At 43.0% G+C, this 57671-nt stretch carries 53 protein-coding genes and 3 tRNA genes (1 of these 56 running past the window's edge); 35 read left to right on the forward strand and 21 right to left on the reverse strand.

Annotated elements, in window-relative coordinates; genetic code table 11:
* From ACK1U4_RS09540 to ACK1U4_RS09560, 5 genes are all read right to left on the reverse strand, one after another.
* Positions 1-548, reverse strand: a 548-nt coding sequence (locus tag ACK1U4_RS09540) for a hypothetical protein (RefSeq protein WP_419421669.1), incomplete at its 3' end; no start/stop codon positions are given.
* A gap of 84 nt (positions 549-632) precedes the next feature.
* Positions 633-3209 (reverse strand): hypothetical protein, encoded by a 2577-nt coding sequence (locus ACK1U4_RS09545; protein WP_419401429.1) that lies wholly within the window; start codon positions 3207-3209, stop codon positions 633-635.
* A gap of 8 nt (positions 3210-3217) precedes the next feature.
* A complete protein-coding gene (locus ACK1U4_RS09550) occupies positions 3218-3886 on the reverse strand; it encodes an alpha/beta hydrolase (RefSeq protein WP_419401428.1) in 669 nt (222 codons plus the stop codon).
* 14 nt (positions 3887-3900) lie between these two features.
* Positions 3901-4311: a type II toxin-antitoxin system VapC family toxin gene (locus ACK1U4_RS09555; protein ID WP_419401427.1), complete on the reverse strand. Its 411-nt coding sequence runs from the start codon at positions 4309-4311 to the stop codon at positions 3901-3903.
* Positions 4311-4604 carry a hypothetical protein gene (locus ACK1U4_RS09560; RefSeq protein ID WP_419401426.1) on the reverse strand — a complete coding sequence of 98 codons (294 nt, stop codon included), beginning with the start codon at positions 4602-4604 and terminating at the stop codon, positions 4311-4313. Before ACK1U4_RS09560 ends, ACK1U4_RS09555 begins: the two co-directional genes overlap by 1 nt.
* Before the next feature lie 465 nt (positions 4605-5069).
* On the opposite strand from ACK1U4_RS09560, the gene ACK1U4_RS09565 reads away from it, so the two are divergent.
* The 4 genes from ACK1U4_RS09565 (at position 5070) to ACK1U4_RS09580 (ending at position 11945) form a co-directional block, all read left to right on the forward strand.
* On the forward strand, positions 5070-9308 hold the full coding sequence (locus tag ACK1U4_RS09565) for a DUF3418 domain-containing protein (RefSeq protein ID WP_419401434.1): 4239 nt from the start codon (positions 5070-5072) through the stop codon (positions 9306-9308).
* Positions 9309-9406: 98 nt separating this feature from the next.
* Positions 9407-9688 carry a hypothetical protein gene (locus ACK1U4_RS09570; RefSeq protein WP_419401425.1) on the forward strand — a complete coding sequence of 94 codons (282 nt, stop codon included), beginning with the start codon at positions 9407-9409 and terminating at the stop codon, positions 9686-9688.
* Complete coding sequence (locus ACK1U4_RS09575) at positions 9688-10053, forward strand: hypothetical protein (RefSeq protein ID WP_419401424.1); 366 nt, start codon at positions 9688-9690, stop codon at positions 10051-10053. The genes ACK1U4_RS09570 and ACK1U4_RS09575 overlap by 1 nt, the downstream gene beginning before the upstream one ends.
* Before the next feature lie 131 nt (positions 10054-10184).
* Positions 10185-11945 (forward strand): GspE/PulE family protein, encoded by a 1761-nt coding sequence (locus ACK1U4_RS09580; RefSeq protein WP_419401423.1) that lies wholly within the window; start codon positions 10185-10187, stop codon positions 11943-11945.
* 39 nt (positions 11946-11984) lie between these two features.
* Here the strand turns inward: ACK1U4_RS09580 and ACK1U4_RS09585 are convergent, their stop codons facing one another.
* The gene (locus ACK1U4_RS09585) at positions 11985-12566 is read right to left on the reverse strand and encodes a DUF2799 domain-containing protein (protein WP_419401422.1); all 582 of its coding nucleotides are present in this window, start codon (positions 12564-12566) and stop codon (positions 11985-11987) included.
* A gap of 218 nt (positions 12567-12784) precedes the next feature.
* Between ACK1U4_RS09585 and ACK1U4_RS09590 the strand changes: the two genes are divergently transcribed.
* From ACK1U4_RS09590 to ACK1U4_RS09625, 8 genes are all read left to right on the forward strand, one after another.
* The gene (locus ACK1U4_RS09590; protein WP_419401421.1) at positions 12785-13525 is read left to right on the forward strand and encodes an AAA family ATPase; all 741 of its coding nucleotides are present in this window, start codon (positions 12785-12787) and stop codon (positions 13523-13525) included.
* A 98-nt stretch (positions 13526-13623) separates the two neighbouring features.
* Positions 13624-13887: a hypothetical protein gene (locus ACK1U4_RS09595; protein WP_419401420.1), complete on the forward strand. Its 264-nt coding sequence runs from the start codon at positions 13624-13626 to the stop codon at positions 13885-13887.
* Between the two features lie 52 nt (positions 13888-13939).
* Positions 13940-14539, forward strand: a complete 600-nt coding sequence (locus ACK1U4_RS09600) for a Fic/DOC family protein (RefSeq protein ID WP_419401419.1) — start codon at positions 13940-13942, stop codon at positions 14537-14539.
* A gap of 24 nt (positions 14540-14563) precedes the next feature.
* The gene (locus ACK1U4_RS09605) at positions 14564-15070 is read left to right on the forward strand and encodes a hypothetical protein (protein ID WP_419401418.1); all 507 of its coding nucleotides are present in this window, start codon (positions 14564-14566) and stop codon (positions 15068-15070) included.
* A 267-nt stretch (positions 15071-15337) separates the two neighbouring features.
* The gene (gene topA, locus ACK1U4_RS09610; RefSeq protein ID WP_419401433.1) at positions 15338-18031 is read left to right on the forward strand and encodes a type I DNA topoisomerase; all 2694 of its coding nucleotides are present in this window, start codon (positions 15338-15340) and stop codon (positions 18029-18031) included.
* 126 nt (positions 18032-18157) lie between these two features.
* Positions 18158-18233, forward strand: a tRNA-Val gene (locus ACK1U4_RS09615).
* A gap of 61 nt (positions 18234-18294) precedes the next feature.
* Positions 18295-18371 (forward strand) — tRNA-Asp (locus tag ACK1U4_RS09620).
* Between the two features lie 210 nt (positions 18372-18581).
* Entirely contained in the window at positions 18582-18827 is a 246-nt protein-coding gene (locus ACK1U4_RS09625; RefSeq protein ID WP_419401417.1) for a helix-turn-helix domain-containing protein, read from the forward strand.
* A 99-nt stretch (positions 18828-18926) separates the two neighbouring features.
* On the opposite strand, the gene ACK1U4_RS09630 is transcribed toward ACK1U4_RS09625, so the two are convergent.
* A tRNA-Ile gene (locus ACK1U4_RS09630) sits at positions 18927-19003 on the reverse strand.
* Between the two features lie 194 nt (positions 19004-19197).
* Here ACK1U4_RS09630 and ACK1U4_RS09635 point away from each other — a divergent pair.
* From ACK1U4_RS09635 to ACK1U4_RS09670, 8 genes are all read left to right on the forward strand, one after another.
* Positions 19198-20124 (forward strand): lysophospholipid acyltransferase family protein, encoded by a 927-nt coding sequence (locus ACK1U4_RS09635; RefSeq protein ID WP_419401416.1) that lies wholly within the window; start codon positions 19198-19200, stop codon positions 20122-20124.
* Between the two features lie 269 nt (positions 20125-20393).
* The gene (locus ACK1U4_RS09640) at positions 20394-20756 is read left to right on the forward strand and encodes a roadblock/LC7 domain-containing protein (protein WP_419401415.1); all 363 of its coding nucleotides are present in this window, start codon (positions 20394-20396) and stop codon (positions 20754-20756) included.
* A 125-nt stretch (positions 20757-20881) separates the two neighbouring features.
* Positions 20882-21379, forward strand: a complete 498-nt coding sequence (locus ACK1U4_RS09645; RefSeq protein ID WP_419401414.1) for a PAS domain-containing protein — start codon at positions 20882-20884, stop codon at positions 21377-21379.
* Positions 21376-22122 (forward strand): PhnD/SsuA/transferrin family substrate-binding protein, encoded by a 747-nt coding sequence (locus ACK1U4_RS09650; protein ID WP_419401413.1) that lies wholly within the window; start codon positions 21376-21378, stop codon positions 22120-22122. Before ACK1U4_RS09645 ends, ACK1U4_RS09650 begins: the two co-directional genes overlap by 4 nt.
* Positions 22123-22270: 148 nt before the next feature.
* Complete coding sequence (locus ACK1U4_RS09655) at positions 22271-22927, forward strand: hypothetical protein (RefSeq protein WP_419401412.1); 657 nt, start codon at positions 22271-22273, stop codon at positions 22925-22927.
* Between the two features lie 58 nt (positions 22928-22985).
* The gene (locus ACK1U4_RS09660) at positions 22986-24335 is read left to right on the forward strand and encodes a hypothetical protein (RefSeq protein ID WP_419401411.1); all 1350 of its coding nucleotides are present in this window, start codon (positions 22986-22988) and stop codon (positions 24333-24335) included.
* 63 nt (positions 24336-24398) lie between these two features.
* Complete coding sequence (locus ACK1U4_RS09665; protein ID WP_419401410.1) at positions 24399-24935, forward strand: GTP-binding protein; 537 nt, start codon at positions 24399-24401, stop codon at positions 24933-24935.
* Between the two features lie 167 nt (positions 24936-25102).
* Positions 25103-25771: a hypothetical protein gene (locus tag ACK1U4_RS09670; RefSeq protein WP_419401409.1), complete on the forward strand. Its 669-nt coding sequence runs from the start codon at positions 25103-25105 to the stop codon at positions 25769-25771.
* A gap of 196 nt (positions 25772-25967) precedes the next feature.
* Here the strand turns inward: ACK1U4_RS09670 and fkpB are convergent, their stop codons facing one another.
* The 7 genes from fkpB to ribF all read right to left on the reverse strand — a co-directional run bounded on the left by fkpB (position 25968) and on the right by ribF (position 33055).
* Positions 25968-26471: an FKBP-type peptidyl-prolyl cis-trans isomerase gene (fkpB, locus tag ACK1U4_RS09675; protein WP_419401408.1), complete on the reverse strand. Its 504-nt coding sequence runs from the start codon at positions 26469-26471 to the stop codon at positions 25968-25970.
* Between the two features lie 132 nt (positions 26472-26603).
* Positions 26604-27587, reverse strand: a complete 984-nt coding sequence (locus tag ACK1U4_RS09680; RefSeq protein WP_419401407.1) for a DNA cytosine methyltransferase — start codon at positions 27585-27587, stop codon at positions 26604-26606.
* A gap of 11 nt (positions 27588-27598) precedes the next feature.
* Positions 27599-28117, reverse strand: coding sequence for a signal peptidase II (gene lspA / locus ACK1U4_RS09685; protein ID WP_419401406.1), 519 nt, complete (start codon positions 28115-28117; stop codon positions 27599-27601).
* On the reverse strand, positions 28104-30980 hold the full coding sequence (gene ileS / locus ACK1U4_RS09690; protein WP_419401405.1) for an isoleucine--tRNA ligase: 2877 nt from the start codon (positions 30978-30980) through the stop codon (positions 28104-28106). The genes lspA and ileS overlap by 14 nt, the downstream gene beginning before the upstream one ends.
* Before the next feature lie 106 nt (positions 30981-31086).
* Positions 31087-31689, reverse strand: coding sequence for a hypothetical protein (locus tag ACK1U4_RS09695; protein WP_419401404.1), 603 nt, complete (start codon positions 31687-31689; stop codon positions 31087-31089).
* 36 nt (positions 31690-31725) lie between these two features.
* Complete coding sequence (locus ACK1U4_RS09700; RefSeq protein ID WP_419401403.1) at positions 31726-32070, reverse strand: hypothetical protein; 345 nt, start codon at positions 32068-32070, stop codon at positions 31726-31728.
* Positions 32051-33055, reverse strand: a complete 1005-nt coding sequence (gene ribF, locus ACK1U4_RS09705; protein ID WP_419401402.1) for a riboflavin biosynthesis protein RibF — start codon at positions 33053-33055, stop codon at positions 32051-32053. The genes ACK1U4_RS09700 and ribF overlap by 20 nt, the downstream gene beginning before the upstream one ends.
* Before the next feature lie 221 nt (positions 33056-33276).
* On the opposite strand from ribF, the gene ACK1U4_RS09710 reads away from it, so the two are divergent.
* Complete coding sequence (locus ACK1U4_RS09710) at positions 33277-33792, forward strand: N-acetyltransferase family protein (RefSeq protein WP_419401401.1); 516 nt, start codon at positions 33277-33279, stop codon at positions 33790-33792.
* Between the two features lie 86 nt (positions 33793-33878).
* On the opposite strand, the gene ACK1U4_RS09715 is transcribed toward ACK1U4_RS09710, so the two are convergent.
* On the reverse strand, positions 33879-35036 hold the full coding sequence (locus tag ACK1U4_RS09715) for a PilT/PilU family type 4a pilus ATPase (RefSeq protein ID WP_419401400.1): 1158 nt from the start codon (positions 35034-35036) through the stop codon (positions 33879-33881).
* Between the two features lie 13 nt (positions 35037-35049).
* Positions 35050-36099 (reverse strand): type IV pilus twitching motility protein PilT, encoded by a 1050-nt coding sequence (locus ACK1U4_RS09720; RefSeq protein WP_419401399.1) that lies wholly within the window; start codon positions 36097-36099, stop codon positions 35050-35052.
* A 355-nt stretch (positions 36100-36454) separates the two neighbouring features.
* Between ACK1U4_RS09720 and ACK1U4_RS09725 the strand changes: the two genes are divergently transcribed.
* From ACK1U4_RS09725 to ACK1U4_RS09735, 3 genes are all read left to right on the forward strand, one after another.
* Positions 36455-37129, forward strand: a complete 675-nt coding sequence (locus tag ACK1U4_RS09725) for a YggS family pyridoxal phosphate-dependent enzyme (RefSeq protein WP_419401432.1) — start codon at positions 36455-36457, stop codon at positions 37127-37129.
* A gap of 402 nt (positions 37130-37531) precedes the next feature.
* Positions 37532-38050 (forward strand): C40 family peptidase, encoded by a 519-nt coding sequence (locus ACK1U4_RS09730; protein ID WP_419401398.1) that lies wholly within the window; start codon positions 37532-37534, stop codon positions 38048-38050.
* Between the two features lie 256 nt (positions 38051-38306).
* On the forward strand, positions 38307-39689 hold the full coding sequence (locus tag ACK1U4_RS09735) for a GGDEF domain-containing protein (protein ID WP_419401397.1): 1383 nt from the start codon (positions 38307-38309) through the stop codon (positions 39687-39689).
* Positions 39690-39691: 2 nt separating this feature from the next.
* Here ACK1U4_RS09735 and miaB read toward each other — a convergent pair whose 3' ends face one another.
* Positions 39692-41140 carry a tRNA (N6-isopentenyl adenosine(37)-C2)-methylthiotransferase MiaB gene (gene miaB / locus ACK1U4_RS09740; RefSeq protein ID WP_419401396.1) on the reverse strand — a complete coding sequence of 483 codons (1449 nt, stop codon included), beginning with the start codon at positions 41138-41140 and terminating at the stop codon, positions 39692-39694.
* A 58-nt stretch (positions 41141-41198) separates the two neighbouring features.
* Positions 41199-41963, reverse strand: a complete 765-nt coding sequence (locus ACK1U4_RS09745) for a methyltransferase domain-containing protein (protein ID WP_419401395.1) — start codon at positions 41961-41963, stop codon at positions 41199-41201.
* Positions 41964-42273: 310 nt separating this feature from the next.
* Between ACK1U4_RS09745 and ACK1U4_RS09750 the strand changes: the two genes are divergently transcribed.
* From ACK1U4_RS09750 to ACK1U4_RS09760, 3 genes are all read left to right on the forward strand, one after another.
* Complete coding sequence (locus tag ACK1U4_RS09750; protein ID WP_419401394.1) at positions 42274-44253, forward strand: transglycosylase SLT domain-containing protein; 1980 nt, start codon at positions 42274-42276, stop codon at positions 44251-44253.
* 121 nt (positions 44254-44374) lie between these two features.
* The gene (locus ACK1U4_RS09755) at positions 44375-45094 is read left to right on the forward strand and encodes a hypothetical protein (protein WP_419401393.1); all 720 of its coding nucleotides are present in this window, start codon (positions 44375-44377) and stop codon (positions 45092-45094) included.
* Positions 45095-45252: 158 nt separating this feature from the next.
* The gene (locus ACK1U4_RS09760; RefSeq protein ID WP_419401392.1) at positions 45253-46239 is read left to right on the forward strand and encodes a malate dehydrogenase; all 987 of its coding nucleotides are present in this window, start codon (positions 45253-45255) and stop codon (positions 46237-46239) included.
* A 179-nt stretch (positions 46240-46418) separates the two neighbouring features.
* Here the strand turns inward: ACK1U4_RS09760 and htpX are convergent, their stop codons facing one another.
* The 3 genes from htpX to hflX form a co-directional block, all read right to left on the reverse strand.
* Positions 46419-47312: a protease HtpX gene (gene htpX / locus ACK1U4_RS09765; protein WP_419401391.1), complete on the reverse strand. Its 894-nt coding sequence runs from the start codon at positions 47310-47312 to the stop codon at positions 46419-46421.
* Positions 47313-47692: 380 nt separating this feature from the next.
* The gene (locus tag ACK1U4_RS09770) at positions 47693-48400 is read right to left on the reverse strand and encodes a lytic transglycosylase domain-containing protein (protein WP_419401431.1); all 708 of its coding nucleotides are present in this window, start codon (positions 48398-48400) and stop codon (positions 47693-47695) included.
* 716 nt (positions 48401-49116) lie between these two features.
* Positions 49117-50457, reverse strand: a complete 1341-nt coding sequence (gene hflX / locus ACK1U4_RS09775) for a ribosome rescue GTPase HflX (protein WP_419401390.1) — start codon at positions 50455-50457, stop codon at positions 49117-49119.
* 604 nt (positions 50458-51061) lie between these two features.
* Between hflX and ACK1U4_RS09780 the strand changes: the two genes are divergently transcribed.
* From ACK1U4_RS09780 to ACK1U4_RS09815, 8 genes are all read left to right on the forward strand, one after another.
* A complete protein-coding gene (locus tag ACK1U4_RS09780) occupies positions 51062-51997 on the forward strand; it encodes a GNAT family N-acetyltransferase (protein WP_419401389.1) in 936 nt (311 codons plus the stop codon).
* Positions 51998-52115: 118 nt separating this feature from the next.
* On the forward strand, positions 52116-52916 hold the full coding sequence (locus ACK1U4_RS09785; RefSeq protein WP_419401388.1) for an ABC transporter ATP-binding protein: 801 nt from the start codon (positions 52116-52118) through the stop codon (positions 52914-52916).
* Positions 52917-53059: 143 nt separating this feature from the next.
* Positions 53060-53875, forward strand: a complete 816-nt coding sequence (locus ACK1U4_RS09790; protein WP_419401387.1) for a transporter substrate-binding domain-containing protein — start codon at positions 53060-53062, stop codon at positions 53873-53875.
* 27 nt (positions 53876-53902) lie between these two features.
* Positions 53903-54709: an ABC transporter substrate-binding protein gene (locus tag ACK1U4_RS09795; protein WP_419401386.1), complete on the forward strand. Its 807-nt coding sequence runs from the start codon at positions 53903-53905 to the stop codon at positions 54707-54709.
* Between the two features lie 174 nt (positions 54710-54883).
* Positions 54884-55801: a transporter substrate-binding domain-containing protein gene (locus tag ACK1U4_RS09800; protein WP_419401385.1), complete on the forward strand. Its 918-nt coding sequence runs from the start codon at positions 54884-54886 to the stop codon at positions 55799-55801.
* 253 nt (positions 55802-56054) lie between these two features.
* Positions 56055-56810, forward strand: coding sequence for an ABC transporter permease (locus ACK1U4_RS09805; protein WP_419401384.1), 756 nt, complete (start codon positions 56055-56057; stop codon positions 56808-56810).
* A 10-nt stretch (positions 56811-56820) separates the two neighbouring features.
* Positions 56821-57546, forward strand: coding sequence for an ABC transporter permease (locus tag ACK1U4_RS09810; RefSeq protein WP_419401383.1), 726 nt, complete (start codon positions 56821-56823; stop codon positions 57544-57546).
* Positions 57543-57671, forward strand: partial view of a hypothetical protein gene (locus ACK1U4_RS09815; protein ID WP_419401382.1) — the start only. The gene runs 465 nt beyond the window's last position; only the first 129 of its 594 coding nucleotides appear in the window; its start codon is at positions 57543-57545; its stop codon lies off the right edge, out of view. The genes ACK1U4_RS09810 and ACK1U4_RS09815 overlap by 4 nt, the downstream gene beginning before the upstream one ends.

Consider the following 57671-nt stretch of genomic DNA (forward strand, 5'->3'; position numbering starts at 1 on the left):
GGTGTTGGTACTGGCGTAGGCTCAGGTGTTGGTACTGGCGTAGGCTCAGGTGTTGGTACTGGCGTAGGCTCAGGTGTTGGTACTGGCGTAGGCTCAGGTGTCGGTACTGGTGTGGGCGTAGGTGTTGGTACTGGCGTAGGCTCAGGTGTCGGTACTGGCGTAGGCTCAGGTGTCGGCACTGGCGTAGGCTCAGGTGTTGGTACTGGCGTAGGCTCAGGCGTTGGTACTGGCGTAGGCTCAGGCGTTGGTACTGGCGTAGGCTCAGGCGTTGGTACTGGGTTAACCACAGGTGGTGGTATAACAGGGTCAACATTAATAGGTGGAGTTGGTTCGACTGGCGTGGGATTGATAGGATTTGGGTCGACTGGTGATGGGATAACAGGAAGTTTCTGATTATCCGCAATGGGTGATAACTGGTCGATGGTGCTAGGTGGTAATAATACTATACCATCAGAAATACCATCAGTCACACAACCTGTGACTGACATGGCAACTAAACAAGAAGAAGTAAGTGGTGCAAGTTTAAATTTTGAGTATAGGGTTGTCATAGATAGATTCTAATAGATAAAGTTAAGTATATTTTAACAATTTCGCAAATATATTGCTAATTTATTTATTTAAATGTTGGCTTTTTAAAATTGACTATAAACTGAACGATGCAAGTTGGTTTGACTAAACAGCGGTGCAGGCGGAACGCTTGAATTGGCAGGCTTTTTGTCACTATTTTCATCAAAAACACTTTGTAAATCTTTGAATTTTGGGAAAATTGCATGGTCTAAACCTTGTCCTAAAAAACGTGAACTGTATAGTTCATCTTTTTCCATATTAGGTAATTTATCATAACCATTAGTTACACCAAAACGTTCGTTGGCTTTGTTTAGCCATGCTTGATAAAAGCCTTTTTCCCAAAATCTCGCAGGCAATACCATCACACGCCCTTGCGTGTCATCACTGATTATCAATGGAAACACAAAATCCGACAGCATACCATTCGGCAAATGCTCTCGCCAAAACCAAATACTACTGATTTTTAATGATACATTTGCCAAACTTTGTGGATAGGGTAGTTCAAACACACGTGAGGTTTCACTGGTCAAATGGGTTGCATAGATGGCTTGGTCGGGGGCGGTGGGGTGTGTACCCTTGAGTGCGTAGAGTTTTTGGGCATAATACCGCAAGTCTTCCAACGAGGTTTTGCCTGCAGGGTCATATACCACTTCACCAGAAAAATGCCCTTCTTCTGGATAAAACATCCGATTATTTGCCCATACCAATGATGCCCATACAATACGCCCTGAGCGATATAAGGTGGTCATGGCTTTGATTTGACTAAATAAAATATCTCGTTGCAACCAACCCGAAACCATGACTTGTAAATAATCACGTTGGTGCGGTTGAAGCTGGTGTAGAATGGGTTGAACCGTAAAATCAGTAGTATTTGCATGGTTTTGCGGGGTGTTTTTATCAGTGTTTATTTTAGTATTGTCTTCAATGATGTTATTCGGTAGTGTTGCCCATTGCCATTGTGTCATATAGGGTTGTAGTGGTAAGGCAGTGATGTTTTTATTCAACAAATTGACATTATCGAGATAAAAATTTTGGAAAAATTGTGGTGCTTTGGCATCTTTGAGGAATTTTTGGCACGCTAAAAAAACCGTTGTCGCAATGACTTTTTGTAAATTGGGCTGTTGTTGTAGAGCTGTCATCAAATCAAGTTGATTGACCACCATTGGAAAAAACGTAAAATTAGGGGTTGGCTGATAAGGCAACATTAGCTCAAGTGACAATACAGGTGATTGATAGACCTCAATAATGAGCATCAGTGAGTCTGATTTTCCCTCAGGTAGATAACTAACCCCATCGCACAATGCCACAAAAAATGCTTGGTCATTGGCTTTGCTCACAGCCAGTTGTTGTAATTGCTCAAATTCACTGGGTGGTTGTGTGGAGTCGGTAGAATTGGGCGTTGGTAACGTTAAAAATTTAGCCGTATTATGTTGGTTATCAACGCTTAAATACTGAGAGCGAATGACCTTGCCTTGTTGAAGGCGTAATAAATTATTGCCCAACAACCGAGCCATTGAAGCAAAGGCTAATTGCCAAGATTTTGGAAGTTGTGTCAATAGCGGTTTTACGCTAGCATCATAGCCTAAATAGGTTAATTTAACCGTTTGGTCACGATGAATATCTTGCAATAATTTGGTGAAAATATCACTTGATGCTTTGCCAAATAACCGCTTTACAACTAAATTCATTGGTAAATGATATTGTTGTTCTAATACCAACACAAACATATTGTTAATATTTCTAGCAGGGGCTTGTTTGGCAAATTTACTGCCAAATAATGCCTTTGTTTGCTCATAACTAAACCAACGAACAAAAGTTTTACTTAATTTTGCAATCAGCATACCTGCATAAAAGCCCAATAACAGCAAGGTGCGTTGGTAATTTGGTTGCTTACTTAGTTTAATAAATTTTGCTTTATCAAGTTGATAGGTTTGTTGGATATGCGTTAATAACGCATTAAAATCTTGCAAACTTGAAAGGGTTGGGTTGACGGTATTAAATTCAAATTGGCTTAATACCTCATAAAATGCAAAACTATCATCAACGAGATGCCCTGCTGATAATTTGGCTAAATAGCGTTTGCAAACCTCATTAGGCTCAAGTTCATGGTCAACTCGCAAATGGGTAAATATTTTATCAGTCATATAACCAACAAAATCTACGATTGTTGTCGAATTTGCCAAGTGGTCTTTGATTACGCTTAGGGGCTGACAGAAGGTATCATTCCCAATTTTGGCAATCAATGAATTTTCAAAAATGGCAGGTAATTTGGCATTTGTGCCATGTTGTTGATTTTTTTGCTCAATTTCGTGCATCGCTTCGGCGTGATTGAGCCATACAATCGGTTGATTGGTATGTTTGGCAAGATAATTACCAAGATAGCTTGCGATTGCCACCAAAAACGCCTCACCCCCCATTTTTTCACGGAGTTGGGCAAGGTTAAAATGGGGTCGAAGTTGGTCAAATAACTGGCTAATATGTTGTAGTGAGATTGGTTGATAATCAAAATTAATTTTGGTCAGCGTCTTCCAAAAGAGCATATCAAAGGGTGGCTGAGTTTGATGCTCTAAATGATACAATAAAGTAGCGACTTGCTGTTCGGTACTAAGGGTGTTTGGTACAGGTGGTGCGATGGTTGTCATGGTTGTGATTACCCTAGTACCTTGTTAAGCCATTGCCCGATGATTTTAAGCTGAGGCATACAGACTTGATGAGCCATTGGGTAGGTAAAATATTCTGGGCTAAAGCCATGACTTTCAAGCCATGCTTTGGCTTGTTGCCCCAAAATTACAGGCACAACAGTGTCCTGCGTGCCATGATGAATGGCGATGTTAAGGGATTTATTCGCTTCATGGACTTGTAGGCTATCTTTGGTGGCAAGGTAGGTCGATAGCGTCAATAGCCCTGCCAATGGCTTGTCATAGGTAAGGGCTGTTTGATACGCCACTGCACCGCCTTGCGAAAATCCTGCAATCACGATATGGTCAGCCGATACACCACGTTCGATTTCACGAGCGATAAGGTCACGAATCCAACTGGCAGATTGTTCGATTTGAGCGGTGTCGATTTTGCGGTCGAGCGACATTTCTAGGATGTCGTACCATGCAGGCATGACGTAGCCTTGGTTGATGGTGACAGGGATGGCAGGGGCGTGGGGGAAGACAAAACGCACGCCATGTTTACCGTCCAGTCCCAAATCTGGAACGACAGGTTCAAAGTCGTGACCGTTTGCCCCCAGTCCGTGTAGCCAAATGACGGCTCGGTCGATGGGTAAATTGTTGGGGTTGTGAATGACTTCAACGGTTTTTAATAATGGCATGATTTTTCTCGCAATTAGATTTTTGGCAAAATGGCTAAGGGTGATGTGTTTAGTTTTAACGATTTCTTGATAAATTTTCGGTCAAATGTATAAAGTCTATCGCAATGATTTGTTTGGCATAGATGTAAAGCATCCGCAAAATCCATACCTTGTAAAAATAAAGAAGTGGCTTGCTTAATGGCAATTGATTCTTGTACCTCAATATTTTCCATGTCTAATAAAAATAAAAGAATGTCTGTAATTGTTTCTTTGGCTAAGTTATAACGAGAAAATAACACCCAAACCACCTCTAAAATAACTGTTAATGGGACATAACAGGGTAGTCGCATGATTTCTTTGGCAATGTTGCGTTGCTCAAAGGCTTCCGTATCGTTGGGGTCATCGACAAAAAATCGCACCAAAATATTGGTATCTAAAGCATTCATTATTCACCCATATTATCAAAGAGTTGAATATGGTCAGCCACATCAAAATCCATTAAACTGGGTGTTGGGGTGGTTTGGGGGGCGATTTTGACCATCCCAAAACCTTGATTAACTTTAGCGTCAATACGTTTCTGTTTTTGTGTAAGTTCTTGATAGATTGGAACTTTAGTTAAAGTCACCCCATTTTCACTGGCTTGAATGCTTGCCGTGCCACCTTTTTGCAAGCCTAAAAGATGTAGTATGCTAGGTGGCAGTTGGGTAACGCCTGTGTCGCTAATCGTAATTGTTATCATAATTAGACCTCACCAAATTTGTCATACGTCTACAGATAGTATTGTAATATGTCAAAGGCGTTAAGCAAACTTTTTTCATCGAAGTCAGTTAGAAAATTCGGTTATCCAAGAGGGTGCTGTCACCATCACGCCATCAATATCGAGTAGAATTTTTAGTATGATATGTTCATCATCACAATCAGCCTTGATTTTAACCTTAAATCCCCCATTTAGCAAAGCATCAATCCTTATTGAAACCTCCATTAAAAACCAAAATAGCCTAAGCAAATGACCGAAATTCTCAACGAAAAAACCGAAAATTCAAAATCTCGCAAACCTAAAAACACCATTGCCCCAGTGATGGCAAAAGACAGCTATTACCTGTCACGCCTTGCCAAGCAACTCGAACAAATCGCCGATAAAACCAGTGAAGACTACACAACACGCCACGACCGCTACCAAAAACAACTTAAACACTCGCAAGAGATGGTACAAAGCCGTATTGCCAGTATTCCAACCATTCATCTCAACGAAGATTTGCCCGTCAGCCAACAATCCGACCGCCTAATTCAAGCCATTCAAGACCACCAAGTCATCATCGTGGCAGGTGAAACAGGCTCTGGCAAAACGACCCAACTCCCCAAAATTGCCATGCTTGCAGGGCGTGGCGTGACAGGGCAAATCGGACACACGCAACCTAGACGTTTAGCGGCAAGAAGTGTTGCCAATCGGATTGCCGAAGAGTTGGGCGAACCGCTCGGGCAGACGGTGAGTTTTAAGGTGCGTTTTACCGAGCAAGGCACGCCAAACTCGATTGTGAAGTTGATGACCGATGGGATTTTATTGGCAGAATTGGCACATGACCGTTTTTTAAGCCGATACGATACCATCATCATTGACGAAGCCCACGAGCGTAGTTTAAATATTGATTTTATCATGGGTTATCTCAAAAACTTATTGCCAAAACGCCCTGATTTAAAAGTCATTATCACCTCAGCGACCCTAGATACGGAGCGGTTTAGCCAGTATTTTTCCAGTTTTAACAAAAAGACCAAAGAAACCAAGCCAGCCCCTGTTTTTAATGTCGAGGGGCGTAGCTATCCTGTCGAAGTGTGGTATCGTCCATTGACCGATGCGATTGTGACCAGTTCGGATGATGATAATTTTGATAATGTCGAAGAAAATCTGCCAAGAGCCATCACTTCAGCGGTGGCGGAGTGCTATGCTGATGCGACCCAAAAAGGCGTTGCCGACCAAGCAGATATTTTGATTTTTGCAGCGACCGAAGCCGAAATCCACGATTTGACCGATATTTTGACCCAATATGCCCCACAGATGGGGATTAAACATACGCAGATTTTGCCATTATTCGCTCGCCAAAGTTTTGCCGAACAACAGCAGATTTTCCACCCCACAGGCGGACGGCGGATTATCATTGCCACCAACGTGGCAGAAACCGCCTTGACCGTGCCGAACATTCGCTATGTGATTGATTTAGGGTTTGCTCGGATTTCTCGTTACGATTATCGCTCTCGTGTGCAACGCTTGCCGATTGAAGCCATCAGCCAAGCCGCTGCCAATCAGCGAAAAGGACGCTCTGGGCGTGTGTCGGCAGGCGTGTGTATTCGCCTGTATTCGGAAGAAGATTTTAACAGCCGTCCGCTTTTTACTGAGCCAGAAATTTTGCGTACCAATTTGGCATCGGTGATTTTGCAAATGGCAAATTTGGGACTGGGCGAGGTGGAAAACTTCGACTTTATCCAACCGCCAGACAATCGACTGATTAATGATGGGCGTAAATTGTTGGAAGAGTTGGGGGCGATTCCTTCGCAAAAAGCCCTCACACAGGGAAAAAATGTTCCCTCTACCTCTGGGAGAGGGCAAAACGGGCAAGGCGGAGGCAAGCAAAATAAAAACCGCCATCACCCCAACCAACTTACCAAAATTGGTCAAGCGATGGCAAAGATGCCGATTGACCCACGTTTGGCACGGATGTTGATAGCAGGGGAGCAGTTCGGCTGTCTCAAAGAAATGTTGGTCATCGTATCTGCCTTGTCGGTGCAAGACCCACGAGAACGCCCTGCCGACAAGCAAACCCAAGCCGACCAAAAACACGCTTTATTCCGCCAAGCCGATAGCGACTTTTTATTTTATATCAGTCTTTGGCAAGCGTTATATGGCTCGTTGTTTGCTAACCCCCACCTCAATCCTCCCCCAAAGGGGGAGGACGTTCCCCCTCACTCAGGGAGGGGGCTAGGGGGAGGGCAGACAATAGTAGGAGGGAAAAAAACGGCGGGAGGGCAGAAGTCGAAAGATGCTCAAGAAGAACTTATACCCCTTGCCCAAAGCCCCTACCTTAACGAACAAGGGCAAGTGGAAAAACTCACCAACAATCAACGTAAATCCTTTGCCAAAAAGCATTTTTTAAGTCCACCACGCTTGCGAGAGTGGCAACAAACCCATAGCCAATTATCTCAAATGGTTGATGGGTTAAAACTCAAAATCAACCAAGAACCTGCCAATTTTTCGCATATTCACCAAGCGTTATTGACAGGGCTATTGTCGTTTATCGCCCAAAAAGTCAACGATGTGGACAAAGCAGGCAACTTGATTAAAGCCAAGCGAGGCGAGTACGTCACCGCTCGTCAGCACAAAGCCAAGATTTTCCCTGCCAGTACCTTGTTTAAACAAAACCCAACGTGGCTGATGGCGTTTGAAGTGGTCGAAACCTCACAAGTGTTTATGCGTACCCTTGCCAAAATCGAGCCAGAATGGATTTTGACCACCGCAGGCGAGTTGCTAAAATACCATTATTTTGAGCCACATTGGTCGGTCAAAACAGGTCATGTCAAGGCTTACGCCCAAATTAGCCTGTTTGGCTTGATTGTCGAGCATAAAAAACTCACCAATTATGAAAAGGTCAATCTAAGCGAGGCTCACGATATCTTTTTGCGAGATGCGTTGGTGCTTGGCAACCTTAATCCGCCAAGCACAGGCGATGGTAAACGAGGAAAACTGCCACCTTTTCTTCAACATAATTTGGATAAAGTCGCCGATGTCTCGCTGATTGAAGATAAGTTACGGCGTAGAGATTTGTTGGTCGATGAAGAGCAACTGTACCAGTTTTATGCCAAGCGTGTGCCAGAGCATATCGCCAGTCGCAAGGCGTTTGAGGATTGGCGAAAAGAAGTCGAGAAGAAAGACGCACAGTTTTTATTTTTCCGTGATGAAGACGTACTCACCGAAACTGCCCCTGCGACCCAAGCCTTTCCAGAAACTTGGCATTTAGGTAATCTAAAATTACCGTTAAGCTATACCTTTGACCCCACCAGTGATGACGATGGGGTGACCATCAAAGTGCCGTTGCAAGCCTTGCCCCAACTTGATGCCGTTGAGCTACTTTGGGGGATTGCAGGTTGGCGGTATGAGCTGGTTTTGCAACTGTTAAAGACGTTGCCAAAGGATATTCGCCGTCAAATCGTGCCGATTCCAGACACTGCCAAGGCGATTTTTGCCAGTCTTGAGCAAAACCACCAAGCAGGCTTGCTCCGCCAACTCGGTGAGGCATTGGCAAAACGAGGCGTGTTTGGGGCGAATGGGGCAAAAATCGAAGCCAAAGACTTTAACCCTGCGGACGTTGACCGCTATCTACAGCCCCAAATTGCCCTTGTCGATAATAAAAACCGCCTGATTGAAAAAGGGCGAGATATAGACACCCTCAAGCAACGCCACCAAGTCACCACCAGTCAAGCGGTGGCGAGTGCCAAAGGCGTGCATACCGAGTTTCCAGAGCATTTTAACTTTATCCAAAATCGCCACAGTGCAGGGGTATTGATTAAACAATTTTCTGCTTTGGTTACTGATAAGCCCACCGATAAAAAAGCGGAAACTAAAACCGATAGTTTGGATAAAAAAACCGTTGCCATTCAACAATTTACCGATGTCAAAGTTGCCCTAGATACCCACCGTCAAGGCGTATTGGCATTGATGGGCAATGAATTGGGGGCAAAAGCCAAACAACTGACCTCGCAAATTGATAAAAACTTTAAACTGGCATTTGCTCCATTGGGTGAATTGGATAAACTCAAAGCCTTGCTGATTCATGCCACCCTTGATGCCACGTTTGAAAAGGTCGTGCCAGACTTTGACCATCAAGATTTTGCGGTGGGGATACACGATAAAGAATTGGCGATTGAACTCAATACCTTGCCCTTGACTCTTGATGAATTTAACCAAGCCAAAGATGTGGTAATGGCGAATTTCTTGAGCGTAGGGCAGACGGTATTGGCTCAATTAAAAGCCGTGTATGAGCAGTGGCAACAAGTCCGCCAAAAACTGCTGATGCTTGACCGTGAGATTTTTGAGGAAAGTATCGAGGATATCGAAGACCAACTCGATGATTTGCAATTGTCGGATTTTGTGTATCGCATGAGTTATCAAGATTGGCAACAATACCCTCGCTATTTGCAGGGGCTGTTGGTTCGGCTTGACCGTTTGGAGCATAATTTGGATGCTGACCTTGATGCGGTGTATCAGCTTGATAAGCACATGGAGCGGTTGTCGGTTTATCTAGGTAAGCAGGGTGGTAATGACAAAATCATGCCGTATCGGTGGTTGGTTGAGGAGTTTCGGATTCAGTTGTTTGCTCAACCGATGAAAACCCGTGTGCCTGTGTCAGATAAACGGTTGGAAAAATTGTGGGATGAATTAAATACGAAAGGGTAAAATACGGTTTTTTGTCATTGGTTTAACAGTTTTATCATTTAAAATCATCCATTAACTTATGCTAAAATAAACCTAAGTCAACTGACAAAGGAAACACTATGTTAGTACAAATCCATACTTTACCTGCTATCGTGCAAGAATACATCCAAAAAGGTGAGAGTATCGAACTCATAACCAATGGTCAAGTGATTGGAAAATTCGTTGCCACAGCACCCCAATCGCCTAGCTATGCAAAAGGCGATTTTAGTTTTGACTTACAACGCATGAAAAAAGCCGTTGAAGCCCCTTATGTCGTTGCTCCTGACTTTAAGAGCGATGAAGATTTTTTTAGTTGGTTAGATGGCTTAAAAGATGAAGACTTTATTGCGGAGAAAGTTTGATGGAGGTGCGTTTTGGTCAAGTTTTTCTGCAACATTTTCAGAATTTTCCAAAATCTGACCAACTAAAAATCAAAGAATTTGTCAATCATGTCAAATCTTTGGGATTTGAGGGTTTAACAGGTCGAAATAAGTCATCAGATAATGTGCCAACAGATAATCCCGATTGGAGCAAGATAGTTGCTTACGCTCAAAAAAACCAGTTATGGCATTATCATATTGGTATTCCAAGTTATGTGCGGTCTGAAAAGGGCGATATGACGAGTGAATATGTATTGCATTATGTCAAAGGCGATGATTATATTAAACTGGTTGATTTATCAGCCCATCCACCGTTGAAATTACCGATGGAAAGTTATTTAGCTTGATGATAATATATAAAACAAATGTTTGTTTTTTTTAAATGTTGTCATTTGGTAGTTGACAAGGGTTTGGCTGTTTTGGCAAGAATTTGGCGTGTTATAATGCAAATTTTCGGCTAACGCACTTTAGGATTGCCATGACCCCCCAATTTTCCTTTATCATTGACACCCGTTGGGTTTTAGACGAACTGCTTAAAGACAGTCACATTGACCAACGTGATTATAACCTTGTCATCACCAATCAGCGAGCCAAACTCCACCCTTTACAAGTCATCGCAGGCTTTAACCTCAGCGACAAAAAAACCGCCCAACCGCTCAACCTCGACCGCCTAAACCGTTGGCTTGCCGACAAAGCAGGGATTGCTTATGCCAAAGTTGATCCCCTTAAAACCGACCTCCCCACCGTCACTGCCGTGATGTCGTTTGAATATGCCAAATCCCAACATATTTTACCAATTTCAGTCACCGCAAATGAAGTGACCATCGGCACAGACCAGCCTTTTTTCACCGATTGGCATACCAATGTTCAGCATATTATCAACCCAAAAACCCTCAAAACCGCTTATCTAAGCCCAGACCAAATCAACCGCTATCGCCAAGAATTTTATCAAGTCACCAAAGCCATTGCAGGGGCGACCACCCAACATAAACGTGCCGAAGCCGATGTGAGCAATGTCGAGGCATTGCTTCAATTAGGCAATGTCGAAAACCCAGATGCCAATGACCAACACATTGTTAAAGTGGTGGATTGGTTGCTTCAATATGCCTTTGACCAACGTGCCAGTGATATCCACCTAGAGCCACGCCGAGAAACAGGCAAAGTACGCTTTCGCATTGATGGGGTACTGCATACCGTGTATGAGATGCCAGCAGGGATTATGACCGCAGTAGTCGCTCGGATTAAGATTTTGGGTCGCCTTAATGTCGCCGAAAAACGCAAACCACAAGATGGACGGCTAAAAACTCGTACGCCAAAAGGACAAGAAACCGAATTGCGTCTTTCCACGTTACCCACAGCATTTGGGGAAAAGTTGGTCATGCGTGTGTTTGACCCTGATGTGTTGGTGCGTTCGTTTGCACAGCTTGGGCTGACAGGGCGAGATTTGCAAAAATGGGACGAGATGACCAGTAAACCTAACGGCATTATCCTAGTGACAGGCCCGACTGGTTCTGGTAAAACCACCACGCTATATAGTACACTGAAAAAACTTGCCACCGATGAGGTGAATGTCTGTACCATCGAAGACCCGATTGAGATGGTCGAGCCGACTTTTAACCAAATGCAAGTGCAGTCCAATATTGAGCTGACCTTTGCCGATGGTATTCGCTCTCTGATGCGTCAAGACCCAGATATCATTATGATTGGGGAAATTCGTGATACTGAAACCGCTGAAATGGCGGTACAAGCCTCATTGACAGGGCATTTGGTGCTGTCGACTTTACATACCAACGATGCCCCCAGTTCGTTGACACGCTTGCATGATTTGGGGGTTGCCCCATTTTTGACCTCGGCAACCATTTTGGGGATTATGGCACAGCGATTGGTTCGCACGCTTTGTCCGCATTGCAAAACCGCTCGACCGATTGACGATGTCGAAAAACAAACATGGCAAGAACTGGTGACGCCGTGGAAAGCCCCTGCCCCTGAGATGATTACCTATGCGACTGGCTGTGACCATTGTCGAGGCACAGGCTATCTTGGGCGAGTGGGGCTGTACGAAATTATGGTGTTAAACAATGACCTAAAACGCTTGATTAGCGAAGGGGCAGACTTGGCGACCCTCACCCAAAAAGCCTATCAAGAAGGCTTACAACCGCTACGACTGGCAGGGGTGAAAAAAATTGCCGAAGGCGTGACCAGCTTTGAGGAAGTCTTGCGAGTTGTGCCATTGAGTTGATAATTTATCAACAGCTATGAATTACTATAAAAAATCACCTTATAAGGGTCGGTTTGCTCTCAGTTGGCTTAAACGGTTGTCAGCATTACTAATTTTTTGATTTAACGCTTGAATCTTGACGGGCAAAGCTAGCATATAAGCTCTCGCTTCTCGCTCGGTTTGAAAATCCAAATTCTCGCCTTTTTGTAGTTTGGTGAGTTGATTTTGTAATTTATCTCGTTCAGCAAGGTCTTTTTTGCGTTGTTCGTCAAGTTGATAGACTTGTTGACCAAGGCGATTGGCTTCAGCCATGGCAGGGCGTATCTCGTTAGGGCAGACAGCACTGGGCGTTTTACCCCATGTGCCGATATTGTAAGCCACGGCTGGGGTGCAATATTCTTTTAGACCTTGTTGTCTGCCCGATTCCCACTTTTCTCGGTCAGGTATGATGGCGATTTTGCCACAGGCTTTGGCATGGTTTTGTAGATAGTCCCAATCCTGCCCAATTTTCCCATCTTTATAGCCAACTGCTTGCCAATCAGCGACTTGACATTCTTGCTTAGACATAGTGGCACAACCTGACATCACGCCCACTGATAGCGAGGTTAAGGCAACGATTTTTAGATAATTCGCTAATGACATAGTCACTCCTATATTTAAGGTTAAGATTTGATAAAGTAAAAGTTTTTCAAAATTAAAATGCAAATGTAACAAAATATTTTTACAAAAGTATGTCTCAAAATGTTACATTTTGTGAGAATAAGCGTATTTAACCTGTTAAAATAATACAAATTATATCGCAAATATAAAACATCAAGCCCAGATAATTATTGGGCTGAAATTAGACAAAGGAAGTTATCATGCAAAAAATCCTTATTGCCAATCAAAAAGGCGGTTGTGGCAAGACCTCAATCGCTGTCACACTTGCCTCTGCGTTAGCCAATCAAGGCTTTAATGTTGCCCTTGCGGATGCCGACCCACAAAAATCTAGCCTACAATGGCTGAAACTTCGCCCAGAGTCCGCCCCGCCGATTATCGGCATTGACTGGCGAGATGAAAGCGATATTGGTGAAATCCCAAAAGCTATTAAAGAGCAATTGGGTAAAGAGGATTGGTTGGTGATTGATGGGCAAGGAGCGATGAGTGCGGATAAAACCGAACAACTAATTGCCGAATCTAAAGTGGTGATTGTACCTGTGTTGCCGTCATTTTTTGATATTGACAGCACCAAACGGTTTTTGAAAAACTTACAAGATATCAAGCGAGTACGCAAAGGTAAAGTTGAGATTTTTTTGGTGGCAAATCGTGTGCGTCCGCAGTTTTTTGAAGAGGGTGAGCCGACAGATAAAGCGGTGGAGTTATTTGACGATATTGGGCAACAGCCCTTAGCGTGGATTAGTGAACGCAGTATTTATCAGTTGCTTACCGAAAATGGTTTGACGATATTTGATAAAACCCAAAAGCCGTATCGTGAGATGCAAGCCCAATGGCAACCGATTTTTGAGGTGTTGGGGGTGGAGGGTGAAGAGGGTGAAGAGGGTGAGGTATTATCAGTTGAGAAAGCCATTAAAAAGGTAAAAGATAGTAGTTGGTATGAGTAAAAGGTGTGACTTGGCAAATTTTACCGAGTTACTTGGTCGATTATCAAATATTTACCTGTCGTTAATGACAAAAATTTAAACTTAATGAGGCAGTATAAATGACAGCGATTGATGCAATTACAGGTTTAACGATTGATTATACCCAATTATCTAAAGTGTCACCCAAACAATTAACCGCCGATATGACAGCACAGTCTATCAACTATCGCCGAGCTTTTGCCCGTGCCAATAACGCCATTGAGGGTGTGATACTATCCAATGAAGACAAAAAATTTATGGATAATATCCCCTTAGCTATGCCAAAAAATGCCTTTAAAAAGGCAGTATTGGCTCATCTTGCCTCAAAACGTAGCCCCAAATAACACCGTAAAAATAATTTTTTAAAACAGTGTTAAAATAATTTTGAGGTCATCTATGGGTTCTGGTAATTCTGAAGAAATTCGAGCAAAGGCGTACTTTCAAGGGGAAATTGGTTGCAGTGCGTTAGTCAATAAATTGGGCATTACTGACCAACAGGAGCTTGAAGAAGTCGAAGCCTATTTTGTCGAAAATGCGACCATGAATGGCTTTTCACCGCTTGCTAAAGAGCTGACCCCAAACGGCTTAAAGCGAATGCACTTTGAAATGTTTGGCGATATTTATGGGTGGGCAGGGCAATATCGAGATTATACCACAGGGCGTGGCGTGCCTTTTTGTCGTCCAGAGTTTATTGAAAAAAGTTTATCAAAAATCTATCGAGATTTGCACAACGAAATCGCCCCAAACATGGAAAAATCCACCTTTGTCAAAAGCGTTGCTAAATTTATCGGTGAGTTGAATGCAATTCATCCATTTGTTGATGGGAATGGGCGTACTCAACGCCAAGTGTTATGGCTGATTGCTGAATATGTTGGTTTTACATTGCATATCAACGACAGTTTGAATAAAGCGGATTGGTATGCGTCAGCCGAGCAAGCTCATCAGTTGGCACGTTATGATAAATTTGAAACCTTGATACAATCACTCATTAACTAATTATTCACAAGGCAACTTACACGCATGGGAACATGGATAACCCTTATCATCATTTTATTTATTGTCGGTTCAGTCATGGGGCTAAAACCCTCTGCCAAAGAAACACGCCTTGACCGCCTACGCACCACCGCACGCAAACTGGGGCTAAACCCCAAACTCGTCCCTTGTCCGAACTGGATAACCCCCAATGATGACCCCCTCAATAAAGGCAAAGGCATGATTGCCCAATACGGTGTCCTTATCGAACACGCCTCACTGCCTGCGTGCGACTATCAACTCATTGACGGCTTATTGCGACCTTATACCGACAATAATCCTGCCAATTTTACCCTTGATAATCAACCGCTTGAATTGCCAAACAGTATCGCCCCCTTTGTCAAAGGCTTGAGTTTTAAAGCCAATTTTGCTTGTATTTACTGGCAAGAAAATATCGGCTTGGGAAAAGAAAGACTTGAAACCACAGAAAATGACCTAATTTTGTTAAAAAGTCAGTTGCAACAATATGCCCAACGTATTCAACCTACATCGTAGGTAGGGGCTTATTGAATAAGCCCAATTTTAACCAAAGGAAAATCGACCCTTCGACAAGCTCAGGGCGAGTGGTTGCTATACCAAAAATAATTTCTTTCACTAGAGATAACGCACCAACCCACTAGCAATTTTGTAAAGAGATTGCTATAGTTCTGCAAAACGCACTGATTTTACCCAATTTATATAGCTAAACATTGCCAAACTGCGAAATTAACCATGAAAAAACCCTCAACTCGAACCACCAACACCATCAAAGCCAAAAAAGCCGTGGCAAAAAAGTCATCATCCGACAGCGAAACGGATTTTGACAAAGCCCCCTCAAGCAAAGGCAAAGCCCTTGTTATCGTGGAATCGCCTGCCAAAGCCAAAACCATTAACAAATATCTTGGTAGTAACTTTGTCGTGCGGTCGAGCGTGGGTCATGTGCGTGATTTGCCCGTGTCTGGCAGTGGGTCAGCGAGCGACAAAGAAAAAGCCAAAACAGCCGATGAGGGTTTGACCAAAGAACAAAAAGCCCAACAAGCCCTTGTTCGCCGTATGGGGATTGACCCAGAACACGGTTGGAAAGCCCAATACGAGATTTTACCCAACAAAACCAAAGTCATCAAAGAACTCAAAGCCCTTGCCAAAGACGCAAGCGAAATCTACCTCGCAACGGACTTGGATAGAGAAGGGGAGGCGATTGCATGGCACTTAAAAGAAGTCATCGGCGGTGATGACAGCAAATACAGCCGAGTGGTGTTTAACGAAATCACCAAAAACGCCATTCAAGATGCCTTTAAACAGCCGACCAAACTCAACATTGACCGAGTGAATGCCCAACAAGCCAGACGTTTTCTTGACCGTGTCGTGGGCTTTATGGTGTCACCGTTACTTTGGCAAAAAGTCGCTCGTGGCTTGTCGGCAGGGCGTGTGCAGTCGGTCGCCACTCGGCTTGTGGTTGAGCGTGAGCGTGAAATTCGTGCTTTTATTCCTGTTGAATATTGGGAAATTCATACCGACTGTCATACACAAGCAGGGCATAGCGAAAAATTGGCAGGCGAAAATATCCGTCTTGAGGCGGTCAAGCAAGGCGGTAAAGCCCTTGAATTGAAGAATGAGGAACAGACCAATAAAGTCGTGGATATCCTTAAAAAGTCCGATTTTATCGTGGCTGACTGTGAGCAAAAGCCCACCCAATCCAAGCCGTCTGCCCCTTTTATCACCTCGACTTTACAGCAATCTGCCAGCACTCGGTTGGGCTTTCCTGTCAAAAAGACCATGATGCTCGCCCAACGCCTGTACGAGGCAGGGCATATCACCTATATGCGTACCGATAGTACATTTTTGTCGGCAGATGCGTTGGCTAGCGTGCGTGGCTTTATCGACCAACAATTTGGTAGCCAATATCTCCCCAACACGCCCAACGTGTATGGCAACAAACAAAACGCCCAAGAGGCTCACGAGGCGATTCGTCCGTCTGATGTCCATGTGCAATCGTCTTCGCTCAAAGATATGGAGCGTGATGCACAACGGCTGTATGAGCTGATTTGGCGACAATTTGTGGCGTGTCAAATGCCACCTGCCCAATACCAATCGCTGACCCTAACCGTCAATGCCAGTGATATCGAGCTAAAAGCCAAAGGGCGAGTGATGACCTTTGACGGCTACACCAAAGTACAACCGCCTGCCAAAAACGAAGACACGCTACTGCCAGATGTCAAAGTGGGCGAAAAATTGGTCGTGGATAACATTGACCCAAGCCAACATTTTACCAAACCACCTGCTCGCTATACTGAGGCAAGCCTTGTTAAAGAGTTGGAAAAACGAGGCATTGGGCGACCCTCGACCTATGCGTCTATCATCTCGACCATTCAAGAACGTGGCTATGTCAAACTCGAAAACAAACGCCTATTTGCCGAAAAAATGGGCGATATCGTCACCGACCGCCTTGTCGGTAGCTTTCCCGACTTAATGGACTACACCTTTACCGCAGGGCTTGAGGAAAAACTGGACGAAGTTGCCGAAGGTGAACAAAATTGGAAAAAAGTCCTCGACAACTTCTACGGCGATTTTAAAACCAAACTGGAAACCGCCAAAGACAAAGACGGCATGAAACCTAATGACCCAACGGACGTACCAGACGTACATTGTGACCTGTGTGACCATCCAATGCAAATTCGTACAGGCTCGACTGGCGTATTTTTGGGCTGTACAGGCTACAATCTACCGCCAAAAGAACGCTGTAAAGGCACAAAAAATCTGATGCCAGTCGAGGCTTTTGCCAATCAAACCGCCAACGCCTCAAAAGCCGAGGGCATTGAGGAAGATGAGGGCAATAGCGATGAAGTATTGGCGTTGCTTGAGAAAAAACGCTGTCCAAAATGTGGCACGGCAATGGACGGCTATATCGTGGACGGTGGGCTAAAACTGCATATCTGTGGTAATAACCCAGACTGTGACGGCTATCTACTCGAAAAAGGCGTATTTGAAACCGCTGGCAAAGGCGATGTACCGACCATTCCGTGTGATAAATGTGACGGCGAAATGGAACTCAAAACAGGGCGTTTTGGGGCGTATTTCGCTTGCCAAAAATGCGACAACACTCGCAAAGTATTAAAAAATGGCGATGCCGCACCGCCTCGGATGACCGCCATTCCGATGCCAGAATTACGTTCACAACGCTTTGATGACCACTATATCTTGCGTGAGGGGGCAGCAGGGCTGTTTTTGGCAGCGTCAAAATTCCCCAAAATCCGTGAAACTCGCCCACCGAAATTGGCAGAATTGCGAGCGATTAAAGACCAGTTGGAAGAAAAATTCCAGTATTTATTTACCGCCCCTGATGTCGATGATGAGGGCAATCCAACGATTTTACGTTGGTCACGCAAAAATGCCGAACAGTATATCGGCTCAGAAAAAGACGGCAAAGCCACCAAATTCGCCCTTGTCTATCGGAAAGGGAAGTGGGTGGTAGAGTAAAAACTGACCATAATATAGGCTGGGCAACAAATTTATCGCTTGATGATAAAAAAAGTAAAAAAATCCCAAAAAACTGCTTGACGTTGCTCTTAAAATCTATATAATACGCAACCACTGAACGATGATGGGTGGTTAGCTCAGTTGGTAGAGCATCTGCCTTACACGCAGAGGGTCAGCGGTTCGAGCCCGTTACCACCCACCAACCTTTAAGCAAAAGCTTAATCGCCAAGGTTGGCAGGTACGCCATCATCACCTTTTACTACGCAGTGGTAGTTCAGTTGGTTAGAATACCGGCCTGTCACGCCGGGGGTCGCGGGTTCGAGTCCCGTCCGCTGCGCCACTTATTTATTAAGTGTAAAAAACTTAAAATTTTAGTTTTATGCCTCAAATCTCCCCTGATTTGAGGTTTTTTTATTGCTGACATTTGGTCAATAAAAATCCCCATAAATCAAAGGCTTACGAGGGTTGAAGATGGTAGGGTGAAAAATACTTATTTTTGCCTTATAGGGGTGACTTTGCTATAAATAACATTGCGATTGAGTAAAAATGAATGGTTGGTAAAACCCAAAATTCTGAAAAAGCCCCGAATGTTGTAGCATTTGGCAATCGTTTAAGAGAAATGCGTAGGGCTAAAGGCATTTCACAGGAAGACTTAGCTTTACTGGCAGATATTGACCGTAGTTATATGGGGAGAATTGAAAGAGGGGAATTTAACCCAACGCTAACCAAAATTTATCAATTGGCGAAAGCACTAGAGGTTGATGTGGTTGAGTTTTTTATGCCTAAATCTGAGTGAATGAAGTTGCTGTAAAAATCGGCAACATCAAGGGTCGATAAAACGGATGATATGAAAACAAAAAACCCCCATAAGTCAAAGACTTACGAGGGTTGAAAATGGTAGGCCCAGCAGGACTTGAACCTGCGACCAAAGGATTATGAGTCCTCTGCTCTAACCAACTGAGCTATAGGCCCGAAATTGCTTGGTGAAATAGCACAATCACCAAATTTAAGCTCAATATGATACCGTAAAAAAAATATTTTGCAATCCAATTTTCTCACAATCTACTAAATTATGGTTTTTTCATGGCTTAAACAATCTCAAGATGAACGCTAGCCATATTTTTTGCTATAATCTACCCATATTAGATAGCAAGCGACCCCAGCCCATGACCATTGAAAAACCTACTGACAATCAGACTACCACTCAAAATAGCATCATTGTCAAGCCCAAAAACTCCCCTAAAAAAACCTCATTACCTGCCAAAATGAGCCAAATGCTTTGGTCGATTAGCAAACAACTGCTTACACCAAAAACCTACACCAAGCAAAACCTTACCACACAATGGCAACGCAGTAAACGAGTCGCTCGACTGATGATGACCGTGCAAACAGGCATGGGCTACGCTTGGCAAATTCAACAGCACCCCAATGCCGACAAACATGAGGTTATCCGACATATCCAAAGTTTTTGCACCCAATCATTGCAAGCCCTAAATATTGAGGTCATCGCTGTCAAACCCATTCCGACCCATCATGCCCTATGGACTAGTAACCATATATCATGGCTTGATATTCCAGTGGTTGGCAGTAGTATTCCGACTTTTTTCTTATCCAAAGAAGAAATTGCCCATTGGCCCATCATTGGTTGGTTGGCTCGTATGGCGAATACCTTGTTTATCAAACGAGGCTCTGGTGATGCCAATGCTGTTGCCAATCAAATGACAGCATTCTTAAAAGATGGCTTTCCAGTGGTGTTTTTCCCAGAAGCGACCACCACGGATGGCACAGCGGTCAAGCGTATTCATGGTAAATTACTTCAATCAGCGATGGATAGTGGTGTGTTGATTCAGCCGATTGTGATTTGTTATGTCAATAAATATGGTCAACTTGACCAATATATTCCGTATTATGGTGACATTAACTTTTTGGACAGCGTGCGAGATGTACTGGATAATGAGCCTGCTAAAGCATATATTTTACCATTAGAGGCGATTGACCCCATGGGCAAAACCCGTTCTGAAATCACTGCCTTATTACAAGAACGTATGCAACAAGGGCTGATTGCCTTGCATCAACAGGTAATGAGAAAGTGATATTTATCATGTTTTAAATGAGGATTTAGGGTAGATTGTATTGCATTCGCCCAAAATGTTAAATCCCATAAAAACTAAGACAATAGTGATGATATTTAATATAACCCTAATAGTCAGTTTGCTATAAAATAAGCTATAATGATGCGGTCTAGGGATAAGTTTTAGACTTATTTTGGTGTGAGTGTTTTTATGGTAGCGATGTTATTGCACGATATTATCACACTAGTTTTTATTCACTTTATAGGTAAAGAGATTGAAGGGGTCGCATTATGCGTACGGATATGTTTCAACAGATCTTAAATGATTTAAATAGTTCATCAGCTGATATTGAAGCATCAGCATTGATTTCAACGGATGGTCTAATGATTGCTTCTGCATTGCCAGCAGGGATTGATGAAGACCGTGTGGGGGCAATGTCAGCTGCCTTATTATCATTGGGTGACCGTGCAGGTCGTGAGTTAGCACGTGGTTCGATTGAGCGTGTTTTGGTACATGGCGAAAAAGGCTATGTCATTATGTCTTCATCAGGTTCAGAAGCGGTACTTACCGTTTTGGCGAAGCCTAATGCCAAATTGGGTTTGGTATTCTTAGATATTAAGCGTGCCGCTGAAGCCCTTGCAAAATTATTATAATCACATTCATTATAATAATGATTGGTTAAGTATACCAAATGAGCATTACTCGTGCCAGCTTTGCTAGATATCACACAATCATCGGGCTAGGGGCGAGTAAGTTTTATGTATGAAAAGGAACTTATATGGCATCAGTCCAAATTCCAGATATGGCAAAGCCCAATGGTGAAGCCACTGAACATCGCCTAACATTTAATGACGGCACGAGCCGAACTGTCTACACTACCACCAATGAATTACCTTACCCTGATGGCAAGCTCATTGTTTCTCGTGTTGATTTAGAAGGTATTATCACCCATGCGAATGATGCGTTTGTGGATATCAGTGGCTATGAAAAAAATGACTTGATTGGCATGCCACATCATATTTTACGTCATCCAGAAATGCCAAAAGCTGCCTTCAAAGACCTATGGGAAACGGTTAAAGCAGGTAAAAAATGGCACGGTTATGTGAAAAACTTGTGTAAAGATGGTAGCTACTATTGGGTATATGCCACTGCTGTGCCGAATATTCGTCATGGTGACATTGTGGGCTATACCTCAGTACGCCGTAAACCTTCTCGTAGCAAAATTGCAGAACATGAAGCCTTATATGCCAAAATGCTAGCGGAGGAACAAGCATGACTATTAACTTACTGATAGCACCAGACTTTGCCCCAGAACGTTTTGCAGGTTGGCACATGCTCAACACCTTGCTACAAAAACGCTCAGGTAAGCACATTCATTTGGTCACGCCTGCCTCTGCCCATGAGCAATCTGAGCTGATTCAACAAGGCAATATTGAGCTTATCTATGCCAATCCATTTGACGCAGCTGCCATGATTCGTGAACATGGCTATCATGCTGTTGCCCGTCCTTTAGGCAAAGCGGATGAAATGGTCATCAGTGGTAAAGCGGAAGGCGACATCAGACAGCTAGAAGACCTAAAAGCAGGTTGTACCATTGCATTGGCGGATAATCGTGATGTAAAATTAATTGGACTTCGCTTATTAGAAGCCGTTGATTTGACCGAATCAGATATCACGTGGAAAGTCACTGAAACTTACCAAGCAGCTGCTCGTATGCTCATTAAAGGTGAAGCAGACGCTGGGTTCTTCTTATCAGAAGTGTATCATAGCTTGTCAAAATTGACCTTATCTCAGATGAAAGTTCTAATTGAGAGTGAACTCAATGACATTAGCCACATTGTATTGGTCAAAGACAGCTTTGCTGAAAGCCAACCATTTGTTGATGCGTTATTGACCTTAGCAGACAGCGAAGAAGGTAAATCAGTGTTGCAAGAACTCGGCATGAGTCATGGTTTTGAGGCAATGAATCAAGAAGATGGTGAGTTTATGGTTGACTTGATGGATACCTTGTTAGACTAATTACACGGAATAATCACTTATCAATCAATAACATTGGGTTAGCCAGCCTAGCCCAATGTAAATATTAAAAATATAACAATACTAACGTGTTAACTCAGTTTGCCTTTCCTAATTTTTATACTCTCAATCACCAAATGAGGAGCGATGTATGTATTCACTGACGAATCGCAGTCGCAAAAAACAACAAAAACATTGGCTAAATTATCGTCTATATAGCCGTCAAGTTATGAGTCAACCGATGAATATGGATATTCATACCAGCCGTATTATGACAGCGATGGAGCTGGAAGAAAAAGAACCGCTACAAGGTGCATTGGCAGATATGTTCTATGGCTGTTGGTTTGACGTGCCGTATTTTGGTGAACGTATGTTGGGTCAAGTCAAAGAAAAAATCAATCCCAATATGCTCAAAGGCTTTCAACGCTGTATTGAAGGATTAGACTATGTGTTTGCCGTTAGCCCATTAGCAACCCGTTGGAGCGTATTAATTTCGCCTTCGATGCAAGCCTTTGAACACCAATTAAGAATTTCTGCTGATGACTCTCGTTCAGTGGCGACATTAACAATTTCCACTTTACTGGATATTTTAGAAGAAGAGGATGACCCTGAAGAGCAAGAAGAGCTTATCGAAGAAGTAGAACAAGAATTTTTTGCCCACTGTCTTGCGATCGATGATCGGTTGGCTTTTTCGATTGTGTGGTGGGAATTATCAAAAAATAAATGGAACTTCCATGAAGCATGGACACAAACTCGAGGTATCTTTGAGAGAAAAAATAGTAATCACGACAATAAACTAGAAAACTAAACTATAATTCATAATAAAAGCGTTTTTCTTTAACAATTTACTGAAGATTGAAACTATTATGCAATCATTATCCTTGGTCGGTTTTACCGAAAAAAATGCAAAGATCATTAAATTATTTATTGAAATTAACTTTAGCACCATTCAGGTCAATAGTATTGATCGCAATACGATTGGTGATGGGCAATATGATCAAGGGATATTACCCTCTATATTGATGGGGCAAAACGATGCTGATATGCTGATGGTAGACATGGAAGGGGTCGGATGTTCTACCAAAGATACTGATGAAATGTTTGCCAAATATATCAAGCATACACCCACCTTATTTATTACACGACATGCTCATTATGGTACATTGGCGATGGATACAGCCAAATATGTCGAGCAGGTTAAAGACAAACAAAAAATTATTAATTTTCACCAAGATGAGGCAGTCGCCTTGCCTTATCAATGGTTAACTGCCCCCTATAGTCGACAACAACTGCAACAAAAAATTGAGTGGTTGTTGGTCTATCAAAATAGCCACCAAACCGCTAAACCAACACCTAATGCTAGCCTATCGAATACCACGACAGCATCCCCTGCACCAGAAGTATCTAGCAATCCAGTATCCGCTACCAAGGTCAATCAAAACAGTATTCAACAAATCGTTATTCAACAAGTATATGCCATATTACATCAAACATTTGATGAGTTAAACGATAGAGCTTTTGTTGATTTTTGTCAGCAATTACAAACGTTAAGCGATTATACCTGTATTCATCTTGCAGGACAGCGAGTTTTTGTCAATCCTTATGACAATACCATTATTACAACCCATTTTGACTATATTACCCATCACTTTATGGTGACTGATAAAGTTTATCAAGGTAATCATCAGCTTGAAGCCCTTGATGCCACCGCGTATCAACAAGCCATCCGTGAATGCCGAGCCACAGGGCAAGCCTTAATGCCAATCGGTCAATTTATTTGGGCAATCGGCATGGAGCTGATGTCAACATTGTCTCATGGCTATAGTCCTTCCCATCATTTGGTATTTCAACTACAAGCCATGCCAAATTTATCCAGTATTCCTAATTTGCCAAATTATGTGCAATTACTTTTGGTCAGCTGTCTGGCACGCCCTCGCACATTGTTAGAGTTGAATGAGCTATTCCCTCAGTTAACAAATTCACAAGTGAATCAAGTATTTATCATCGCAGGACTAGCCAATAGCCTCAATAATAAGATACTATTATCCAGTAATGGCGTTACCCAACCATTGACTCACCCCACACCATTAGCAAATGATATGGTGGATGACCAACCACGTGTCACTGAAGCGATACAGGTGAAAAAGGCTCGTCAAACAGGATTTTTAAAACGTTTGATTCAACAAATTAGCGATAAATTCAGTCATGCCTATTGAGTAAAAGGGAATTGATAACCCCAATGATATGGTAATCAGTTAAAAAAATATCAAGGAATATTTATGACAACTGCCCATGAAGACAGTTATAAAATTATTTTTGCAGGCCCTGTGGGGGCTGGTAAAACACAAGCCATTCAGTCATTATCTGATAAACCCATTGTCACCACCGATGAAATCGCCAGTGATGAAACCAAATTGCTAAAAAAAACCACCACAGTTGCGATGGACTATGGGGTGATGAAACTTGAAACAGGTGAAATTGTCCGTCTCTATGGTACACCAGGGCAAAGACGCTTTGATTTTATGTGGGAAATTTTAAGTGACAAGGCATTGGGCTTGGTACTATTGGTCAATGCTACTGATGCTGACCCAGTACAGGATATGAAAGACTATATGCAGAATTTTTTGCCATTAATTAAATCTACTACCATGGTTGTGGGTATCACCCACGCTGAAGCCATGCCTTGGGACTTGCATCAACGTCTGACAGATGAACTCGTTCAGCAAGGGATTCCTGCCAATGTCGTCCCTGTGGATGCTCGTGATAAAGCCCAAATGGCACAGTTGGTGAGTATGTTGGTATATGCTATCATTTGATGACTTTTAGCAAATCCTCTTATATGGTTGAACCCCTTCCCTTTAGGGAAGTATAATACTACCCAGAGGAGCGTAACCTCTTGCCATTCGTTTGCAGTTCACGTTGCAGATGTGGACTGAAATATTATAAAAACCCAAAATACTTAACATTATAAAGGAACTTCGCCGTGGTAAATACCTCTGAAAATCACATCATATTGACACCTGCTGGCGTACTACACGGATTTTCTCAAGCCAATCCCAGTGAACAACAATTGGCATTGCAGGCTGTACTCACGCCAAACACCACCATCACGGCTCATGCTTGGAGTGAGCGATATAGTGAAACGTGGCTTGATATGTTTATTGAGGAGGGGTGGATTGAAGTGGTCGAAAAGCCTATTTTAGCCCCACACGTTCAGCTAGATAGTTTCTTACGGTATGTATCAGCAAGCTTGTCAGGTAGTCGCCGAGTGGCAATTGGCTCAGACCAAGGGTTTTGTATTGCACGCATGGGCTTTAGTCAAGAAGAAGCCGATACATTATCGGTCGCTGCGGCTGACTTTTATGACTTTTTACAACGTCAACAACAACGTGGTTGGGCGGTGCATGGTCATGCGGTATCATTTTTCTCAAGCATTGATATGCTAATGCCAAATACTAGTTTGGTTTTCTTATGGATTAATGGCTCTGGCTATTTCTTAATTTTGGAAGATGAGCCTTTGATTAATAACCGTGCCTTTGTTGAGTTGGTGTGGGGTATTAAAGCCACAGGTGAGCGTTTTGAACAGCGTTCGGCATTGGTGGAAGAAGAAACAGATGCAGAAGGTGAAGAAGTATCAGACGATAATCATTGATAACTTTTTTCTCAAATCACTAAGCGTGGGTTGGCAAAGCATCACCCACGGCATCTTTGGGCGTATGTACAGTGAATTAAATCAGAAATGCAACTTTTGAAATTTTGGGCGTATTGCATACGCCCCTACAAGGGTATCTTATTTCTAGTTTAAACAACTATCGTACGCCCTTATCATTTTTTAACTTTTCAACAGCTTATACCAATTTCACCGCTTGGCTATCTTTGGGTGTGACTTTGACGATTTGTACCTTAAATAGTACATTTTGCCCTGCCAATGGGTGATTAAAATCCACTTTTACCACCTCATCATTCACGTCACTAATTACACCGACTACAGCATTTTGCCCTTTGTCACTAAATTCCATCATAGTACCGACTTCTGGCACACTGCCGGTCACGGCAAATTGAGCATGGCTAAAGCTTTGGATATTGTCTGGGTTGTGTTGCCCAAAAGCCTCGTCAGGGGATAGGTGAGCGGTGCGTGTATCGCCCGCCGTTAGGTTTATCAAGACTTTTTCAAAGCCCTCAAGTAAGCTACCATCACCAATGGTAAGGCTCACAGGGGTAGGGCGGTCAAAGGTGGAGTCGATGACTGTGCCATTTTCTAGGCTGACTTCAAAATGCAAATCGACTTGAGAGCCGTGTGTGATGCGAGTTTGTTCGTTGGGATTGATGATGGTATTATCTGTTGTATTCATAGCGTATCTTCATTAGTTGTTAAATAGGTCTAAAGGCTTGATTTTAAACTGTAACGATGTGGGGTCGGGTGTACCGCCTTTAGGTTGAGCCAAGTAATTGCTTATCTGAAAATCCTGTCATGCTAATTATCCCTATGATTGACGTAATGTTTTTTCAATTTCTGCCAAAATTGCTACCAAAACATTGACTGCCACACTATTGCCAAACTGTTGATAGGCTTGGGCTTGGCTAGATACGATGTGAAAATCTTCAGGAAAGCCTTGTAATCTAGCACATTCTCTAGGGCTAAGTTTGCGTATGGTATCGCCAATTTTATACAGTCCAGTTTTTGACCCAACACCACCCCCATAAGCGGATAAGGTAATCGCATGACCCAAAGGATGATAAATCCGTTCGCCTTGACCGCCTTTATTGACAATGCCAATTTGTATCGGACGGTTAGGTAAGATAGGCTGACCAAAACGGTCGGTATCTGGGATAAAATCCTTATAAATCACCATGTCGTCACGTTTGACAACCTTGGCATCGCTTGGATTGTCTTGCAAAATCGATTGTAGGGCGATTTTTTTTGGGAGTGGCTTGGGAAAGTTAAATTGTTGGATACCTAAATCCCTTTTAAACCCCACTAAATAGATACGTTCACGGTTTTGCGGTAAGCCAAAATCTGACGCATTTAATACTTGATAAAATACGTCATAACCCAATTGGTTTAGGGTATGTAGCACGACTTTTAGGGTATTGCCTTTATCGTGATTGATAAAATTTTTAACATTTTCTAGTAATAATACCTTAGGCTGATGATGGGCGATGATTCGAGCAATGCCAAAAAACAATGTCCCACGTGTATCGGCAAAACCTTGCTGTTTGCCCGAGATACTAAACGCTTGGCAAGGAAAGCCTGCACAAAGAATATCATGGGGTGGGATGTTTTTTTTATCAATTTGGGTAATGTCACCAAAGGGTTTTATCCCATAATTAGCTTGGTAAGTATGGCTGGCGTGTTTATCCCACTCGCTAGCAAAGACACATTTTGCCCCAAATTGGCTTAGGGCTTGATGAAAACCGCCAATCCCTGCAAATAGGTCGATAAAGTGTTGGTTGGATAAAGATTGCATGAATGAGCAAGTCACACCCTTGCTGTGCGTTTTGGCTCAAGAAAAAACGCATCAATCAAAATCAACGCCACGCCTAGATTAATCGCCATATCCGCCACATTAAAAATCGGAAAATGCCACACATCTGCATAATGAACATGTACAAAATCAATCACATAGCCCAAACGCACACGGTCAATCAAATTCCCCAATGCCCCTGATAATACCATCGCCAAACCAAAAGACAGCACTTTGGCTTGTTGTGGGGTTTTACGCAGATACACCATAATCCCAACCGATACGGCTAAGGCAAGGGCAGAGAAAAACCACTTTTGCCAACCGCCTTTATCCGCCAAAAAGCTAAACGCCGCCCCATGATTATGAGCAAGGGTAAAGTTCAAAATCGGGTCAATTAATGGCAAGGTTTGGTAAAGTTGAAAGTTATTTTCAAAATACAGCTTGGTGACTTGGTCAATGACAATCGCAAGCACCGCAAGACCGTACCAAACAAAGGCTTTATTGCCGTTTGGGGTTAAGTTAGGCAAACTCACGCACTTCCCCTTTATTTTCTGGCAAGTTGGTCACACACCGCCCACAAATCTCTGGGTGGCTTTCATCCACGCCGACATCCGTGGTGATATGCCAACAACGTACACACTTTTCACCGTCCGCAGGGGCGATGGCAACCGCTAAAGTACCGTTTGGCGTTTCGGCTTCATGGGTCACGTTGGCTTTATTTGCCAATGGGGCAAGGTTTGCTTGGCTTGAGATAAACACGAATTTTAGCTCATTACCCAGTTTGTTTAGCACATTTAAGGTGGCATCATCAGCAAATACGGTGACATTTGCCGATAAGTTGGCATTAATCACTTTATCGGTGCGAGCCTGTTCAAAGGCTTTGTTTACCACTTCTTTGACCGTCAAAATCAACGCCCAGTCATCTTCGCTGATGTCATTCATGGCAAATTGTGGGAATTGATACCATTCTTGGGTAAACACATAGCCGTCTGTTCCCTTGAGAACTTCCCACGCTTCTTGAGCGGTAAATGATAAGATTGGAGCAATCCAACGGAGCAAAGCATGGGCGATATGATAAATCGCTGTCTGTGCCGAGCGTCTTGGCTTCCCGTCCGCTTTGGTGGTATATTGGCGGTCTTTGATGATATCAAGGTAAAATCCGCCCAAGTCTTGCGAGCAGAAACCGACAATCGCTTGGCAAACTTGGTGGAAGTCCATATTGGTGTAAGACTCACGAATTTGGGCTTGTACCGCTTCGGCACGTTTAACAATGTATTTATCAAGGCTTACCAATTCATCGGCATTCACCATGTCAGTCGCAGGGTCGAAGTCATCGGTATTTGCCAACAAAAAGCGAATGGTGTTGCGAATACGGCGGTACATATCGGTGGTACGAGCAAAGCCCTCGGTCGATACTGCCATTTCGTAGCGGTAGTCGCTTGAGCCGACCCATAGACGCACGATGTCGATACCGTATTTGTCCGCTAATTCTTGCGGTTCAAAGCCTTTGGTATTGCCTTTGGATTTGGATAATTTATAGCCTTTGGCATCCACGGTAAAGCCATGCGTCAATACCTGTTTGTACGGTGGGCGACCATAAATCGCCTCACTCACAAGTAAAGACGACTGAAACCAACCACGATGTTGGTCGCTACCTTCAAGGTATAAATCGGCAGGATTTGACAGTTCATCTCGTTTATCAAGCACGGCAAAGTTGGTCGAACCCGAGTCAAACCATACGTCTAGCGTATCGGTGGATTTTTGGTAATTTTTGGCATCTTCACCGATAAAGTCCTCGGCAGGGGCATCAAACCACGCCTCGACACCGCCTTTTTCAATCACCAATGCCACTTGTTCCATTAACGCTTGCGTATTTGGGTGCAACGCCCCTGTGTCTTTATGGATAAAGAACGGAATCGGCACGCCCCAAGTCCGCTGACGGCTGATACACCAGTCTGGGCGACCGTGCATCATCGCCTCGATACGGTTTTGCCCCCATGCAGGTGTCCAAGTCACATTGGGAATGTCGGTCAAGGCTTGCTCACGCAGACCTCCTGCTTTTGAATTAGGGGCTTCCATGCTAATAAACCACTGTGGGGTCGAGCGGAAAATAATCGGCGTTTTGTGTCGCCAGCAATGTGGATAGCTGTGGGTAATCACATCATGTTTGAGCAAATGCCCAGTTTGTTGTAAGGTTTCGATGATTTTTGGTTGGGCTTTGTAGATATGTTCACCGACAAAGACTTTCGCTTCGGGTAAATACACACCGTTGCCACCGACTGGATTTTCAATCGGTAAGTTAAACTTTAGACCGACATTATAGTCATCGACACCATGAGCAGGGGCGGTATGTACCAAGCCTGTACCGCTATCAGCCGTGACATGGTCGCCTGTGATAATCGGCACTTGTCGCTCGGCAATTAGTGGGTGTTGGGCTTTTAGGGCGGTCAAATCTTCGCCTTTGACAGTCGCCAATACGCTGTAGTTTTCAACGCCAAACACACTCATCAAATGGGCAAGCAAATTATAAGCAAGGATAAAATGTCCCTTGTCGGTTTTTACCACCGAATATTCAAGCTCTGGGCTGACGGTAATCGCTTGGTTCGCAGGCAATGTCCAAGGCGTGGTCGTCCAAATCACCGCTTGCAATGTACCCTCAACATTGGCAGTCGCAGGCAAGGCATCACGGTTGGCAACATCAAAACCGACATAAATTGCATCGGATTTTTTATCCTCGTATTCGACTTCTGCTTCGGCAAGTGACGAGCCACAATCCAAACACCAGTTGACAGGTTTCATACCACGAGTGATATGCCCGTTTTTATAAATCTCTGCCAACGCACGAACTGTATCGGCTTCTTGCTGAAAATTCATCGTCAAATACGGATGTTCCCAGTCGCCCAACACGCCCAAGCGTTTGAAATCCACCATTTGCAAGGCGATTTGGCTTTTGGCGTAATCACGGCATGCCCCACGAAACTCGGTGGTGGTGATGATTTCGCCATTCTTCGCTTTGTCTTTGTGTGGCTGACCAACTTTACCAATCAAGCCTTCGACTTTCTGCTCAATCGGCAAGCCGTGGCAGTCCCAGCCCATGATATAAGGTGCGTCATAGCCGTCAAGGGTTTTGTATTTGACAATCATGTCTTTGAGGACTTTATTGACGACATGACCCAAGTGAATTTGACCGTTGGCGTATGGTGGTCCATCATGTAATGTGTATTTTTCACGCCCTTGACGTGCGTTGCGGACTTGTCCATAGACATCATCGGCGAACCATTGTTCTAGCCATTTTGGTTCACGTTTGGCAAGGTCGCCACGCATGGGAAATGCGGTGTCGGCAAGGTTTAGGGTGTCTTTATAATCTACAGTGGGTTTTTCGCTTGGCTCAGTCATACTTGGCTCGATTCTTCAATAAAGTGCTAAAATAAATGGCTAAATGTAAAAATTGGATAACAGGGTATTATAGGGCAAAATGGGGGAATTGACAAAGTGATGAGGCTTAAAATTTAGTGATAAAAAATATGACCGAGTAAAATCCAACCATCAAAGTGATAAATATTAAAAAGCCTTTAAATCGTTTGAAAGTCGTTTGATTAAGGTCACGTACTTTATCTTGTGATTTGCGATACCAAAAACGCAGTGCCAAATACTTCACCAACGCATAACCAATAAAGGATAAAAATAAAGCCTCAAATGCCTCAAAAAACGTCATAAAAACAAAGGAAACAGGCTGTATTTGATTGTTAACAATCTTATAGCGAGATTCCGTATTCCACAATGCCCCCTCATTATGATAAAGATAAACTTCACCCTCTTTACGCATAAAGTCTTCACCCCGTGGAAAGTCATTGACGGAAGTCACCAACGGTTGGTTATTGAACTTATTAAGATAAACAGGTGTTGGCTCATGTTTGTCATCAAGAATAACAACTTGGAATTTTTGATTGGGTGTCACTGTATCTTGAAAAAATTGGCTTTGATAATGTTCCGTTTTCAAAAATCTGATACTCATATAACAAATACAAGCAATCAAAAACCAGCCAACAATCACGGATAACATATAACCCAACATCAGCAAAAAACTTTTGAATATTTTTACCATAAGTCTGCTTACCCAACTGTAAGGGTTAGTTGTATTTTAATTAGGTTGTTTATTATTCAATAAATTACTAAATTTTATCAATAAAAACATCAAGATAGGTAAGGCACTGGTATTGATAATATCGTGAATCGCCCAATCAGCGTGCCATTTTCCACCACCTTGCATCACTTCTTGATAATCCAATACTTCCCCCAATATTGCAAATCCCACTACCATCAGTACCGCCACCCATAAAAATCGCAGTTGCCCTGTTTGGCGTTGGCATCGCTTTAGCACCCATAAGGTCAGCAAAAAAATCGACATCCCTACATAAATATGTAACGCATCTTTTTCTAGCCCAGTGAAGGCAACCAATTGCCCTTTAATTGCTTGAAAGCCCATGTTCTCTCCACGCTAGCAAATCTGCCACATCTTGCTGAATGCCAACTTTTAAAGCTTCAAGCCCATCATAATTTTTTTCACCATGTAAAAAGTGCAAAAAGGTCACGGTCAATTCTTTACCGTATAAATCACCCTCAAACTGTGGAAAAAACACCTCACACCGCCACTCAATTGCTTGCTGATTTTTGACAGCAGGGCGAGTGCCAACATGACACGCCCCAAATAAACTTTTGGGTGATAGACCACGTACCCCAGTTGTGCCATTTTGTCCAAGGGTTGACAAGTCCGTGCCGTCCGTTGCCGTCACCGACACCCCAAAAATGCCATGCACCGCAGGTTTGATACGGTTTAGGGCGATATTTGCGGTGGGGAAGTCGAGTGTACGTCCGATTTTATCGCCATGCAACACCGCCCCAGTGATGGCATAATCACGTCCTAACAAGTGCTTTGCCGTTGCCAAATCGCCGATTGCTAGGCTCTCACGCACCCGAGTTGAGCTAATGCGTTCATCATGGTGAGCATGGTCGGTGATGGTGTGAAGCGTCTGCACAGGTAAGCCAAAATTGCTTAAAAACTCACTATCGCCTGTGCGGTCATGCCCAAAGCGAAAATCATCGCCCAAGACAAGGCTTTTGACATTAAGTTTGACCAACATTTCGGCAAATTGGGTGGCAGATAGATTGCGAAACGCCTCATCAAAGCCTGCGACAATCAGTGTATCAATACCCAATTGACCGATAAAATAGGCTTTTTCAGCAAGGTTGGTTAAGCGAGCAGGGGCGGTTGTGGGGGCAAAAAATTCTCGTGGCTGTGGCTCAAAAATCATCACCATACTTGCCAAATTTTGGGCAGTTGCTACGGCTTTGGCTTGTGCCAGCATCGCTTGATGCCCCAAATGCACACCGTCAAAATTACCGATGGTTAATACTGAATTTGGTAATGGGGTTGGATTAGCAAGCAGGTCATTTAAGGGGAAAATTTTCATAAGAGGTATATTAAGTAGATAGAAGTTATTTTTTTAGCCAATTATCAAACGCATCAATAAGATTTGTCAAAGCTGATTTTGGTACGTCAATTCTGCCACTTTCGACTGATTTTTGGATAGAATCAAGGTCAAAGTTAAAATCGCCATCACAATTAAGGGGTTATTATAAAGTAAAAATCTTGCTAAGATAGCGATTTAGCAAAATAATTGTGGAATATCCTATGTCAAAAAATTTATCTTTTCATATTCGCCCTGCCAATCCCACCGACCTTGCCCAAGTGGTTGCCATTTATAATCAAAGCATCGCCTCCAAACAAGCCACTGCCGATTTGACCCCAGTCACCGTTGCCGAACGCCAAGCATGGTTTGATAATCACTCGATGGACAAGCGACCTTTATTGGTGGCAGTTGATACGTTGAAGGGAAATGTCATCGGATGGGCGAGCTTTAGCGATTTATACAGTCGTCCTGCCTATCATATCAGTGCCGAAATTGGGCTATATATTGATGATACTGCCAAAGGTCAAGGCGTGGGGCAGGAGTTACTCATTGAGTTATTAGCAATTGCTCCCAGTTGTGGCATTCAGCAAGCGGTTGCCAAGATTTTTGCTCATAATCAGCCAAGTTTGGGCTTGTTTAAGAAGTTGGGGTTTGAACAATGGGGCGTGTTAAAACAAGTGTGTGATATGGATGGTTTTATTGCCGATGTGGTGATGATGGGGAAAAGTTTGAATTGAGTTGATACTTTTTATCAAACGAAAAGGCATCAAAAAAGCGAAAAGGGCGTAAGCATTACGCCCCTACCACTGTCGATATTGTCAAATTAACCGAATGGATTGTTTGCTTGATTGGACGAGGGTTCTTCGTCCGCCATCAATGAGAAGGTGCTGTCATCTTCGTTAACTTTTTCGGCATGACGGCTATGAAGCTTGATTTGTAGACGCAAGTCATTGGGCGAGTCGGCGTGTTTGATAGCATCGGCATAAGTGATTTCACCACTTTCATACAGGTCAAATAACGCTTGGTCAAAGGTCTGCATCCCCAGTTCACGAGAGCGTTTCATCACAGGCTTAATCTCATGGATTTCACCTTTGCGGATATAATCCCCAATCAATTGTGAGTTAATCATAATCTCAATGGCGGCACGGCGACCCTTGCCATCTGGGGTGGGAATCAATTGCTGGGCGATAATCGCACGTAAGTTGAGCGACAAGTCCATAAAGATTTGTTCGTGTTGCTCAGGCTCAAAAAAGTGAATAATACGGTCAACCGCTTGGTTAGCGTTATTGGCGTGGAGGGTGGCAAATACCAAGTGACCTGTTTCGGCATACTGTACGGCATAGTCCATGGTTTCACGAGTACGAATCTCACCAATCAAAATCACATCTGGGGCTTGACGTAGGGTATTTTTTAGCCCAGCTTCAAACGACATGGTATCAATACCCACTTCACGTTGGGTGACGATACAGCCTTTATGCTCATGCACGTATTCGATGGGGTCTTCGATGGTGATGATATGACCACGAGAATTTTCGTTACGATAGCCCATCATGGCGGCAAGGGTCGTTGATTTACCTGTACCTGTCGCACCCACCAATAGTACAATGCCACGTTTTTTCATGGCAATTTCATTCAAAATCACTGGCACTTTTAATTCTTGTACAGTCGGAATTTTGGTTTCGATTTTACGCAAAATCATGCCTGCACAGTCTTTTTGGATAAATGCCGAAACACGAAAACGAGCTGATTGGTTTTTATCACTGATGGCGAATTGACATTCTTTCGTGGCATCAAATTCTTTGATTTGATTGGGGGTCATCACGCCTTTGACCAGTGCCATTGATTGCTCTGGGGTGAGCGGTGATTTGGTCACAGGCATAATCACGCCATTGACCTTCATTGAAGGTGGTACATCGGCAGTGATGAACAAGTCCGAGCCATTTTTTTGTACCATTAATTGTAATAATTTATCAAAATCCATGGGGGTTTCCTTGTTACAAGAAATTCTCAGGTTGCTTGGCATATTGGCGAGCGGATTCTTTGCTAATCACCCCTTTATTTAGCCATTCACGTAAACTTTGGTCAAGTGTCACCATTCCCTCACTGGCACTGGTTTGAATCGCTGAGTACATTTGAGCGACTTTATTTTCACGAATCAAGTTACGAATCGCAGGTGTACCAATCATAATTTCATGCACCGCCACACGTCCCCCTGTTTGGCGTTTTAGCAGGGCTTGCGAGATGATGGCTTGGAGTGATTCTGATAACATCGCACGAATCATGTCTTTTTCGGCGGCAGGGAATACGTCTACCACACGGTCGATGGTTTTGGCGGCTGAGGTGGTGTGCAGAGTCCCAAATACCAAGTGTCCTGTTTCGGCGGCAGTCAGTGCCAAACGAATGGTTTCAAGGTCACGCATCTCACCGACCAGAATCACGTCAGGGTCTTCACGCAGTGCCGAACGCAAGGCGGCATCAAAGCCTAAGGTATCACGATGCACCTCACGTTGGTTAATCAGTGATTTTTTGGATTGATGCACGAACTCAATCGGGTCTTCGATGGTCAAAATGTGTTCTTTACGAGTTTCATTGATATAGTTAATCATGGCGGCGAGGGTCGTGGATTTGCCCGAACCTGTTGGGCCTGTTACCAACACAATGCCACGTTTAAAGCTTGCTAATTTTTCAAACACAGGCCCCATGCCAAGCTGTTCCATCGTCAAGACTTCTGATGGAATGGTACGAAATACCGCACCTGCTCCACGGTTTTGGTTAAAGGCATTGACACGAAAGCGAGCCACTTCTGGAATCTCAAACGAAAAGTCCGTTTCAAAAAATTCCTCAAAATCCGCACGTTGTTTATCATTCATAATGTCATAAATCAGACCATGTACTTTTTGGTGGTCTAACGGTGGCATATTGATTTTGGTAATCTCACCATCCACACGAATCATCGGTGGCAACCCTGCTGAAATATGTAAGTCCGAAGCTTTATTTTTGGTTGAAAAACGTAAAAGGTCATCAATGCTGAGTTCTTTTGCCATATTATATTATCCTAGTGATGGTGAGTTATAAATAATGCCCTATACTATAGCAAGAGTCGGATAAAAAATCAGTTAAATTTAGATAATCGCCCAATTTTTCAGCTGAAAATTTGACCGCATTTAGGGCTAGTGGTAATTTTGCCTCAACCAGCCCCAAAAGTGATACAATTTGGCGAATTTAAACCGATTTGGATTTACCCATTTTTATGTATTGTAGGTTGGATTGAGTTTGTGAAACCCAACACTATCAATCATTTATGTTGGATATCATTTTTCCACCCAACCTACCAATAATAAACAAGAGGCAATGATGTTAAACAACACCCAATCCATCAATCACCCCATTAATCAACCCATGAGCCAAGCTGAAAAAACCGACCTTATCACACGTTGGCAAAGTGTCAAATCGCAACTGCCTTCCACCGTCACCTTATTGGCAGTGTCCAAAACCAAACCCAGTGAGATGATAAAGGTATTGGCAGGCGAGGGGCAATGTGACTTTGGCGAAAACTATGTCCAAGAAGCGATTGCTAAAATCAGCGAGCTAAAAGACATAACCGCCAATGGCAAGCCTATCGTATGGCACTATATTGGGCATATTCAACGCAACAAAACCAAAGATTTGGCAACGCATTTTGACTGGGTGCATGGCGTTGACCGCCTTATCATTGCCGAGCGTCTTAGCGGACAACGCCCTGCCGAGCTTGCCCCATTGAACATCTGTATTCAAGTGAATATTGACGATGAGGCAACCAAATCGGGCTGTCAACCAGACGCATTAAAGGCATTAATCACGGCAATCAGCCAACTACCAAATCTGCGATTACGTGGCTTAATGATTATTCCTGCCAAAAACAGCCAATCTGCCTTTGAAAAGACCCAACAACTCTTTGAGCAACACCGCCAATATCACGCCAATCCACAAGATTGGGATACCTTATCAATGGGGATGAGTGGCGATGTTGAGCAAGCGATTGATGCAGGCTCAACCATGGTGCGAGTAGGAACGGCAATTTTTGGGGCGAGATAAGTTGCTATTTTCCAATCATCCCAACTCCCTTCTTTTATATCAAGCCAAGCATTTAAAATTGTAGGGGCGTAAGGCTTACGCCCTGTTTAAAATGTTAAATATTAGGTTGAGTATGACGAAAGAGGCGGTATCCTGTAAATAAAATATTGCTTAATTATTGCTCAAACTTTTCTGTTAACTTTCTGTAAGCTAAATGTAAGTTTTTGCATTTACAATGTAATATTTATTAACATTTTTAAGAAAAAAGATATCCACATTGGGGTAAATGTTTTGATATGATGGGGTTGTTTTACGAAATGTAACCAATTCAATCATTATGTAATTTATATGCGTATATTTTCTTCGCTAGCAAGCGAGCCAAAAGCCCATATACGCATAGAAATTCAGAACGGATAAAGCCCTATGAATTTTCTTCAAAAAACTTTATTGACAGTGCTTCCTTGTGTAATGCTGAATGTGATGCCAAGCACGGCAATGGCAAATGATAGCCTAAGCGATTTGATGAATCGTTTTGGTAATAACAGCCAAGTCGCCCAAACGACTAATAAAGCCCAAGCCTTGATTGATAAAGCCAAACAATTCATCGGCTTGCCTTATCGTTATGGTGGCACGAGTCCTACCAGTGGTTTTGATTGTAGTGGTTTTATGCAATATGTGTTTAAAGGGGCGAATATCAACTTACCTCGCACCTCTGGTAGTATGGCTCAGGTAGGACAAAAAGTCAGCCGTGATGAGCTAAAAGCAGGGGACATGGTGTTTTTCGCCACTCGTGGGGGCAGTATCTCGCATGTGGGTATGTATGTTGGTGAAGGACGTTTTATTCATTCACCATCAACTGGAAAAAGCATCCAAATCAATAGCTTAACATCAGGCTATTATGCCAATACCTTTGTTACGGCACGCCGTGTATTGGATGCCTAATTTAATTTATTGGTGTATGAGAACAGACTTCGGTCTGTTTTTTTATACCCAGTGATTAAAAATGAAAAATAGTTTATCAAATAAGGATTACTTATTGTGTTTTGTAGGGGGTTAGAAATAAGTCTATTATTTAAAAAATCAAAGAGTTCATTAAAAATTAATTAAAAAATTGATGTTACCAAAGTGTTACTATTAAGGATATACTAGAAGTTTAAGCGACTGATTTTAAGCTTACATATTTTGGGCGGTGGATGGGATGGCACGGTTGTTTTCAGTGGTGGAGTTGCGACAGCATTTTTATGAAATACTGAGTTTTTTCCGCACGTCCAGTGAGTGTGATAAGGATTGGGTTCAGCTGAGTAAGTTTAATAAATTTTTATTATTTATTGTACTAGTCAGCATTGATTGTTTTTTATATCTTACTTGGTATTTTGCTACATTTTTATTATTAGGGTTGGGTTTAGGAGAAAAAATTGGCGGTGATGCGAGTGGTTGGCATAATTTAGTCAATGCTGATATGCTTAAGTTTATGTCAATGGTGACGCTAGGTATATTGGTGTTGTCTTTGTTGTCATTATGGATATTACCAAAATTTGCCAATAATCGCCAAGTGGGTCGGTGGTATCAGGTTTTTTATATCAGTGTGTATTTTGTGTTTAACATGTTGATAGCAGTGTGTGTGGGTGAAAACAGCATTGTCGTTGGCGTGATGATGTTAAGCGGTATGGTGTTTGGGCTGTTGCTATTGCCTTGGGGCTATGTGTTTGTTGGGTATATGCTGTCGATTGTAGGGATTATTGTTTGTTTTTTAAATTATCATTGGCATTGGGTAATGCTTCCGACTTTTTATCCTGCTTCTTATTTTCATTATCATAATTATGCCAGTGACCATGTGCTATGGCGAGCCAGTTTTACTTATTTAACCATTCCAAAAGCCACATTGGCACTCTATGGCGTGGCTCAAGTGCTAAGTTTGATTTATTTTCAGCAACATAAAATTCGTGAAATGTCGGAGATTGATGCGTTAACAGGGGCATATAATCGGCGTAATTTATACCAACATTTGAATCAGTTATGGGACAACCGTTTGACATGGCGGACGTTGAGCTTGATTTATATTGATGTCGACCATTTTAAGCGAATTAATGATGATTATGGGCATGATATTGGTGATCAAAGTTTACTTGCTGTGGTAGATGCCATCAAAGCAGTGATACCATCAAACTGCCATTTTAGTCGATTGGGTGGGGAGGAATTTTTGTTAGTATTGACCAATATCCACCAAGAACAAGCGGTGAAATGGGCAGAGATGATTCGTGAAAGCATTGCTAGTCATGCCATCAAATACCCAAATTCGTGTCAAGATATCAATCATCGTCTGAGGTTAACCGCCAGTCTTGGTATTGCTTGCTTGTCGCATCATCTTGTTAGTATTAATAGTTTAAATAAAGACAAGTCCGCCAACGCATTGATATCGAATAAACAATCAGCGGTCAAAACTGCCGATGCCAATCGTTTGCCTATGTTGCCGATTCCCATTCGTCAGTTGCTGATTCGTGCGGATAATGCCATGCAACAAGCCAAAGCCAACGGACGCAACCGAGTGGTTGCCAGTCCGCCTGTGATATTTACCGAATAAAATTAACCCAATACTTCCACCAAATCACCCTCAACCAAATGCGGACTTAACGCCTTAGTGACCTTGACCATCACCAATTTGCCCATCAAGTCATCCTCACCTTTAAACAACACGGTACGAGTATTATCTGCCGTTCCCATCAAAAAGTCTGGATTACGGTCGCTATGTTGCTCGACCAACACACGCACGGTTTGCCCCACCATGCCTTGGGTTTTTGCCCAAGTCGAGTCGATAATCACTTGTTGAAATTCTGCCAAACGGGCTTTTTTGGTCGCCATATCCACGGTATCTGGCAAATCTGACGCAGGTGTACCGGGGCGTTTGGAATAAATAAAACTGTAAGAGTGGTCAAAATCCAAATCTTTGGCAAGGTTTAATGTTGCTTGAAAATCCTCGTCCGTTTCATTGGGAAAGCCAATGATAAAGTCGCTCGATAAATACAAATCTGGGCGAACTTCACGCAATTTGCGGATTTGTTCGATATAAATATCAATGGTGTGATTGCGTTTCATTGCTGATAAAATCGCATTTGAGCCACTTTGTACAGGTAAATGCAAATGTGACACCAGCTTTGGCAACTGGGCGTAGGCTTCGATGATATCATCGGTAAATTCTAACGGATGGCTTGTGGTATAGCGAATCCGCTCAATGCCATCCACGTGCGACACATAATGCAACAGCTCGCTAAAACGACAAATCGTGCCATCATGCTTTTCGCCACGGTAGCCATTGACATTTTGCCCCAATAGCGTGATTTCTCGCACACCTTGGCTGGCGAGGCTGTCAATCTCGGCAAGGACATCATCAAGCGGACGAGAAATTTCCTCGCCACGGGTATAGGGAACGACACAAAATGAGCAGTATTTTGAACAGCCTTCCATCACCGACACAAATGCCTTAAACCCTTCAACTTTAGGCTCTGGCAAAAAGTCGAATTTTTCGATACTGGGAAATGAAATATCCACCACGCCAATGCGATTTTTGGGTTTGACATCGGTTTGTTTGAGTGATTGCTCATACAGCTCTGGTAAGCGGTGCAGGGTTTGAGGCCCAAAAACAAGGTCGACAAAGGGCGAACGTGCTTGGATTTTATCACCCTCTTGGCTTGCCACACAGCCACCCACGCCAATGACAAGGTTGGGATTTTTTTCTTTGTATTTTTTCCAACGTCCCAATTCCGAAAACACCTTTTCTTGGGCTTTTTCACGAATCGAGCAGGTGTTCATAATCATTACATCGGCTTCGTTTGGGTCATCGGTGAGTACCATGCCATGACTGTCGCCGAGTACGTCCGCCATTTTTTCGGAATCATAGACGTTCATTTGACAGCCTTGGGTGGTGATAAACACTTTTTTGACAGCCTTGTTACCAGTGGTGGCGGTAGTGGTGTCGATTGGTTTCACAGTAGGAGCAGGCGTGGATTGGGTTGGGTCAAATAGGGTCACGGTCATGGCGATTCTCTAAAGCAAACAGAAAAATAACCGCTTATTATAGCAAATTTTTTGTTGGCTAGGGCAATTTTGACAGTACCAAATATATGACATCTGTAGTAAAACTGCCGTCATCTGCCAGTTGATAATATTGCTTAACCGTATCACTCACGCTTTTTTGTAAGGTGAGAATACTTGCCACCGCCTCACTTGGAGTCGCCATTCGAGTGACCCAACTATCAAACGCTAACGGCAAACGTTGTTTTTGGATTTGTTCAATTCGAAAGCCTGCCAACTCCACTGCATAGCCCCATTCTGCCAAATGATAATCTCGGACATGGCTAGGATCTCGTAAGGTTTCGATGGTTTGTAAAAAATTATTGATGACTGGGTGAGCATGACCTAAAACATCCACAATAATGACTTTGCCATCATCCGTCAAGACACGGTGCATTTCAAGTAAGGCTTGATTTAGGTTATGCCAATGGTGAGCAGAAAACCGAGTCACAATCGCATCAAAGGTTTGATTGGCAAAGGGGAGTTGTTCTGCAACACCGACCACGCCTTGCACGTTGGTTAGCCCCTTCTCTTTGGCTTGCTGTTCGACCAATGCCACCATTTGTGGCGTCAAGTCGTAAGCGGTGACTTGTTTGACATAAGGAGCAAGATGATAGCTAACATGACCACCCCCACAGCCTAAATCAAGTAAGTTTTGCCAGTTATATTGTTGGGCTAGGGCTTGCATTTTGCCAAATTCTTGCCCTTGGGCATGGACTTGACTGGTTAGGTAGTTATTGGCTTTATCGCCATATTGTTGTTGGTTAAGCTGATGGTGTGAGGTCATATTTATGTCCTTTTGGGTTGTTCTTGATAATTTTGTCCCTTTACTTAGAAATAAGACAGTTGGGTAGGGGTGTATTGCATATGCCCAAAATTTTAACGTCTTATTGTTGAGTCAATTCAGTATAGTAGAGAAATTTTAATATAATTAAAAGTAAATTAAATTTTAAAATAAAAAACTATTTTTTTATAGATAAAGGTTTTAGCAACATTTTTATACAATTAGTTAAGTATTCTGCAAATTCTTTTTTGCCAACAATCGTTATAATCTATCCACCCAAATATATCTACTAAAAAAACCAAGAGGCATACCCATGAATTACCCTGTCAAATTTAGCCTATCGCTCGTCACTTTATCTTGTATTGGGGCATTAACCCAGTCTGCTTGTGCCGAAAATCATGCCTCAATCGGCACACCCACCCAAGCCGATAGCTATTTTAACCAAGCCGAATCCGCCAGTCGCAGTGGCAATGTAGCCAATTATCAAGGCTTGATGGCAGGGGGCAATCTTGCCATGTATCCAGAGTATTGGCAATTAAATCAATACCTTGACACCCAAAGCCCTCAAACCATCATCAATTTCGCCAATAAATACCCAAAAACAGCGATGGCAGAAAAATTGGTGGCGGACTATGCCGAAGCCAAAGCCCAAGCAGGTGATTATGCCAGTGTGCGTCAAGTGGCAGGCTATATCAGCAATGCCGATGATAATGAAGCTTGTGCCGTGGCATTGGGCTATAACCAAACCGATGCCGTGCGTGCAATGACCAAAAAAACCGATGTGTGGCTTGAGCAAAAAAACAAAAAAGCCAGTCTATGTGGACAGTTAGCCACTGAACTCAATAACAACACTATGATTAATAATAGCGACCGTGAACAACGCTTATACCGTATGCTTCGTGGCGATAATAATGGTGAAATCGTGCAATTATCCAGCCGTTTGGGAGCAGGGATTGATTATAATCAATTGATGCAAATTAGCAGTAATCCCAATGGGTTTTTTAGCAGTCTAGCTACTAAACCGAATACAGCGACCAATCGCTATTTGTACCTATATGCCCTTGGGCAACTTGCCAAAAAATCTGTCAATCAAGCCAGTATGCAATTCAATTACGACCTTGGCAAAAACCCACAATTTTTTGATGAACAAACTCGCCGTTATGCTTACCGAAATCTAGGGGTGGCACGCATGAATGTCAATACTGATATTGGCTTTAGCGTTGAAGCCGTGGATTGGCTACAAAAAAGTATGGGTGTGCCGTTTAGCTTTGAAGAAGCCGAAGATTACGCCCAAGCCTCGATTCGCTTTGGACGTTGGGCGGATGTCATCAATGCCATTGGTTCGATGGATTATAAAGCCCAACAAGAGCCAATTTGGCAATATTGGTTAGCCAAAGCCTATACCCAAGTGGGTAATAATCAACAAAAACAACAAGCACGCCAACTGTTTACCCAACTGGCTCAAAAAAATGACTATTATGGACTGCTTGCCAAAGACCAAATTGGGCAGACCTTTACCCAACTCCCAAACACCCCAAATCCTAGCAATGGTGACTATAATCGTTTGGCATTGGATGAGCATTTTAATCGAGCATTTGTACTGTATAATTTATCGGCTAGCCCTAGTTATACCAATCGTGAATGGAATTGGGCAGTCAAGCAAGCTCGTGACCGTGGTGATGATGCGATGATTGTGGCGGCGGCTCAAACTGCCAATAATATGGGTTGGTATGACCGAGCGATTTATGCCATCAAAAGTACCAAAACCGTACCAAATACCGCTTTGGCGTTCCCAATGCCAGAGAAAAATACCTTTGTTCGCTATAGCCGTAACTTTGGTATTGACCCTGCATGGGCATTGGGGATTACTCGCCAAGAAAGTCGCTTTAATGTGCATGCTAAATCAGGCGTAGGGGCAGTGGGCTTAATGCAAATTATGCCAAATACTGCCAAATATGCCGCCAATAAATTGGGGGAAACCTACAGTGCGAGCCGAGCTTCGCAAGCGGACACCAACATTCGCTATGGTACGTTTTATCTAAGTGATGTCATCAAAAAATTTGGTGGTCAAGCGGTACTTGCCACCGCAGGCTACAATGCTGGCCCAAATAAAGCCAAAACGTGGCAACCTGAAGGCGGAACATTGTCTGCTGACCAATATGTCGAGTCGATTCCTTATCCAGAAACTCGTGATTATGTCAAAAAAGTCATGGAAAATACCGCTAACTATGGCGTGTTATTGGGTGAGCGTCAATCCTTGACCCAACGTATGGGAACAATCTCAGCAAAATAGTGCTTGTTATTCAATTGTTTAAATAATAATCATTTTTTTACAATAAGATAACAATGGTTTTAAAAAAACCTCATAATATTCCATCTATTTGTTTTTAAATGTAAATATTGTGAGGATTTTTTTGATTAGTCAATTTCGTAGCTTACTTTATAGCTTAAATAGTCATGTGCTGTCCATATTACCAATCGGTGTGTTATCCTTAATATGGCGATATCAGCCACTGCTTATCTTAGGTATCATCATCAGTATTTTTTTTGGTGTAGCCATGTCGCCAGCACGAGCGGATAGCGTATTGGGGATTGAGCTGTCGCCTGCTTTATGTAAATCCAGTGCCAGTTATCGTAATTTACGTCAATGTGTTGAAGGTAATGCGTTGAGTGTCAGTTTTTATCGTGTGACTGACCGTCCCTGTAATGCCCAAGAATACCGTATGGCACCTGTGCAAGAAAGTATCATTAGCCGAGTTATTCCTGATGAACGGATACGACAATCAATTTGGCAGTTGCACGGTCGCTGTAGCGGTATGACTTCCAGTGGCTATTTTCGCCAAATCAATAACATCTCAAGCCAGCTTCGATTGCCAAAAGAACTGAGCGATAGACGCAGTTTTTTTATTACTACGAATGAATTGACTCAGCGAATCATGGGGCTTAATAAAGGCATGTCTTCGCAAGCGGTTAGCTTATTTTGTCATACCAACACACGCAATCAAGCGGTATTGACCCATATTGCTGTGTGTTATGACAACCAAGGTCGATTTGGGCGTTGTACCACAGAAAATAGTCAAAAAAGTCTCATTAATAGCTGTCCTAGCCAAATTTTTATTGATGGGAATTATTAGTTAGTTATGGTCTTTGTGCGTTACAAATGGTAAACTAGCTTGCCTTTTTAAAAAGTTAAACATTGCGATTATCCATCACTTTATCAATGCTAGATTGCTAGAATGGATGATTGCAAGGCAAAGGATTTTGTCTTTCATCACAAAAACTAGGAGTTTTTATGAAACAGCCCGTTCGTGTTGCTGTCACTGGTGCAGCAGGTCAAATCAGTTACTCACTACTATTCCGCATCGCCTCAGGTGATATGCTTGGCAAAGACCAACCTGTTATTTTACAACTACTTGAAATCACCCCAGCCCTTGAAGCCCTTAAAGGCGTAGTCATGGAGCTAGAAGACTGTGCATTCCCATTGTTGGCAGGCGTGGTGCAAACCGATGACGCAAATATTGCTTTCAAAGATGCTGACTATGCGTTATTAGTGGGTGCAAGACCTCGTGGTCCTGGTATGGAACGTAAAGACCTACTTGAAGCCAATGCAGCGATTTTCTCAGCCCAAGGTAAAGCCTTGAATGACAACGCTAGCAAAGCTGTTAAAGTATTGGTAGTCGGTAATCCAGCCAATACCAACGCATTAATCGCTCAACGTAATGCCCCAGACCTAGACCCACGTAACTTCACCGCCATGACTCGCCTAGACCACAACCGTGCAATGGCTCAATTGGCAGAAGAAACCGAAACCACCGTCAATGACATCAAAAAAATGATTATTTGGGGTAATCACTCTTCTACTCAATACCCAGACCTTACTTTCACGACTGTTAAAGGTCAATCAGCACTAGAACAAGTACAACGTGACTGGTACGAAGGTACTTATATCCCGAACGTACAACAACGTGGTGCAGCTATCATCAAAGCACGTGGCGCATCATCAGCCGCTTCTGCTGCCAATGCTGCCATCGCTCACATTCGTTCATGGGCATTAGGCACTGACGAGAATGATTGGGTTTCAATGGGTGTGTATTCAAACGGTGAATACGGTATCCAAAAAGGCTTAATCTACTCATACCCATGTACTTGCCAAAATGGCGATTGGAAAATCGTAGAAGGTCTAGATGTATCATCAGCTTTCTCTGTTGAAAAAATGAAAGCCACCGAAACTGAACTTGCTGAAGAACGTGACGCAGTCAGCCACTTGCTACCTAACTAATCACTTGCTTGATAGTTGTCTAAACTAAAAATAAGAGAGTTTGGTAGGGGCGTATTGCATACGCCCAAAATCCACATTCTTATTTTTGATTTAATTCACTATCATGTTATTATGATAAAAAAATCCCTTAATCAATGTTAAGGGATTTTTTTTGATTACATGTTTTGAAAATTGACGGATTACGCATTCAATTTTTGTAAATGGGCAATTCGGTCATCCAAACTTGGGTGGCTGGCAAATAATTGAGCAAAACTAAAACCACCTGCTTTGCCTTCATTAATTGCAAAGGCTTTCATGCCTTGTGGCATATAGTCTGGGTGTTGGCTAGCAGGTTTTAACGCCTCTAATGCACTAATCATATTATGTTTACCTGCCAATCTTGCCCCTGCTTCATCGGCACGGTATTCACGATAGCGAGAGAACCACATTACGATGGCTTGGGCGGCGATACCAAATACGATATCCAATACCATGCTTGAAATAAAATAGCCCATCCCAGGTGAACCATCTTCGTTTTTGAATAACACATTATCAATAACTGACGCAATAATACGAGAGAAGAACATCACAAAGCTATTGACCACGCCTTGTACCAATGCCAAAGTCACCATGTCACCATTGGCAACGTGACCGATTTCGTGAGCCAATACCGCTTCGACTTCTTGTTGACTCATGCTTTGTAATAACCCAGTCGATACAGCGACCAAGGCTTTGTTTTTATTCCAACCTGTTGCAAAGGCATTGGGTGATGGATTATCAAAAATCCCCACTTCTGGCATATCAATATTGACGTTTTGGGCTTGACGGCGGACGGTATCGACCAGCCATGTTTCCATTTGGGTGCTAGGTTGGGTGATGACTTGCGTACCTGTTGAGCGTTTGGCAAGCCATTTTGACATAAATAGCGAGATAAACGAGCCAATCATGCCATATGCAAAACACATGATCAGTAAGCCAGTCATGCCACCACCACGTAAATTTAGCCCTAACATTGGGGCGATGATATTCATAATAATGCCAAATACCACCATGACGGCAAGGTTAGTGAGTAAAAATAACCCAATTCTTAACATAAAAAAGTCCTCAAATCCTAGATAAATGGTCTTTAATTAATTAACCAATGCAACGTGCATCTCTCAACACGATAATGGTTTAAATGAGAAATAAGACAGTTTTGGAGCGGTGTTCGGTTTTATAGTCGTTTAAACTAGAAATAAGACAGTTTTTGTAGGGGCGTATTGCATACGCCCAAAATTTAAAGTCTTATTTTTGATTTAATTCACTGTAATTTCGGATGAACGATACATACGCCCAAACGCTAATTTCTGATTTAGTTCACTATATAATGGGGTGTGATGACAAGATTGTAAGCAAAAAATGCGTCATATTTGTTGCAGTTTAGTAATAAAAAAGCCAATCATCAGATTGGCTTTGGCGTTAAGCAACACACCGCTTAACGCACGATAGAATAGGTATTATTGTTGCTATAGTTGACCGCTTGCACACCTGTATTATTTGCCCCAACTTTTAAGCGAGGGTCATTGCGATATAAATTGTTATAACGGCTTAATACCCGTTGAACATAGTCACGAGTTTCACGAAATGGGGGAATACCGCCATATTTTGCCACATTGCCTTCGCCTGCATTATAACTGGCGATGACGTGCTGAATATTGCCAAATCGCCCATGTAAAAATTTTAAGTATTTGGCAGCCCCTTCGATATTTTCGGCAGGATTCCAAGCATTCGTTACGCCAAAGCGTCTGGCAGTGGCGGGCATCAACTGCATCAAGCCTTGAGCCCCAACAGGTGAGCGAGCCGATGGATTAAAGCCTGATTCGGTGTGCATCATGGCTTTCATTAATGCAGGGTCGACCCCATGACGCAATGCAGATGCCACAATCAAACTATCATACGCATTGCGATTTCGGCTACCACTGGCAGGCACAGAGGCTTCGGTTGCCCCCCAGTTGCTATAGCTATGCACATTGGTATCAGGATAATAGGTGACTTTCACCGTTTGGGTAAATTTTTGGAAATTCTCACCCACAGGGCGGTTGTTGCTGACCACATTGGTGAGTAATACTTGCCCCTTATTGTCTTTAAAAACGTACATATTGCCTGCATGAGCAGAAAGGCTGGTCATTAAGATACCACCCATGCCCAATAAACCAATCAATGTCGTGACTAAGTGAGCGTTGGTGGCAGATTTGGGTTGGCGAAAGGGAATTGGCATTGTTATACCTGCGTTTTTATCAATTTTTAGCATAATATTCAATAACATCAATACAATAAAGCTTTAAAATAACTATAGCATAAATTACCAAAAAACTAATCAAATTTTACAAAAACATGGATAAGCTGTTAAAAAACACCTTCACACGGCACGAACTGTAAATATTTGTAATGAGAAACTACCAAGAAAAATATTTCCCACTATTTTTTTGCTCAAAGCCTTGACTTGCCTAAGTGTATGATTTCTCGATTAAAATAAATTGTATAAAAAATATACAATTTTAGCGAGAATCGCATGATGATTGGGCTGGCTGTTGTCAAATCGTGAGTTATCCACATGGTTATCCACAGATAATGTGGAAATAAACCTAATTAATTGAAAATAATGGGGTTTTTGAGTAAAAATGGAGAAATTGCCAAGAGGGGTTTTGATGGGGGTAAGGTGTGGTGATGGTATTAGCATCAACTCACACCTTACATTTGATGGATTTATTATAGGGCTTACTCAAAAGACACTGGATTCCTGCATTCGCAGGAATGACGGAATATTTTTAATTTACTCGTCACCCCTGCGTAGGCAGGGGTCTAGGGTCTTTATTTAGCAAAATAAACTCAAAATTTGTGGAAGTCTTGTATTCAAAATCACTTTTGCGGTTGTTCAAATTCTTCCAACACAGGTTGTAATAATTTAGCTTGTTGTGGGGGCAAAATCTCATTGGGGTCAACGCAAAACTCCCCCAATAATTGTTGTAATTGAGCCACCGTCATTTGAGCGGTGATAAGGCTGTTACCTTGCTCATCATAATCCATTTGACGGATGACATTGAGTTTATGCAAGGCATGGCTTAATTGACCAAAGTTAGGCGGTAGCGTTAGGTCAAAGTTGTGCTGTTTTCCCACCAACAACTGCTGGACTGCCAAATTTAGCTCAGTCATACCAAGGTTTTGATAGGCAGATACATACACTCGATTGGGCTTATTGACTTCGCTATAGCCGATATGAGGTGGCTCGCCTGTCAGGTCGATTTTGTTATATACATTGAGCATTGGTACTTGGTTATCAATCTCTGCCAACACTTGTTGTACCGCTTGAATTTGCTCGTGCATATCCTCTCGGCTACTGTCAATCACGTGTAGTAGCAAGTCGGCTTCTAGCGTTTCTTCAAGGGTCGCATGAAACGCTTCAACCAATTCATGCGGTAAATGACGCACAAAACCCACAGTATCGACCAACACCACATTGCCCACACCGTCCCAATTGACACTGCGAAGTGTGGGGTCAAGCGTGGCAAATAACTGATTGGCGGCGTAGATGTTTTCGTTTGCCAAGCGATTGAATAACGTGGATTTGCCTGCATTGGTATAGCCGACCAGTGACACGGTTGGCACAGCGGATTTTTGGCGTTTGGCTCGCCCTTGGGCTCGAGTTTGTTTGACTTTGGCAAGTTTGGCTTTGAGCTGTCCGACTCGGATTTGAAGCAAACGGCGGTCGGTTTCAAGTTGGGTTTCCCCCGGCCCACGCAGACCGATACCGCCTTTTTGACGTTCCAAATGCGTCCAACCTCTGACCAATCGAGTCGCTAAGTGATTGAGCTGTGCCAATTCGACTTGTAATTTACCCTCATAAGTTCTGGCACGTTGGGCAAAAATATCCAAAATCAAACCCGTTCGGTCAAGCACTCGACATTGTACCAATCGCTCGATATTACGCTCTTGTGAGGGGGTAAGGCTGTGGTTAAAAATCACGATGTCCGCTTCATGGTCGCTGACCAATTGGGCGATTTCTTCGGCTTTCCCTGTACCGACAAAGTATTTGGCATCAGGCTTTGGGCGTGACCCTGTGACAAGGGCGTATTTTTCTGCCCCTGCTGATTCGACTAGCAATTCAAATTCTTCTAAATCATCAGGGTCATGCAAATGGGTGATGTTAAGATGGACTAAAATGGCTTTTTCACCGCCTTGGTGACGTTCAAAATATTCCAATACAATATCCTTAGTGTTAATAATCATACAAACAGTGATACTGTTATATTGTTGAAAATCAAAAATTTCAAGTAGATGCCACAAAATAACCAACTTTTTCGCAAAAATTTGCCTAAAATCCAAACATTTAAATGTAAGTACCGAAACAAAATTATCTTATAACTAGGACTTACGCAAAAGACACTGGATTCCTGCATTCGCAGGAATGACGGCTCTTTTTATATTTCGTCACTTCGAGCATAGCTCTCGTCTTGCGAGCCTGCAAAACAGTGTTTTGCTTTAACGGCTCTCACCCGTGCGAATGCAGGGGTCTAGTGTCTTTATTTAGCAAGATACATTCAAAATTTGCGTAAGTCCTATATAATTTAAATTTGTTCACCTACTTAACCATAATTCTGATATTTACATTTGGTAACCTTAAACCCTGCCATTCCGCCAATTCCGTCATGGTTTTGCCATCAAAACGTCATTGAAACGACATCAGCAGTCAGCATACTAAAAAAAACAGCTTATTTACGACTGACTTAAAAACTGAAGTTACGTACTTAGGACTTACGCATTTGACGACAAATTTTTAGGAATCAGCCAACAAGGAAAATAACCAATGTTAACCCATCCAATTACTCATCATCCCCACGACAGCCAACCGACACCGCCCATTGTGGATTGGGGCAGGTTTAAAGCGGATATCAGCATCCCCACTCACACCTCCATTAACCCCAACGTCACGTTGGAAGCATTCACTCAGCCAAGTCCACTGTATCACAGCGTTATCATTGCCCCTCATCACTTTTCTAATGCCCAGTTTAATCAACACCTACTCAATGCCCAACGCCTTCGTACTCAGACGTTTAGTGAGGCATTTGGGGTGGATTTTACAGGCTTTCACCCCAGCTCTGACCAACCATTAGACATTGATGAATATGACAGTTATTGCACCCATGTGATTATTTATGACAATCAACGTAAAGATAGTTTTGGACAGCCATTGGCAATTGCCACCACTCGGCTGATGGATAAAACCGTGGCAGGCAAAATCGGACATTTTTATAGTGAAAACGAATTTAAATTGGGTAAAATGCTCGATGCCTATCCCTACAATGTGCTAGAAATTGGGCGAACCTGTATCCACCCAGACTATCGAGGCATGACCACCATCAATCCATTATGGGAAGGGATTAGTAAAGTTGCCAAAGCCTTGAATGTGAATGCCTTTATGGGCTGTGCTTCCGTGCCGATGGAGCAGGGCAATGTGCAAGATTGGTTGGATAATTTACCCACCACTGCCAAACTTGCCATCAAAGCGAAACACGCCATTCCTAGCGATAAACTCACCAAAGTCAGTGTGGCGGATGTGGCAGACATTGATTTGATGAATCCCAAAAACCTTGCATTGCCTGCATTACTAAAAATGTATGTGAGGATGGGCTGTAGTGTTGGCTCGACTGCCTGTTATGATGCGGATTTTGACTGTGCGGATGTGTTGATTTGGTTGCCATTTGAGCAAGTCAAAAGCCGTTATCAGCACTACATTCACTAAAGTTCACTGGATTTCTACTGGCGTTTTTGGTTTAACCACATAATCTAGTTGCCTTTTATCCCCATTTTAAGCGAAAATATAAAGTTCAATGTTTGATTAACCGAGAACTGGATTTTTTATGCACGCTGATGCCTTGACTATCGCCCAACGACCTGTGGCGTTACAACTCAACAATATTCACAAGAGCTTTGGCTCACTGGAAGTGCTAAAAGGCGTATCATTGACCGCCCATGATGGCGATGTGATTTCGATTCTTGGCTCAAGTGGCTCTGGTAAATCCACGTTATTGCGTTGTATCAACCTTCTCGAACAACCCTCACAAGGGCAAATCTTTTTGGGTAAAGAAGAGCTACAGCTCAAACCCAGTCGCAAAACAGGCGATTTAACCGCCGTCAACCAACGCCAATTGGAGCAATTTCGCTCAAAAATGGGCTTTGTGTTCCAAAACTTTAACCTTTGGCCTCACCGCACCATTTTACAAAACATTATCGAAGGCCCGACCCAAGTCCTAAAACTCAGCAAAGACCAAGCCATCAGCGAAGCCGAAGTATTACTCAAAAAAGTCGGTCTGCTTGATAAAAAAGATGCCTATCCAGAAAACCTCTCAGGTGGACAACGCCAGCGTATCGCCATCGCACGTGCGTTAGCCATGAACCCACAAGTGTTGCTATTTGATGAGCCAACCTCTGCCCTTGACCCAGAGTTAGTCAACGAAGTTTTGGCAGTGATGAAATCGCTTGCCGAAGAAGGACGCACCATGTTGATTGTTACCCACGAAATGCGATTTGCTCGTGACGTATCCAGTCAAGTGGTATTTTTACATGAAGGGCGTATCGAAGAAATGGGGACACCAGCACAGGTATTTGACAATCCTCAATCGCAACGTGTCAAAGACTTTATGGCAAGTCATCAAAAATAACCCCCAAGATGACGTTTTTTTCTTGCAATTTTGTTAATTTATGTTACTTTTAACACATTTGTCATCAGTGATTAGTGTCTATTTTTAGGCACTTGATTCTCATTGCTATTTTTTATTGATACCTTAATTATAAGGATATATCTATGCAACTTTCTTCAACTGTAACGACCTCTCGTTTGATGATGGCAAGTGTGTGTGCCATGAGTATCGGTTTGACCGCCTGTCAAAAGCCAGCCGAAAACGCCCAAAGCACAGGTAATGCTAGCCAACCTACCGCCACTGACACCGCAGGCAAAAAAATTCGCATCGCCACTGAAGGTGCGTACAAACCATTTAACTTTACCAATGCCGATGGTAGCCTAGCAGGTTATGATGTAGACGTGGCAAAAGCGGTGTGTGCCGAAATGAAAGCCGATTGTCAAATCGTTGCCCAAGATTGGGACGGTATTTTACCGGGCTTGATGGCAAAAAAATATGATGCCATCGCCTCTGGAATGTCAGTGACCCCTGAACGTTCAGCCCAAGTGGACTTTTCAACCCCTTATTTCAAAAATACCATGGTATGGGTCGCCCCAAAAGGTGGCAAATTTAACAACCCACAAGCCATTTCAGGGCTAAAATTGGGCGGTCAACGCTCGACCACACTGGCTCAGTACCTACAAGACAAATTGGGTAAAACCAACGAAGTCAAACTATATGACAACTATGACAATGCCTACATTGACCTAAAATCTGGGCGTGTTGATAGCGTGTTATCTGAAAAAGTCACAGCCACCGAATGGCTCAAGCAAAACGGCGACAAATATGCCATTATTGGTACAGAAATGGACAATAATGACAACATCGCCATGGCAGTCCGTAAAGGCGACCCACTCAAAGCTGACTTTGACAAAGCCCTTGCTAGCTTACAAAGCAAAGGCGAGCTTGATAAGTTGCAAAAGCAATATTTTGGACAATAATTTTTGCAGATGAATGAAGGGGTTTCCATGAAAAAACTTACCGTATTAGCCATGTTAGCGACCAGCGTTTTGGTCACCGCTTGCCAAAAACCAGCCGAAAAAACCGAAGCAACTGCCAGCCCTGCCAGTGGACAAGGTTCAACAGCGACCGCCACCGCAGATAGCAATGCCCAACAAATCCGCATTGCCACGGAATCAAGCTTTGTACCATTTAGCTATAAAGATGCCAATGGTAAATTGATTGGCTTTGAAATTGACCTAGCCGAAGCCTTGTGCCAAGAAGCCAAACTCAAATGTGAAGTCATTTCGCAAGATTGGGACGGCTTGATTCCGGGGTTACAAGCCCAAAAATACCACGCCATCATGGCAGGTATGTCAGACACCGCCGAACGCCGTCAAGTGGTGGCATTTAGTGAGCCATACTTCCAAAACAACTTGATTCTTTTGGGTAAAAAAGGCGTGGACAAAGGGGCGGATGACCTTGCAGGCAAATCGGTAGGGGCTCAACGCTCAACCACTTCGGCTGATTATTTAAGCAAAAACTTCCCCAAAGCCACCCCTAAACTATACGACACCCAAGACAATGCTTATCTTGACCTTGAAGCAGGGCGTATCAATTTGATGCTGTCGGACTCTGCACCTGCTTTGTCATGGCTGAAAACCGAGAAAGGGGCAAACTTTGAAGTCAAAGGACAGCCAATTAACATTGATGACAAAATTGCCATCGCATTCCGTCAAAATGACCCATTGATTGGCAAGTTTAACACCGCCTTGGCAACCCTAAAAGCCAATGGCACGTATGATAAAATTAGCCAAAAATATTTTGCAAAATAATGGGTGTTTTTGTTCAATAGACTTCTTTCCATACCCCCTCTAACTCCCCCTTGTCAGGGGGAGAACCTCTCTCCCTTGATAAGGGGAGGGTAGGGGTGGGGTTAATGAAGACTTTGAATGATTTTAGTGGTTTGAAAAGAGCTTTAATGGTTTTCATTTTGGGTGGAGAAATTTATGTCTAATTATGTTGTTAACAGCAAAATGCTCGGTTTGGTCAGTGCGACAATCCTTGCGACCCTATCTTTATCAGCTTGCCAAAAACCTGCCGAACCAAAACCTGCCGAAGCTGGGGCGAGTACCCCAAGCTCGACAGCGACCGCTACGCCGAGTGCCATGGCAGGCAAAACCATTCGTATTGCGACTGAAGGCACGTATAAACCTTTTAGCATTACCAATGCCGATGGTAGCTTATCAGGTTTTGATGTCGACTATATGAAGGCTTTATGCAGTGAAATGCAAGCCAACTGCGACATCAAGCCACAAGATTGGGATGGGTTATTACCAAGTTTACTTGCCAAAAAATATGATGTGGTCATTGATGCCATGTCAATTACCCCAGAGCGTCAAGCCCAAGTGGACTTTACTGACCCATACTTTACCAATACCTTGGTTTTTATCACCAAAAAAGGCAGTCCAATCAACCCAGATGACCCTGCCCAAATTGATAGCCATGCGGTTGCTGCCCAGCGTTCGACCTTATCGACTCAGTGGATGGAAAAAAACCACCCAAAATCTAAACTCAATCTTTATGAAAATCTTGATAATGCCTTTATGGACTTGGCATCAGGGCGTTCTGAAATGATGATTGCGGATAAAGCCCCTGCGTATTATTGGATTAATACCCCAGATGGCAAAGGCTTTGAGGTCAAAGGTAAAGAGATTGATGTTGATGACAAAATGGGCATCATCGTGCGTAAAGGCGACCCGCTAAAAGCAGAGTTGAATAAAGCGATTGCCACCACCAAAGCCAATGGCGTGTATGACAAAATCTATAATCAATACTTTGGTACAACCACCACGACCAATGCCAGTGCTACGGCAACGACTACCCAAGTGGCAAGTTCGGCTTCGGTCGCCTCTGTTACCAAATAATTTTTTATCATTATTTTTCAAAAGACTGGGTGAAAAAATCACCCAGTTTTTTGTATTTTTAATGGTTTTCTGCTGGATTATGACGTAAAATTGCACCGCTATTTTAAGTGGGTTTACGTGTTATGGTTATAGGGCTTAATTTAGCACAGCCGTTTTGTAGGGGCGTAGTGTATACGTCCAATATCTTAAAGTATCATTTTTGATTTAAGTTACTATACGCTTTTGACGTATTGCCAAAAAAGGTCAACATATCGTGTTAGATTTACAAGGTTTTGGAAGTTTATTGCTGAGTGGTGCATGGGTCACTGTTAAGCTGGCATTGACAAGTTTGGTCATTGGGCTGGTGTTGGGGCTGTTAGGAGCGATTGCTAAACTCTCTCGCTTTAAGGTACTCAATGCCATTGCCACCGCTTACACCACGATTATCCGTGGTATTCCAGAGCTATTGTCAGTGATGTTTATCTATTTTGGTGGTACATTGCTGTTGGGGACAGTGTTGTCATGGTTTGGCTATGATGGGTATATTGATGTCAGTCCGTTTTGGGCAGGTGTGACCGCATTATCCGTTGCGTTTGGGGCGTATGCCACCGAAACCTTCCGTATGGCATTCCAAGAAATTCCCAAAGGGCAAGCCGAAGCTGGGCAAGCCATTGGGATGAAGCAGTTTCAGATTTTATGGCGAGTGACTTTGCCCCAAGTATGGCGAATTGCTTTACCGGGGTTAGGTAATTTATTTTTAGTCTTGCTTAAAGACACGGCATTGGTATCCGTAGTGGGGTTAGAAGACATCATGCGTCATGCCAAAACCGCTGCCACTTCGACCCAAAGCCCATTTACCTTTTATATGGCGGCTGCCTTGATTTATTTGGCGTTGACGGTGATTATTACTGGGGTCATTATGTGGCTGGAGTGGTGGAATAATCCTGCAGAACGTTATGCTAAACGCTTGAGTAAAATCAATGCTTTAAGCAAACTTCAATCAGTCACACCATTGAATGTAGCAAAGTAGGGGATTATCAATGAATTGGAATTGGCAAATTATTATTGATAGTTTACCCAAATTGCTTGAAGGTGGGATTATTACCATCGAGTTGGTGTTGCTATCTGGCTTTTTGGGGTTTTTATTGGCAGTGCCGTTAGCATTGGCACGTTTGTCCAAGCGTTGGTGGGTGCAGGTATTGCCCTTTAGCTATATTTTCTTTTTCCGTGGTACGCCGTTATTGGTGCAAATCTTTTTGATTTATTATGGTTTGTCGCAATTTAAGGCGGTCACTGAGTCGGTACTTTGGACATCAGGGATATTAGCCAACCCATTTTGGTGTGCTATTATTGCTTTTACCCTCAATACCGCTGCCTATATCGCTGAGATTATCCGAGGGGCGATTAAATCAATTCCCAAAGGCGAAAATGAAGCTGCTGATGCGATTGGTATGTCCTATGGGCAGAAACTATATCGTATTATTTTCCCTCGTGCATTTGGTATCATGCTCCCTGCCTATGGCAATGAGGTGATTTTTATGCTAAAAGGCAGTGCGTTGGCATCTACCATTACCCTAATGGACATCACAGGGGTGGCGACCACCATTATGTCAAAAACTTATACGGTGTTAGAAATGTTCTTTGCCGCAGGGTTGATTTATTTGGCATTGTCATGGATATTCATTGCGATTTTCCGCTTTATCGAAAAACGAATTAATCGCCACTTATCCTACACGCCGATTAGCAAAGTGGAAGTGACAGCATGATTGCCAAAACAAGTTTTCGCCAATGGGGTATGATACTGCCAAGTGTATTGGGGCTAGGACTGATGGCATGTCAGCCACCGCAGTCTGATAAGGTCAACACCACCACAGACACCAAAACGGCTTCT

The organism is Moraxella sp. TY6, assembly GCF_048551375.1.
GTDB lineage: Bacteria > Pseudomonadota > Gammaproteobacteria > Pseudomonadales > Moraxellaceae > Faucicola.

What these genes read in the sequence shown, in the direction of transcription:
- ACK1U4_RS09545 (WP_419401429.1), bottom strand. Translation starts at nt 3,209, where the DNA reads ATGACAACCATCGCACCACCTGTACCAAACACCCTTAGTACCGAACAG.
- ACK1U4_RS09550 (WP_419401428.1), bottom strand. Translation starts at nt 3,886, where the DNA reads ATGCCATTATTAAAAACCGTTGAAGTCATTCACAACCCCAACAATTTA.
- ACK1U4_RS09555 (WP_419401427.1), bottom strand. Translation starts at nt 4,311, where the DNA reads ATGAATGCTTTAGATACCAATATTTTGGTGCGATTTTTTGTCGATGAC.
- ACK1U4_RS09560 (WP_419401426.1), bottom strand. Translation starts at nt 4,604, where the DNA reads ATGATAACAATTACGATTAGCGACACAGGCGTTACCCAACTGCCACCT.
- ACK1U4_RS09565 (WP_419401434.1), top strand. Translation starts at nt 5,070, where the DNA reads ATGGTACAAAGCCGTATTGCCAGTATTCCAACCATTCATCTCAACGAA.
- ACK1U4_RS09570 (WP_419401425.1), top strand. Translation starts at nt 9,407, where the DNA reads ATGTTAGTACAAATCCATACTTTACCTGCTATCGTGCAAGAATACATC.
- ACK1U4_RS09575 (WP_419401424.1), top strand. Translation starts at nt 9,688, where the DNA reads ATGGAGGTGCGTTTTGGTCAAGTTTTTCTGCAACATTTTCAGAATTTT.
- ACK1U4_RS09580 (WP_419401423.1), top strand. Translation starts at nt 10,185, where the DNA reads ATGACCCCCCAATTTTCCTTTATCATTGACACCCGTTGGGTTTTAGAC.
- ACK1U4_RS09585 (WP_419401422.1), bottom strand. Translation starts at nt 12,566, where the DNA reads ATGTCATTAGCGAATTATCTAAAAATCGTTGCCTTAACCTCGCTATCA.
- ACK1U4_RS09590 (WP_419401421.1), top strand. Translation starts at nt 12,785, where the DNA reads ATGCAAAAAATCCTTATTGCCAATCAAAAAGGCGGTTGTGGCAAGACC.
- ACK1U4_RS09595 (WP_419401420.1), top strand. Translation starts at nt 13,624, where the DNA reads ATGACAGCGATTGATGCAATTACAGGTTTAACGATTGATTATACCCAA.
- ACK1U4_RS09600 (WP_419401419.1), top strand. Translation starts at nt 13,940, where the DNA reads ATGGGTTCTGGTAATTCTGAAGAAATTCGAGCAAAGGCGTACTTTCAA.
- ACK1U4_RS09605 (WP_419401418.1), top strand. Translation starts at nt 14,564, where the DNA reads ATGGGAACATGGATAACCCTTATCATCATTTTATTTATTGTCGGTTCA.
- ACK1U4_RS09625 (WP_419401417.1), top strand. Translation starts at nt 18,582, where the DNA reads ATGGTTGGTAAAACCCAAAATTCTGAAAAAGCCCCGAATGTTGTAGCA.
- ACK1U4_RS09635 (WP_419401416.1), top strand. Translation starts at nt 19,198, where the DNA reads ATGACCATTGAAAAACCTACTGACAATCAGACTACCACTCAAAATAGC.
- ACK1U4_RS09640 (WP_419401415.1), top strand. Translation starts at nt 20,394, where the DNA reads ATGCGTACGGATATGTTTCAACAGATCTTAAATGATTTAAATAGTTCA.
- ACK1U4_RS09645 (WP_419401414.1), top strand. Translation starts at nt 20,882, where the DNA reads ATGGCATCAGTCCAAATTCCAGATATGGCAAAGCCCAATGGTGAAGCC.
- ACK1U4_RS09650 (WP_419401413.1), top strand. Translation starts at nt 21,376, where the DNA reads ATGACTATTAACTTACTGATAGCACCAGACTTTGCCCCAGAACGTTTT.
- ACK1U4_RS09655 (WP_419401412.1), top strand. Translation starts at nt 22,271, where the DNA reads ATGTATTCACTGACGAATCGCAGTCGCAAAAAACAACAAAAACATTGG.
- ACK1U4_RS09660 (WP_419401411.1), top strand. Translation starts at nt 22,986, where the DNA reads ATGCAATCATTATCCTTGGTCGGTTTTACCGAAAAAAATGCAAAGATC.
- ACK1U4_RS09665 (WP_419401410.1), top strand. Translation starts at nt 24,399, where the DNA reads ATGACAACTGCCCATGAAGACAGTTATAAAATTATTTTTGCAGGCCCT.
- fkpB (WP_419401408.1), bottom strand. Translation starts at nt 26,471, where the DNA reads ATGAATACAACAGATAATACCATCATCAATCCCAACGAACAAACTCGC.
- ACK1U4_RS09680 (WP_419401407.1), bottom strand. Translation starts at nt 27,587, where the DNA reads ATGCAATCTTTATCCAACCAACACTTTATCGACCTATTTGCAGGGATT.
- ileS (WP_419401405.1), bottom strand. Translation starts at nt 30,980, where the DNA reads ATGACTGAGCCAAGCGAAAAACCCACTGTAGATTATAAAGACACCCTA.
- ACK1U4_RS09695 (WP_419401404.1), bottom strand. Translation starts at nt 31,689, where the DNA reads ATGGTAAAAATATTCAAAAGTTTTTTGCTGATGTTGGGTTATATGTTA.
- ACK1U4_RS09700 (WP_419401403.1), bottom strand. Translation starts at nt 32,070, where the DNA reads ATGGGCTTTCAAGCAATTAAAGGGCAATTGGTTGCCTTCACTGGGCTA.
- ribF (WP_419401402.1), bottom strand. Translation starts at nt 33,055, where the DNA reads ATGAAAATTTTCCCCTTAAATGACCTGCTTGCTAATCCAACCCCATTA.
- ACK1U4_RS09710 (WP_419401401.1), top strand. Translation starts at nt 33,277, where the DNA reads ATGTCAAAAAATTTATCTTTTCATATTCGCCCTGCCAATCCCACCGAC.
- ACK1U4_RS09715 (WP_419401400.1), bottom strand. Translation starts at nt 35,036, where the DNA reads ATGGATTTTGATAAATTATTACAATTAATGGTACAAAAAAATGGCTCG.
- ACK1U4_RS09720 (WP_419401399.1), bottom strand. Translation starts at nt 36,099, where the DNA reads ATGGCAAAAGAACTCAGCATTGATGACCTTTTACGTTTTTCAACCAAA.
- ACK1U4_RS09725 (WP_419401432.1), top strand. Translation starts at nt 36,455, where the DNA reads ATGAGCCAAGCTGAAAAAACCGACCTTATCACACGTTGGCAAAGTGTC.
- ACK1U4_RS09730 (WP_419401398.1), top strand. Translation starts at nt 37,532, where the DNA reads ATGAATTTTCTTCAAAAAACTTTATTGACAGTGCTTCCTTGTGTAATG.
- ACK1U4_RS09735 (WP_419401397.1), top strand. Translation starts at nt 38,307, where the DNA reads ATGGCACGGTTGTTTTCAGTGGTGGAGTTGCGACAGCATTTTTATGAA.
- miaB (WP_419401396.1), bottom strand. Translation starts at nt 41,140, where the DNA reads ATGACCGTGACCCTATTTGACCCAACCCAATCCACGCCTGCTCCTACT.
- ACK1U4_RS09745 (WP_419401395.1), bottom strand. Translation starts at nt 41,963, where the DNA reads ATGACCTCACACCATCAGCTTAACCAACAACAATATGGCGATAAAGCC.
- ACK1U4_RS09750 (WP_419401394.1), top strand. Translation starts at nt 42,274, where the DNA reads ATGAATTACCCTGTCAAATTTAGCCTATCGCTCGTCACTTTATCTTGT.
- ACK1U4_RS09760 (WP_419401392.1), top strand. Translation starts at nt 45,253, where the DNA reads ATGAAACAGCCCGTTCGTGTTGCTGTCACTGGTGCAGCAGGTCAAATC.
- htpX (WP_419401391.1), bottom strand. Translation starts at nt 47,312, where the DNA reads ATGTTAAGAATTGGGTTATTTTTACTCACTAACCTTGCCGTCATGGTG.
- ACK1U4_RS09770 (WP_419401431.1), bottom strand. Translation starts at nt 48,400, where the DNA reads ATGGGTGGTATCTTAATGACCAGCCTTTCTGCTCATGCAGGCAATATG.
- ACK1U4_RS09780 (WP_419401389.1), top strand. Translation starts at nt 51,062, where the DNA reads ATGTTAACCCATCCAATTACTCATCATCCCCACGACAGCCAACCGACA.
- ACK1U4_RS09785 (WP_419401388.1), top strand. Translation starts at nt 52,116, where the DNA reads ATGCACGCTGATGCCTTGACTATCGCCCAACGACCTGTGGCGTTACAA.
- ACK1U4_RS09790 (WP_419401387.1), top strand. Translation starts at nt 53,060, where the DNA reads ATGCAACTTTCTTCAACTGTAACGACCTCTCGTTTGATGATGGCAAGT.
- ACK1U4_RS09795 (WP_419401386.1), top strand. Translation starts at nt 53,903, where the DNA reads ATGAAAAAACTTACCGTATTAGCCATGTTAGCGACCAGCGTTTTGGTC.
- ACK1U4_RS09800 (WP_419401385.1), top strand. Translation starts at nt 54,884, where the DNA reads ATGTCTAATTATGTTGTTAACAGCAAAATGCTCGGTTTGGTCAGTGCG.
- ACK1U4_RS09810 (WP_419401383.1), top strand. Translation starts at nt 56,821, where the DNA reads ATGAATTGGAATTGGCAAATTATTATTGATAGTTTACCCAAATTGCTT.